57 protein-coding genes, 5 tRNA genes and 2 riboswitches (2 of these 64 only partly in view) are annotated in these 55,764 nt (G+C 63.1%); of the genes, 37 read left to right on the plus strand and 25 right to left on the minus strand.

Translation table 11 applies throughout. The features are described from left to right. Window positions 1-990, minus strand: the 5' portion of a protein-coding gene (locus tag AB0P23_RS14095) for a DUF3027 domain-containing protein (RefSeq protein ID WP_230593034.1). The gene continues 114 nt to the left of window position 1, outside the view; the window shows 990 of its 1,104 coding nt (coding positions 1-990); its start codon is at window positions 988-990; its stop codon lies beyond the left edge, outside the window. A 50-nt stretch (window positions 991-1,040) separates the two neighbouring features. Between AB0P23_RS14095 and AB0P23_RS14100 the strand changes: the two genes are divergently transcribed. The 3 genes from AB0P23_RS14100 to AB0P23_RS14110 are packed head-to-tail and all read left to right on the plus strand — an operon-like array spanning window position 1,041 to window position 4,166. Further along, window positions 1,041-1,898, plus strand: a complete 858-nt coding sequence (locus AB0P23_RS14100) for a glutaminyl-peptide cyclotransferase (protein WP_094650612.1) — start codon at window positions 1,041-1,043, stop codon at window positions 1,896-1,898. 4 nt (window positions 1,899-1,902) lie between these two features. Beyond that, on the plus strand, window positions 1,903-3,657 hold the full coding sequence (locus AB0P23_RS14105; protein WP_206498737.1) for an MFS transporter: 1,755 nt from the start codon (window positions 1,903-1,905) through the stop codon (window positions 3,655-3,657). Continuing rightward, window positions 3,654-4,166, plus strand: coding sequence for a DUF2771 domain-containing protein (locus AB0P23_RS14110; protein WP_032372961.1), 513 nt, complete (start codon window positions 3,654-3,656; stop codon window positions 4,164-4,166). The genes AB0P23_RS14105 and AB0P23_RS14110 overlap by 4 nt, the downstream gene beginning before the upstream one ends. A 3-nt stretch (window positions 4,167-4,169) precedes the next feature. Here the strand turns inward: AB0P23_RS14110 and AB0P23_RS14115 are convergent, their stop codons facing one another. Continuing rightward, window positions 4,170-4,586 (minus strand): cold-shock protein, encoded by a 417-nt coding sequence (locus AB0P23_RS14115; RefSeq protein WP_167327283.1) that lies wholly within the window; start codon window positions 4,584-4,586, stop codon window positions 4,170-4,172. Window positions 4,587-4,776: 190 nt separating this feature from the next. On the opposite strand from AB0P23_RS14115, the gene AB0P23_RS14120 reads away from it, so the two are divergent. The 3 genes from AB0P23_RS14120 (at window position 4,777) to AB0P23_RS14130 (ending at window position 6,472) form a co-directional block, all read left to right on the plus strand. Next, window positions 4,777-4,995: a hypothetical protein gene (locus tag AB0P23_RS14120; RefSeq protein WP_363797915.1), complete on the plus strand. Its 219-nt coding sequence runs from the start codon at window positions 4,777-4,779 to the stop codon at window positions 4,993-4,995. A gap of 3 nt (window positions 4,996-4,998) precedes the next feature. Next, window positions 4,999-5,373 (plus strand): YccF domain-containing protein, encoded by a 375-nt coding sequence (locus AB0P23_RS14125; RefSeq protein WP_027495895.1) that lies wholly within the window; start codon window positions 4,999-5,001, stop codon window positions 5,371-5,373. 270 nt (window positions 5,374-5,643) lie between these two features. Further along, window positions 5,644-5,852, plus strand: a riboswitch (cyclic di-AMP (ydaO/yuaA leader). An 8-nt stretch (window positions 5,853-5,860) separates the two neighbouring features. Then, window positions 5,861-6,472: a transglycosylase family protein gene (locus tag AB0P23_RS14130; protein WP_027495894.1), complete on the plus strand. Its 612-nt coding sequence runs from the start codon at window positions 5,861-5,863 to the stop codon at window positions 6,470-6,472. Between the two features lie 77 nt (window positions 6,473-6,549). Here the strand turns inward: AB0P23_RS14130 and AB0P23_RS14135 are convergent, their stop codons facing one another. Beyond that, the gene (locus AB0P23_RS14135) at window positions 6,550-6,738 is read right to left on the minus strand and encodes a hypothetical protein (RefSeq protein ID WP_008719333.1); all 189 of its coding nucleotides are present in this window, start codon (window positions 6,736-6,738) and stop codon (window positions 6,550-6,552) included. Between the two features lie 61 nt (window positions 6,739-6,799). On the opposite strand from AB0P23_RS14135, the gene AB0P23_RS14140 reads away from it, so the two are divergent. The 3 genes from AB0P23_RS14140 (at window position 6,800) to AB0P23_RS14150 (ending at window position 11,602) form a co-directional block, all read left to right on the plus strand. Further along, window positions 6,800-9,091, plus strand: coding sequence for a helicase-associated domain-containing protein (locus tag AB0P23_RS14140; protein WP_032372962.1), 2,292 nt, complete (start codon window positions 6,800-6,802; stop codon window positions 9,089-9,091). Between the two features lie 89 nt (window positions 9,092-9,180). Further along, window positions 9,181-10,836 (plus strand): DNA repair helicase XPB, encoded by a 1,656-nt coding sequence (locus AB0P23_RS14145; protein ID WP_027495892.1) that lies wholly within the window; start codon window positions 9,181-9,183, stop codon window positions 10,834-10,836. 40 nt (window positions 10,837-10,876) lie between these two features. Then, window positions 10,877-11,602, plus strand: coding sequence for a DUF3239 domain-containing protein (locus AB0P23_RS14150; protein ID WP_169879424.1), 726 nt, complete (start codon window positions 10,877-10,879; stop codon window positions 11,600-11,602). On the opposite strand, the gene AB0P23_RS14155 is transcribed toward AB0P23_RS14150, so the two are convergent. Then, a complete protein-coding gene (locus tag AB0P23_RS14155) occupies window positions 11,583-12,569 on the minus strand; it encodes an LLM class F420-dependent oxidoreductase (protein WP_027495891.1) in 987 nt (328 codons plus the stop codon). The two genes, AB0P23_RS14150 and AB0P23_RS14155, sit on opposite strands and share 20 nt — an antisense overlap. A 62-nt stretch (window positions 12,570-12,631) precedes the next feature. On the opposite strand from AB0P23_RS14155, the gene AB0P23_RS14160 reads away from it, so the two are divergent. After that, on the plus strand, window positions 12,632-13,804 hold the full coding sequence (locus AB0P23_RS14160) for a pyridoxal phosphate-dependent aminotransferase (RefSeq protein ID WP_032372973.1): 1,173 nt from the start codon (window positions 12,632-12,634) through the stop codon (window positions 13,802-13,804). Continuing rightward, window positions 13,801-14,820 (plus strand): AraC family transcriptional regulator, encoded by a 1,020-nt coding sequence (locus AB0P23_RS14165; RefSeq protein ID WP_027495889.1) that lies wholly within the window; start codon window positions 13,801-13,803, stop codon window positions 14,818-14,820. The genes AB0P23_RS14160 and AB0P23_RS14165 overlap by 4 nt, the downstream gene beginning before the upstream one ends. Window positions 14,821-14,832: 12 nt before the next feature. On the opposite strand, the gene AB0P23_RS14170 is transcribed toward AB0P23_RS14165, so the two are convergent. Continuing rightward, window positions 14,833-15,258 carry a VOC family protein gene (locus AB0P23_RS14170; RefSeq protein WP_032372963.1) on the minus strand — a complete coding sequence of 142 codons (426 nt, stop codon included), beginning with the start codon at window positions 15,256-15,258 and terminating at the stop codon, window positions 14,833-14,835. 58 nt (window positions 15,259-15,316) lie between these two features. Between AB0P23_RS14170 and AB0P23_RS14175 the strand changes: the two genes are divergently transcribed. Further along, the gene (locus AB0P23_RS14175) at window positions 15,317-15,937 is read left to right on the plus strand and encodes an alpha-ketoglutarate-dependent dioxygenase AlkB (RefSeq protein WP_363797920.1); all 621 of its coding nucleotides are present in this window, start codon (window positions 15,317-15,319) and stop codon (window positions 15,935-15,937) included. A gap of 11 nt (window positions 15,938-15,948) precedes the next feature. Here the strand turns inward: AB0P23_RS14175 and AB0P23_RS14180 are convergent, their stop codons facing one another. Beyond that, complete coding sequence (locus AB0P23_RS14180) at window positions 15,949-17,040, minus strand: 3-deoxy-7-phosphoheptulonate synthase (protein WP_363797922.1); 1,092 nt, start codon at window positions 17,038-17,040, stop codon at window positions 15,949-15,951. Window positions 17,041-17,279: 239 nt separating this feature from the next. Beyond that, window positions 17,280-17,489: riboswitch (cobalamin riboswitch) on the plus strand. Window positions 17,490-17,618: 129 nt separating this feature from the next. Between AB0P23_RS14180 and metE the strand changes: the two genes are divergently transcribed. The 6 genes from metE to AB0P23_RS14210 all read left to right on the plus strand — a co-directional run bounded on the left by metE (window position 17,619) and on the right by AB0P23_RS14210 (window position 24,031). Then, on the plus strand, window positions 17,619-19,886 hold the full coding sequence (gene metE, locus AB0P23_RS14185) for a 5-methyltetrahydropteroyltriglutamate--homocysteine S-methyltransferase (RefSeq protein WP_032372965.1): 2,268 nt from the start codon (window positions 17,619-17,621) through the stop codon (window positions 19,884-19,886). 100 nt (window positions 19,887-19,986) lie between these two features. Continuing rightward, a complete protein-coding gene (locus AB0P23_RS14190; protein ID WP_363797924.1) occupies window positions 19,987-21,039 on the plus strand; it encodes an iron-siderophore ABC transporter substrate-binding protein in 1,053 nt (350 codons plus the stop codon). A gap of 97 nt (window positions 21,040-21,136) precedes the next feature. Continuing rightward, window positions 21,137-21,595 (plus strand): MarR family transcriptional regulator, encoded by a 459-nt coding sequence (locus tag AB0P23_RS14195; RefSeq protein ID WP_032373743.1) that lies wholly within the window; start codon window positions 21,137-21,139, stop codon window positions 21,593-21,595. Further along, window positions 21,592-22,017, plus strand: a complete 426-nt coding sequence (locus AB0P23_RS14200) for an organic hydroperoxide resistance protein (RefSeq protein WP_032365872.1) — start codon at window positions 21,592-21,594, stop codon at window positions 22,015-22,017. Before AB0P23_RS14195 ends, AB0P23_RS14200 begins: the two co-directional genes overlap by 4 nt. An 11-nt stretch (window positions 22,018-22,028) precedes the next feature. Continuing rightward, a complete protein-coding gene (locus tag AB0P23_RS14205) occupies window positions 22,029-23,024 on the plus strand; it encodes an NADP-dependent oxidoreductase (protein WP_032365871.1) in 996 nt (331 codons plus the stop codon). A 92-nt stretch (window positions 23,025-23,116) separates the two neighbouring features. Further along, on the plus strand, window positions 23,117-24,031 hold the full coding sequence (locus AB0P23_RS14210; protein ID WP_363797927.1) for a pseudouridine synthase: 915 nt from the start codon (window positions 23,117-23,119) through the stop codon (window positions 24,029-24,031). On the opposite strand, the gene AB0P23_RS14215 is transcribed toward AB0P23_RS14210, so the two are convergent. After that, window positions 23,961-25,085 (minus strand): hypothetical protein, encoded by a 1,125-nt coding sequence (locus AB0P23_RS14215; protein ID WP_230593516.1) that lies wholly within the window; start codon window positions 25,083-25,085, stop codon window positions 23,961-23,963. The two genes, AB0P23_RS14210 and AB0P23_RS14215, sit on opposite strands and share 71 nt — an antisense overlap. A gap of 112 nt (window positions 25,086-25,197) precedes the next feature. Here AB0P23_RS14215 and AB0P23_RS14220 point away from each other — a divergent pair, with 112 nt between their 5' ends. Both AB0P23_RS14220 and AB0P23_RS14225 read left to right on the plus strand, forming a co-directional pair. After that, window positions 25,198-25,782 carry a helix-turn-helix transcriptional regulator gene (locus tag AB0P23_RS14220; protein WP_363797929.1) on the plus strand — a complete coding sequence of 195 codons (585 nt, stop codon included), beginning with the start codon at window positions 25,198-25,200 and terminating at the stop codon, window positions 25,780-25,782. An 88-nt stretch (window positions 25,783-25,870) separates the two neighbouring features. After that, complete coding sequence (locus AB0P23_RS14225) at window positions 25,871-26,170, plus strand: ANTAR domain-containing protein (protein WP_045842143.1); 300 nt, start codon at window positions 25,871-25,873, stop codon at window positions 26,168-26,170. 12 nt (window positions 26,171-26,182) lie between these two features. Here the strand turns inward: AB0P23_RS14225 and AB0P23_RS14230 are convergent, their stop codons facing one another. From AB0P23_RS14230 to AB0P23_RS14265, 8 genes are all read right to left on the minus strand, one after another. Next, on the minus strand, window positions 26,183-26,479 hold the full coding sequence (locus AB0P23_RS14230) for a hypothetical protein (RefSeq protein ID WP_032365867.1): 297 nt from the start codon (window positions 26,477-26,479) through the stop codon (window positions 26,183-26,185). Between the two features lie 101 nt (window positions 26,480-26,580). After that, window positions 26,581-27,153: a DUF6584 family protein gene (locus tag AB0P23_RS14235; RefSeq protein WP_032373747.1), complete on the minus strand. Its 573-nt coding sequence runs from the start codon at window positions 27,151-27,153 to the stop codon at window positions 26,581-26,583. 119 nt (window positions 27,154-27,272) lie between these two features. Beyond that, window positions 27,273-27,354 (minus strand) — tRNA-Phe (locus AB0P23_RS14240). A gap of 510 nt (window positions 27,355-27,864) precedes the next feature. After that, a complete protein-coding gene (locus tag AB0P23_RS14245; protein ID WP_363797932.1) occupies window positions 27,865-28,038 on the minus strand; it encodes a hypothetical protein in 174 nt (57 codons plus the stop codon). A 962-nt stretch (window positions 28,039-29,000) separates the two neighbouring features. After that, a complete protein-coding gene (locus tag AB0P23_RS14250; protein WP_363797934.1) occupies window positions 29,001-29,816 on the minus strand; it encodes a hypothetical protein in 816 nt (271 codons plus the stop codon). Window positions 29,817-29,836: 20 nt separating this feature from the next. Further along, a complete protein-coding gene (locus AB0P23_RS14255; RefSeq protein WP_363797936.1) occupies window positions 29,837-31,270 on the minus strand; it encodes an AAA family ATPase in 1,434 nt (477 codons plus the stop codon). A gap of 229 nt (window positions 31,271-31,499) precedes the next feature. Next, complete coding sequence (locus tag AB0P23_RS14260; protein WP_363797937.1) at window positions 31,500-32,018, minus strand: hypothetical protein; 519 nt, start codon at window positions 32,016-32,018, stop codon at window positions 31,500-31,502. Between the two features lie 4 nt (window positions 32,019-32,022). Further along, entirely contained in the window at window positions 32,023-33,351 is a 1,329-nt protein-coding gene (locus AB0P23_RS14265) for a hypothetical protein (RefSeq protein ID WP_363797939.1), read from the minus strand. On the opposite strand from AB0P23_RS14265, the gene AB0P23_RS14270 reads away from it, so the two are divergent. The 4 genes from AB0P23_RS14270 (at window position 33,350) to AB0P23_RS14285 (ending at window position 34,563) form a co-directional block, all read left to right on the plus strand. Further along, complete coding sequence (locus AB0P23_RS14270; protein WP_363797941.1) at window positions 33,350-33,520, plus strand: hypothetical protein; 171 nt, start codon at window positions 33,350-33,352, stop codon at window positions 33,518-33,520. The two genes, AB0P23_RS14265 and AB0P23_RS14270, sit on opposite strands and share 2 nt — an antisense overlap. A gap of 111 nt (window positions 33,521-33,631) precedes the next feature. After that, the gene (locus tag AB0P23_RS14275; protein WP_363797943.1) at window positions 33,632-33,928 is read left to right on the plus strand and encodes a nucleotidyltransferase domain-containing protein; all 297 of its coding nucleotides are present in this window, start codon (window positions 33,632-33,634) and stop codon (window positions 33,926-33,928) included. Between the two features lie 79 nt (window positions 33,929-34,007). Next, window positions 34,008-34,250, plus strand: a complete 243-nt coding sequence (locus AB0P23_RS14280; RefSeq protein WP_363797944.1) for a hypothetical protein — start codon at window positions 34,008-34,010, stop codon at window positions 34,248-34,250. Beyond that, window positions 34,183-34,563, plus strand: coding sequence for a nucleotidyl transferase AbiEii/AbiGii toxin family protein (locus AB0P23_RS14285; protein ID WP_363797946.1), 381 nt, complete (start codon window positions 34,183-34,185; stop codon window positions 34,561-34,563). Before AB0P23_RS14280 ends, AB0P23_RS14285 begins: the two co-directional genes overlap by 68 nt. On the opposite strand, the gene istB is transcribed toward AB0P23_RS14285, so the two are convergent. Then, a complete protein-coding gene (istB, locus tag AB0P23_RS14290; protein WP_363797947.1) occupies window positions 34,535-35,389 on the minus strand; it encodes an IS21-like element helper ATPase IstB in 855 nt (284 codons plus the stop codon). The genes AB0P23_RS14285 and istB overlap by 29 nt on opposite strands. Further along, complete coding sequence (locus AB0P23_RS14295; protein ID WP_363797949.1) at window positions 35,386-36,759, minus strand: IS21 family transposase; 1,374 nt, start codon at window positions 36,757-36,759, stop codon at window positions 35,386-35,388. The genes istB and AB0P23_RS14295 overlap by 4 nt, the downstream gene beginning before the upstream one ends. A gap of 89 nt (window positions 36,760-36,848) precedes the next feature. On the opposite strand from AB0P23_RS14295, the gene AB0P23_RS14300 reads away from it, so the two are divergent. The 7 genes from AB0P23_RS14300 (at window position 36,849) to AB0P23_RS14330 (ending at window position 43,293) form a co-directional block, all read left to right on the plus strand. Next, complete coding sequence (locus AB0P23_RS14300; protein ID WP_363797951.1) at window positions 36,849-37,361, plus strand: nucleotidyl transferase AbiEii/AbiGii toxin family protein; 513 nt, start codon at window positions 36,849-36,851, stop codon at window positions 37,359-37,361. Window positions 37,362-37,957: 596 nt separating this feature from the next. Next, window positions 37,958-38,350, plus strand: coding sequence for an endonuclease domain-containing protein (locus AB0P23_RS14305; RefSeq protein WP_363797988.1), 393 nt, complete (start codon window positions 37,958-37,960; stop codon window positions 38,348-38,350). Between the two features lie 45 nt (window positions 38,351-38,395). Next, the gene (locus AB0P23_RS14310) at window positions 38,396-38,833 is read left to right on the plus strand and encodes a hypothetical protein (RefSeq protein WP_363797953.1); all 438 of its coding nucleotides are present in this window, start codon (window positions 38,396-38,398) and stop codon (window positions 38,831-38,833) included. 98 nt (window positions 38,834-38,931) lie between these two features. Beyond that, on the plus strand, window positions 38,932-39,264 hold the full coding sequence (locus AB0P23_RS14315; RefSeq protein WP_363797955.1) for a hypothetical protein: 333 nt from the start codon (window positions 38,932-38,934) through the stop codon (window positions 39,262-39,264). A 479-nt stretch (window positions 39,265-39,743) separates the two neighbouring features. Beyond that, window positions 39,744-40,136, plus strand: coding sequence for a hypothetical protein (locus AB0P23_RS14320; RefSeq protein ID WP_363797957.1), 393 nt, complete (start codon window positions 39,744-39,746; stop codon window positions 40,134-40,136). After that, window positions 40,133-41,434, plus strand: coding sequence for an FtsK/SpoIIIE domain-containing protein (locus AB0P23_RS14325; protein ID WP_363797959.1), 1,302 nt, complete (start codon window positions 40,133-40,135; stop codon window positions 41,432-41,434). The genes AB0P23_RS14320 and AB0P23_RS14325 overlap by 4 nt, the downstream gene beginning before the upstream one ends. Window positions 41,435-42,237: 803 nt before the next feature. Further along, complete coding sequence (locus AB0P23_RS14330; protein WP_363797961.1) at window positions 42,238-43,293, plus strand: site-specific integrase; 1,056 nt, start codon at window positions 42,238-42,240, stop codon at window positions 43,291-43,293. Between the two features lie 116 nt (window positions 43,294-43,409). Here AB0P23_RS14330 and AB0P23_RS14335 read toward each other — a convergent pair. The 4 genes from AB0P23_RS14335 to AB0P23_RS14350 all read right to left on the minus strand — a co-directional run bounded on the left by AB0P23_RS14335 (window position 43,410) and on the right by AB0P23_RS14350 (window position 44,560). Beyond that, window positions 43,410-43,486 (minus strand) — tRNA-Phe (locus AB0P23_RS14335). Window positions 43,487-43,542: 56 nt separating this feature from the next. Next, window positions 43,543-43,616 (minus strand) — tRNA-Asp (locus AB0P23_RS14340). Window positions 43,617-43,739: 123 nt separating this feature from the next. Further along, window positions 43,740-43,812 (minus strand) — tRNA-Glu (locus tag AB0P23_RS14345). Between the two features lie 79 nt (window positions 43,813-43,891). After that, window positions 43,892-44,560 (minus strand): TetR/AcrR family transcriptional regulator, encoded by a 669-nt coding sequence (locus AB0P23_RS14350; protein ID WP_363797962.1) that lies wholly within the window; start codon window positions 44,558-44,560, stop codon window positions 43,892-43,894. Between the two features lie 623 nt (window positions 44,561-45,183). Between AB0P23_RS14350 and AB0P23_RS14355 the strand changes: the two genes are divergently transcribed. From AB0P23_RS14355 to phoU, 6 genes are all read left to right on the plus strand, one after another. Further along, window positions 45,184-46,407, plus strand: a complete 1,224-nt coding sequence (locus AB0P23_RS14355) for a lipase family protein (protein ID WP_240935262.1) — start codon at window positions 45,184-45,186, stop codon at window positions 46,405-46,407. A 68-nt stretch (window positions 46,408-46,475) separates the two neighbouring features. Continuing rightward, window positions 46,476-46,551 (plus strand) — tRNA-Lys (locus AB0P23_RS14360). A gap of 235 nt (window positions 46,552-46,786) precedes the next feature. After that, entirely contained in the window at window positions 46,787-47,743 is a 957-nt protein-coding gene (locus AB0P23_RS14365; RefSeq protein ID WP_032390729.1) for an acyl-ACP desaturase, read from the plus strand. A 94-nt stretch (window positions 47,744-47,837) separates the two neighbouring features. Further along, window positions 47,838-48,977 carry a tRNA dihydrouridine synthase DusB gene (gene dusB, locus AB0P23_RS14370; RefSeq protein ID WP_363797964.1) on the plus strand — a complete coding sequence of 380 codons (1,140 nt, stop codon included), beginning with the start codon at window positions 47,838-47,840 and terminating at the stop codon, window positions 48,975-48,977. Window positions 48,978-49,095: 118 nt separating this feature from the next. Then, on the plus strand, window positions 49,096-51,072 hold the full coding sequence (locus tag AB0P23_RS14375) for an LCP family protein (RefSeq protein ID WP_283542732.1): 1,977 nt from the start codon (window positions 49,096-49,098) through the stop codon (window positions 51,070-51,072). Between the two features lie 66 nt (window positions 51,073-51,138). Next, window positions 51,139-51,813, plus strand: coding sequence for a phosphate signaling complex protein PhoU (gene phoU, locus AB0P23_RS14380; RefSeq protein ID WP_027495872.1), 675 nt, complete (start codon window positions 51,139-51,141; stop codon window positions 51,811-51,813). 127 nt (window positions 51,814-51,940) lie between these two features. Here the strand turns inward: phoU and pstB are convergent, their stop codons facing one another. The 4 genes from pstB to pstS form a co-directional block, all read right to left on the minus strand. Then, window positions 51,941-52,717 (minus strand): phosphate ABC transporter ATP-binding protein PstB, encoded by a 777-nt coding sequence (gene pstB, locus AB0P23_RS14385; protein WP_027495871.1) that lies wholly within the window; start codon window positions 52,715-52,717, stop codon window positions 51,941-51,943. A gap of 36 nt (window positions 52,718-52,753) precedes the next feature. Beyond that, complete coding sequence (gene pstA / locus AB0P23_RS14390) at window positions 52,754-53,662, minus strand: phosphate ABC transporter permease PstA (protein WP_027495870.1); 909 nt, start codon at window positions 53,660-53,662, stop codon at window positions 52,754-52,756. Window positions 53,663-53,665: 3 nt separating this feature from the next. After that, complete coding sequence (pstC, locus tag AB0P23_RS14395; protein ID WP_027495869.1) at window positions 53,666-54,703, minus strand: phosphate ABC transporter permease subunit PstC; 1,038 nt, start codon at window positions 54,701-54,703, stop codon at window positions 53,666-53,668. An 87-nt stretch (window positions 54,704-54,790) separates the two neighbouring features. Next, window positions 54,791-55,764, minus strand: the 3' portion of a protein-coding gene (pstS, locus tag AB0P23_RS14400; RefSeq protein WP_283550585.1) for a phosphate ABC transporter substrate-binding protein PstS. 127 nt of this gene lie beyond the right edge of the window; 974 of the gene's 1,101 nt are visible here — the last part of the coding sequence; the start codon falls outside the window, past its right edge; its stop codon occupies window positions 54,791-54,793.

A 55,764-nucleotide genomic window follows, 5' to 3' on the forward strand; every position in this document is an offset into this window, starting at 1 on the left:
GGCGTCGCCAGTGGAAGGGGCTGCATCAATGGAAGGCGCTGCGTCAGCTTCATCGTTCCCGGTCTCGACCACCTCGGGCTCTGCCGGTGCGGAGTCTGCCGATTCAGGTGCTGCCGCGTCGGGCTGGGGTGCCTTGGACTCCGCCACCGCTACCGTCTCGGCCGACGAGACGATCGCTTCCGAATCATCTTCTGCAACAGCGTCGTTCGCGGTAGGCTCGTTCGACTGTGCGGCACCGGTCGGCGACGGAGTGACGTCGAGTGCTGCGTCGTCGTACGGCTCGAACTGCGGCGAGCCCGCTCCGGTGGGCAGCTCGGTATCGGAGTGCGCGCCGCAACCGTATTCGACGTGCACCACATGACCGTCGGCGGCGAACTCGTTGCCACACACTCCGAACGCTGCGGAGAGCGATCCCGCGAGGGGTAGGTAGAAACCGCAGAGTCCACACGTGGACGGCGCGGCCTTGGCCATCTCGCTGTCCGGGCCGAAGTCGCCGTCGTGCCATCGTTCGGCGGCATCGAGCCGTCCCTCGAGGCTGGTGACCTGAGTGCGGCCGAGCCCGATCTCGCCGGCCACCTCGTCGATGGCGGGGTCACCGGACGCGACGTATCCCGGCACCAGCCGCGGGTCGTCTCGACGTGGAGAGAGCAGATCGCCCGGCCCGAGATCACCGGGTCGGATGCGCTCGTCCCAGGGCACCCAGGACGGTGCCACGAGAGCATCGGGACCGGGTAGCAGCACGAGTTCGCTGACGGTGGCGTGATCGGCGTCGTCGGGAGCAGCGACGACAACGGCCCACTGCCATCCGCGATAGCCGTCCAGATCGCTGGCGAAGCGGTGGGTGGCAGCACTGTCGTCCTCCACGGTCACGCCGAGGTACTCGCCGACACCGCCCTCTCCCAGCTCGAGCAGAGCCTGCCGCGCGAGATCCACGGCATCGGCCAAGACGGGGCGGATGGATCCGAGCTCTGGAGAAGATACGACACTCACACATTCAGTTTGCCGCATCAACTCGGTGACGCCCAGTTCGGGCTGCCATCATGGATGCAATGACCGTCCGCGCTCGCACCTTCGCTGCACTCGTGACGTCCCTGTTGACCGTCACCGCCTGCTCGTCGACGTCGGGTCCAGGCGACTCGGCCCCCATCACGTCGGACTCGGTACCCACGCTGGGCGCCGAGGTTCTGCGTTCCTACGATCGCGCCGACGACGCCTTCACTCAGGGGTTCGAGATCGACGGTGATGTGCTCTACGAGGGCACCGGGCTGGAGGGCTCCTCCTTCGTCCGCCGCACGTCGCTCGAGAACATGACCGAGCTGGGGCGGGTCGATCTGCCGTCCGACCTGTTCGGCGAGGGCATCACCGTCGACGGCGACACCCTGTGGCAGATCACCTGGCAAGACGGAGTCGCCATTGCCCGCGACCGAGACACCCTGGCCGAACAGCGCCGAGTGGACTACGACGGCGAAGGATGGGGGCTGTGCACGCAGGGTGAAGGAACCCCGGACGACCGACTGGTCATGAGCGACGGCACGTCCACCCTGACCTTCCGTGACCCCACATCCTTCGACGCCGTGAACACCGTCGACGTCACACTCGACGGCAATCCGGTGGAACGGCTCAACGAACTCGAATGCGCCGAGGACGGCTCGATCTACGCCAACGTCTGGCAGACCTTCGACATCATGCGCATCGACCCCACCACCGGCCGCGTCACCGCCGTCGTCGACGGCAAGCCGATGTGGGATTCGATGTCGGCCACCGAGCGAAACGGAGCCGACGTCTTCAACGGCATCGCCCAGATCCCCGGGACCGACAGATTCCTCGTGACCGGCAAATTCTGGCCCAAGATCTTCGAGGTGCGATTCACCGATCCCGCGGCCGTAGGACAGAATTGATCACGTGACCGATCCGCGACTCCCCCACCCCACGCCAGGTGCGGAAAGCTCGGGCGCTGGCACCGAAATAGGTCACTCCGCAGGCTCCGCTCCTGGCAACGAAACCGGTCACTCCACTGCTGACGAACAGAGCTCGGAGCATCCCGGTTTCGTCAACTATCCACCGGCCGACCCCCGTGCTGTCCAATCCGGTGCCGGCGGCCACGTTCCGAGCCGCCGCCAACCGTTGCCGCCGCTGCACCCGGCGCGCACGCAGCAGATCACTGCCGCGCGCGGCCGAACCGGCGGCCGTAAGCCACCACCGATGCCCAAGAAGCTCACCGTCACCCGCGTCGCGGCGATGCGTGGGCGCGAGCTGACCGGCAAAGGAATCGCGTCGTTCCAGCGGGCTGCGAAAGCCGATGGGGCGGACAAGTCCGGGCTGACCGCGCTGACCTACGCGACGATGGCGAACTTCGCATCGGACGCTGCCCTGGCGATTGCACTGGCCAACACGCTGTTCTTCTCCGCGGCGACCGGTGAGGACAAGACGAAGGTTGCGCTGTACCTGGTGATCACCATCGCTCCGTTCGCGCTGATCGCGCCGCTGATCGGCCCGTTGCTCGACCGGTTGCAGCACGGCCGACGCATCGCGCTGGCCACCTCGTTCGGCCTGCGTACCGTGCTGGCGGTGGTGTTGGTGTTCAACTTCGACAGTTGGGTGCTCTATCCAGCGGCGCTGGGCATGCTCGTCCTGAGCAAATCGTTTGCGGTACTCAAGAGTGCGGTGACGCCGCGGGTACTGCCACCGGAGATCGACCTCGTCCGCGTCAACTCGAGGCTCACCGTCTTCGGACTGCTCGGGGGCACCATCGCCGCAGGCGCTGTCGCCGGCGGTATCGCCTTCGTCGCCGATTCGCCCGGCGCACTGTGGTTCGTCGCCGCGATCACCGTGCTCGGCGCATACCTGAGCATGCGCATCCCGTCCTGGGTGGAAGTGACCGAGGGCGAAGTTCCGGCCACCCTCGGCTACCACGCCGACCAGCATCACAGCAGCGATTACCCCGGCAGCGGTGCCCCGACCGAGAAGCTGAAGCGCACCCCACCGCCTGCCACCGCCGCCAAGAACCGCAGGCAGCCACTGGGCCGTGCGGTGATCGTCGGACTCTGGGGCAACGGCACGATCAGAATTCTTACCGGCTTCCTCACGCTGTACATCGCGTTCGTCGCAAAATCCCGCACCGAACACGAGCCGCTGCAGCAGGCCGCAATGCTCGGACTGGTCGGAGCCGCCGCCGGTCTCGGCAACTTCGCCGGCAACGCACTCGGTGCCAGGATCAAGCTCGGCCGACCATCGGTGGTCGTCCTGCGGTGCACGGTCGCGGTGACGGTCGTCGCCGTCGTCGCAGCTGTCACGGACAGTTTGCTCACCGCCGCCGTGGCCGCCCTGGTCGCGTCGAGCGCGAGCGCACTGGCCAAGGTCTCGCTCGACGCGTCTCTGCAGTCCGACCTGCCTCCGGAGTCCATTGCATCCGGGTTCGGCCGCTCGGAAACCGTCATGCAGCTGTGCTGGGTTCTCGGCGGAACGCTCGGGGTGTTGCTTCCCACCGAGTACTGGCTCGGTTTCACGGTCGTGTCGGTGTTGCTTACGATCGGCCTCGTGCAGACCTTCCTGACCTACCGCGGTCGATCATTGCTACCCGGGTTCGGTGGCAACCGGCCCGACCATGTCGAACAAGAAGTATCCGACAGCTCCTACGGCGAAAACGTGACCAAGTGAACCTGGCTCCCCGCACCAAGAAGATCGCGTCGCTGATCGCCGCCGGCCTGTTCGTGATCGCGGTCGCGTTCGTCGGGGTACTCGCCGTCCTGATCGGCAATGCCCCCGACAAGGAACCGGTCGTCACGGCGTACTCCAACGGTCGAGCCGTACAAGTCGAGCCCTACCTGTACTGCGCCGTGAGCGACCCGCTGTGCACCAACGTCGGCGAGACCGCCGAGATCCAGGTGGGATCTGCCCCGACGGTGCAGTTGTCGATGCCCGAGGCCGTCTACTCCGCGCCGTGGGAACTGGCATTGGTCTACGGCGACGACACCGGGGCGGTCGTCGAGAGCAGCCAGTTCAATCAGCCGGGAACCCGGCTGAGCGTCACCGTCCCGACGACGGACGACGGCGGCCGAACCCTGCTCGGAATCGAGGTTCGGCTACCCACGGGAATCATCGACACCGACACCAATACCGAGAGCTTCGTCAGCCACGCGATCTGGTCCATCGGCACGCGTCCGTAACGATCAGCTGTCGAGCTCGCGAGCGACGGCGCGGACCACCTCGGAGATGCGCTGAGCGATCTTGCGGTCCGGGTACTTGCCCTTGCGGAGTTCCGGCTGCACCGTCGCTTCGAGCAGCGTGATCATGTCCTCGACCATGCCGTGCAGTTCGTCGGGTGTGTGCTTGCGCTCGACGGGCTCGCGGCGGGTGCTGCCGCTGTTCTGGCGAATCGACGGGGCAGGCTCGAGAACCTTCAGGCTCAGTGCCTGCGGGCCACGACGGCCCGCGGCCATGCCGAATTCGACGCGCTGGCCGGCTTTGAGGCCGTCGACGCCTTCGGGCAGCGCTGACGAACGCACATACACGTCCTCGCCTTCCTCCTGCGAGAGGAATCCGAATCCCTTGTCGACGTCGTACCACTTCACCTTGCCGGTCGGCACTGAGCTCACCCGTTCATCTGTTGCTGTCGTTGGTTTCGTATCCGCACGCCCGATGTCGGGACCCTGCGGTGTGCACAAGTTTCGCGCCCCACGAAAACGCAGGACGCGAATACGCCAGTCTAGCGCGCAGGCCCCGAATAGGGCATTCCGGTTTTTCGCACGACGCACCGCCGCGCACTACCGTGGTGGTGTGGACTCATCTACTCGCAAGCGAAGTACTGCACTGCTGCGCATCGCGCTGGTGCTGTTCGCGATCGGCCTCGTTGCCATCGTCGCGATCCTGTTCTTCCCGGTCTTCTCCGACGCCAAGCCGCCGCTGGGCCTGTACCTGACGGCGATGTTCTCGGCACCCGCCGGATTCGTGCTCGCTGTGGTGTACGCGCTGCTCTCCGGCCGACGGGCGCGATAGATCATGCGACTGCTCCTGAACGTCATCTGGCTCGTGTTCGGTGGACTGTGGCTCGCACTCGGCTACTTCTTCGCGGGACTCCTGCTGTGCATCCTGATCGTGACCATTCCGTTCGGGATCGCGTCGTTCCGCATCGGCGTCTACGCCCTGTGGCCATTCGGGTCGACGATCGTCGACAAGCCCGGCGCGGGTTCGGGTGCCCTCGTGGGCAACGTGCTCTGGCTCGTCCTCGCCGGGTGGTGGCTGGCGCTGACACACGTCGTCACGGCGATCGCGATGGCCATCACGATCATCGGTATTCCGCTCGCGATCGCGAACCTCAAGTTGATTCCGGTCTCGCTCATGCCGCTGGGGAAAGACATCGTTGCGGTTCGGTGACCTTTCGAGGCCCCCTCGCGTGATGTGACTTCCGTCACATCACGCTTCGGTAACAGACCGGCAACAGCACGGGGTCGATCACCGAGAACAGCCACTAGCTGGGCCTATTCGAGCGACCGGAATCAGACCGTCGGGACGGTCGCGGACACACGAAAAAATCGACGGTTACCAAATAGTGACGTAACCCGGGAATTTCAGTACGGTCAGCAGCGGCCGGAAAGTTCGGCCGAATTCCGGCCCGCAGCGCCAAACCTCGTCCCGCGGGAACCGGAACAACCCTCGACGATCACCCAGGGGACGAGGACGGGGGACCCACGTCCTCCACGGACAACCGGGAACTTGTAGCGACTCACGAAGCCGCACCGAGTTCCCTTGGGGTGAAGCCCAATTGCTCATCCGATATGGAAAAGCAAGAAGGCCGGGCTACCTCTCAGCCCGAACCCGACAGCTGACCTCGCAGGCGCGTGTGGAGAGGATTTCAACTCGTATGAGCGGACGTCATCGCAAGCCGAGCACCACTGGCAAGACCGTCGCAAAGGTCGCCGTCACCGGTGCCATCATGGGCACCGCGGGCATCGCCTTCACCGGTACCGCCAACGCGGCACCGGATTCCGACTGGGATCGCCTTGCGCAGTGTGAAGCAGGCGGCAACTGGGGCATCAACACCGGCAACGGCTTCCAGGGCGGATTGCAGTTCTCCCCCAGCACCTGGAACGCACACGGTGGACAGCAGTACGCGGCAACGGCCAACCAGGCCAGCCGTGAAGAGCAGATCGCAGTCGCCGAGAAGGTCCTCGACTCGCAGGGCTGGGGCGCATGGCCCTCCTGCTCCTCGAGCCTCGGTCTGAGCAGCGCACCCACCGAGCGCAGCGTTCCGGCCACTCCCAAGGCACCGGAAGTTCCCGCCCTCCCCGATCTGACGTCGATCCCGTCGATCGATGCGTCGGCCGAGGTCGTCAACGGCATCGTCACCGCCGTCCAGAACATCACCAACGATCCCCAGATCGCGTCGTTCGTCCAGAACGCCGCTCAGGGCATCCAGCTCGATCCGCAGGTCGTCAGCTTCTACCAGGCGAACAAGGCGTTCCTGCCCCAGTAGCAAGAACCGCCGCTATACGAGAAAAGCCCCCGACATCGCGAAGATGTCGGGGGCTTTCTCGTGTTCGGGCGCCGTTGTCAGCGATTGACGACGGTCACCGGATGGGCGTAGGGCAGGTCTTCGACGGGCAGCGGGAACTCGGTGTCCTCACCGAAGGGCGACAAGCCACCCGATCGAGCGGACGAGAGTTCGGTCACCGCGTGGTCACCGCGAGCGGTTTCCGGCCAGCCTGGATCGACATAGGGCTTCTTCGACTTGTTCACCATGGGCCCATTTTGACACCTGCCCTGCGGCGAGCACCAGCCCAGGTCTCTAATCTGATAGACGATGACCGACACGACTGCGCCCCGACACACCGACATGCCTCCCGATCTGCCTCAGTGGATCGCAGCTCGCACAGACGCGGAGCTGATCAAGGCCATGTCGTTGCGTCCGGATCTGACTGCGCCGCCGCCCGCCTCGCTGGCAGTGCTGGCCGGCCGGGCAGAGCAACGCCGGTCGATCCTGCACACTGCGGACACCCTCGACACCCTGGCCCTGACCGTGCTCGAGATCCTGGCCATCGAAGAGGCCTACGAGCGTCCGGTCACCAGGGCCACGCTGCTGTCCGTCATCGCCAAGCGCGCCCCGGCCAAAGCCGTGGACAGAGCGCTGTCCCAACTGCGCGAACGCTTTCTCGTCTGGGGCGACGCCGCTGGGTTCCGGATCAGCGCAACCGCTGCGGACGCCGTGCCGTGGCGCATCGGCCGCGCTCTCGACCCGGTGGACACCCTCACCGAAACCCACATCACCACAGCGCTGGCCGCACTCGAAGACGGCGAACGCAATCTTCTCGACACCCTGGCCAGGTCTTCGCCCACCGGCCGTACCCGAGACGCCGCGCCGGGCACCCCACCCGATCGGCCCGTGCAGAAACTGCTCGCCGCAGGCCTGCTGATCTGGTTGGACGAGCAAACCGTCGAACTCCCCGTCCAGGTCGGTCAGATATTGCGCGGCGAGCCCATGACGGATCCCCGCTCACTCGCCGAGCCGAAGCTGACGACCACTGCACATGCGCTCGCCGACGTCGACGCTGCTGCGGCGGGCGAGGCACTGGAGCTCGGGCGGCACTGTGTGGCCATCATCGAGGCGCTGTCCGCGTCGCCGGCTCCCGCCCTCAAGGCCGGCGGGCTCGGAGTGCGCGAGCTGCGCAAGATCACCAAGGCCACCGGACTCGACGACGACCGCGTGAGCATCCTCGTCGAACTGCTCGCCGCCGCCCATCTGATCTCCAGCGGAACCCCGGACCCTGTCCCCTCTGCCGACACCGGCGACGACTACTGGGCACCGACGCCCGCCGTCGACGCGTGGCTCGCCGCGGCCCCGGCCGCCCGGTGGCACACCCTCGCCTCCGCCTGGCTCGAGACGCCGCGAGCCCCGTGGGTGATCGGCATGCGTGACCCCAACGACAAGCCCATCGCCGCGTTGTCCGACGAAGTCCGCTCGCCTGCCGCGCCCCGCGACCGTCGCATGATCCTGGAGCTGCTCGCCGAGCTCGGCAGTGGACACGCCGCGACGCCCACCGACCTCACCCGCACACTGACGTGGCGTCGACCCCGGTGGTCCGGACGGTTCGGCGTGACACCCGTCGGGCACGTGATCGCCGAGGCGACCGCGTTGGGAGTGGTCGCGCGCGGCGCGATGTCGACGCCGGGACGCTCGCTGCTGCACGACGGTAATGCCGAGGCCGACATGCGCGCGGCACTCCCCGAGCCGATCGACTACGTGTTGGTGCAGGCCGACCTGACGCTGGTGGCACCGGGACCGCTCGAACCGGATCTGCAGGATCGGATCGCGCTCGTCGCCGACGTCGAGTCGGCGGGTGCCGCGACGATGTATCGCATCAGCGACACGAGCCTGCGCCGGGCCCTCGACGTGGGCCTGACGGCCTCGGAGTTGCATTCGTTGTTCGCGACCCATTCCCGCACTCCGGTTCCGCAGGCCCTGACGTATCTGATCGACGACGTGGCCAGGCGTCACGGCCGGCTACGCGCCGGCGTGGCCGCGTCGTTCGTCCGGTGCGAGGACCCGGCGTTGCTCGCCGAGGTGATGGCCTCTCCGGCCGCCGAGTCGCTGGCCCTGCGCGCCCTTGCCCCGACCGTCGCGATCTCCCAGGCACCGCTGGCCGAGGTGCTGTCGGTACTCGCCGGGGCCGGATTCGCGCCCGCGGGTGAAGACTCGTCCGGCACCATCGTCGATCTTCGAGCCCGCGGCTCCCGGGTGTCGGCGCGGCGGCCGCGCCAGACCTTCCGTACCCCGGCCGTTCCCACCGACGAGCAGCTCGGGTCGTTGGTACGCGGAATGCGAGCCGCCGACCGCGCTGCGGGCAACGGCGGTGCGGTGGTGCGCGCCGACGGATCTCGCGCGAGCAGCACCGCGACGATGACGCTGCTGCAGACAGCAGCGAAGGTCAAGCGCAGCGTCAGCATCGGGTACGTCGACGCACAGGGCGTCGCGACCCACCGCATCGTCGATCCGATCAGCATCGGTGGCGGTCAACTCGACGCATTCGACCCCGCCACCGGGGGCGTGCGGCGGTTCACTCTGCACCGCATCACCTCCGTCGCCTTGGTGGACTGAGTCACTGCTCACGTGCACGCGGGCCCCTACCTGTGGACAATGGAGAAGTTGCGCTCTTTCGGGCGCAGCAGAAGTCTCTAGGAGGAACCGTGACCGACGGCCCGCTGATCGTCCAGTCCGACAAAACGCTGTTGCTCGAGGTCGATCACGAACTCGCGGGCGCAGCGCGGGCGGCGATCGCACCGTTCGCCGAGCTCGAACGTGCGCCCGAGCACGTGCACACCTACCGCATCACCCCGCTGGCGCTGTGGAACGCGCGCGCTGCCGGTCACGATGCCGAGCAGGTGGTCGACGCGTTGGTCAACTTCTCGCGCTATGCGGTACCGCAGCCGTTGCTGGTCGACATCGTCGACACGATGGCCCGATACGGCCGGTTGCAGTTGGTCAAGAGCCCGGTCCACGGTCTAGTGCTGATCAGCCTGGACCGCGCCGTGCTCACCGAAGTGATGCGGCACAAGAAGATTGCGCCCATGCTCGGCGCGATGGTGGACGAGGACACGGTCATCGTGCATCCGAGCGAACGCGGCCACGTGAAGCAGATGTTGCTCAAGATCGGCTGGCCCGCCGAGGACCTCGCCGGCTACGTCGACGGCGAAGCGCACCCGATCGAGCTCGATACCGAGGGTGGCAAGTGGACGCTGCGCGACTACCAGGAGATGGCCGCGGATTCGTTCTGGGCCGGCGGCTCCGGCGTCGTCGTGCTGCCGTGTGGTGCGGGTAAGACCATGGTCGGTGCGGCGGCGATGGCCAGAGCCAAGGCCACCACGCTGATCCTGGTCACCAACACCGTCGCCGGCAGGCAGTGGAAGCGCGAGCTCATCGCTCGCACGTCGCTCACCGAGGAGGAAATCGGCGAGTATTCGGGCGAGCGCAAAGAGATCCGCCCTGTGACAATCGCCACGTACCAGGTCATCACCCGTCGAACCAAGGGTGAGTACAAGCACCTGGAGCTGTTCGATTCCCGCGACTGGGGATTGGTGATCTACGACGAGGTACACCTGCTTCCCGCACCGGTGTTCCGCATGACAGCCGACCTGCAGTCACGGCGTCGACTCGGCTTGACGGCCACGCTCGTCCGCGAGGACGGACGCGAGGGCGACGTCTTCTCGCTGATCGGGCCGAAGCGCTACGACGCGCCCTGGAAGGACATCGAGGCGCAGGGGTGGATCGCACCGGCCGAGTGCATCGAGGTGCGCGTCACCCTCACCGACGCCGAGCGCATGTCGTACGCGGTCGCCGAACCCGAGGAGCGCTACAAGCTCTGCTCGACGGCGCACACCAAGATCGCCGTCGTGAAGTCCATTCTGGCGAAACACCAAGATGCTCCAACGTTGGTGATCGGCGCGTACCTCGATCAGCTGAACGAACTCGGTGAAGCCCTGAACGCGCCGGTGATCCAGGGCTCGACCAAGAACAAGGAACGCGAGGTGCTGTTCGACGCCTTCCGCAAGGGTGAGATCCAGACTCTGGTGGTGAGCAAGGTGGCGAACTTCTCGATCGACCTTCCCGAAGCGTCGGTGGCAGTCCAGGTTTCGGGAACGTTCGGCTCCCGGCAGGAAGAAGCCCAGCGACTGGGCCGATTGCTTCGGCCGAAACACGACGGTGGTCAGGCGCACTTCTACTCGGTGGTCTCGCGCGACACCCTCGACGCCGAATACGCCGCGCATCGGCAGCGGTTCCTCGCCGAACAGGGATACGCGTACCGCATCACCGACGCCGACGACCTGCTCGGCCCGGCAATCTGACGCTTCGTGTCGGGATCGGCGGCATGCTAGGAATAGCAGTGTGCGCCGATTCGAGTTCCCTGTAGACGTAGCCCACGCGAAGTCGGTCAACGAGACGTTCACCGAACTTCGCCGGCTGCGGATGTCCGCGGCGCTCACGGCAGCGGTCCTGCTGGCACTGGGGATCTGGTTCTTCTGGATCGCGACGCCGTGGTCGTACATCCTCGGCGGCGTGTTCTGCATCGGGGCGGCGACGTCCCTGTGGGTCATGGTGTGGGCACCGAAGAAGATGGGGTCCATCGAATCGCTCTACACCCGGGGCGATCTGGTTCCGGCGGTGGTGGCCGAGACGATGCCGAGCGGCGCGACGTTGCTGTCGCTGGTCGATGTCGCGAAACCAGGAGTCGACGAGCCGCACTACGTCCTGATCACGCGCGTCGTCCGTGCGCTGCCCGGCCACGCCGTCGAACGCGGTGCCGAGGTGCCTGCGGTGTCGGTGCTCGCCGATCGCGGCCGTAACACCGGTGGACGCACCTGGCAGCTGGTGTCGGCGATGCCGATCGCCTGGGGCACCACCGACGCGGCCGTCCTGGCACGCGCCGCCGCCGAGATCACCGAGGGCGAATGGGCACTGCTGCACGCCAACATCGGACTGTCGGAGAAGGTACGCAAGGCCAAGAACCAGCAGCTGCTCGTCGACCCCGCCGATCTGCCCGAGGACCTGACGCGGCCTACCGAAGAGCCGGGAGTGGAGCCTGCGGAACGACCTACCGAAGAGCCGGGATGACCTCGCGCTCGAAGAGTTCGATGCCGGAGCGGTCGTAGGCGGCTTCCGGGAAGTAGAAGATTCCGTACGTCATGCCCTGCTGCTGCAGTTCGGTGAGGTTCTCGACGATCTGCTCGGGTGTTCCGACGGCGGGCATTCCGCGGTATGCGCCCAATGCCTCGTGTGCCTTCTCGGCTCCGACGTGTTCGGTCAGTCGAGCCTCGAGAGCGCGTAACCGCTCCTGCACCTCGGCCTCCGTGGAGCCGATGGCCACGTTGTAGTTGGCCGAGCGGACGATGGCGTCGAAGTCCGTGCCGACGGTTGCGCAATGATCGCGCAGCAGAGCCGATTTGGCGGCGAAACCGGTAGGGGTTCCATCGAAGTTGGTGTAGTTCGCGTATTTCGCTGCGATCTTCAGTGTCACTTTTTCGCCGCCACCGGCGATCCACAGTGGGATGCCGCCCTCCTGCAGGGGCAGTGGGCGCACCACGGCACCGTCGATCTCGTAGTGCTTGCCGTCGAGATACACCTCGCCGGTGGTCCACGCTTGTTTGAAGATCTGTACGCCCTCGTCGAGGCGGCCCAATCGTTCACCGGCAGAGGGAAATCCGTAGCCGTAGGCGCGGAACTCGTGCTCGTGCCAACCGCCGCCGATACCCATCTCGACCCGACCGCCGGAGATGATGTCCACTGTCGCAGCAACTTTCGCCAGATAGGCGGGGTTGCGGTAGGACATCGCAGTGCACATCTGACCCAGTCGGATACGCGAGGTGGACGCGGCCAGTGCGGACATCAGCGACCAGGCCTCGTGCGTCGCCTCGTCCGTCGCGACAGGAACGGTGTGGAAGTGGTCGTAGACCCACAGTGATTCCCACGGTCCGGCTTCGGCGGCAACGGCATGCTCGCGCAGCACACTCCACTGCTGGGCCGGATCGATCCCGACCAGATCCAGCCGCCAACCCTGAGGCACGAACATTCCGAATCGCATGACAGGCACAGTACAGACGCAGGTCCGACGCTCGCGCCGGCTGTGTGAACTACGCTGCAGGAATGTCCGAGATGTTGCCGTCGCGCACAGTGACCCGGTTGCGCCCGTTCGCATCGACCATTTTCGCCGAGATGACCGCGCTCGCGGTGGCGAAGAACGCCGTCAATCTGGGGCAGGGATTCCCGGACACGGACGGACCGTCGGCCATGCTCGAGGCCGCGCGTGACGCCATCGCGAACGGTCTCAACCAGTACTCCCCCGGCCCGGGGATGCCGGTGCTGCGCGCAGCCATCTCCGATGACCGGCTCGCCCGGTTCGGACTTCGGTACGACCCCGATTCGCAGATTCTCGTGACCGTGGGTGCCACCGAGGCCATCTCGGCGACGCTGCTCGGCTTGATCGAGGCGGGCGACGACGTGCTGTTGATCGAGCCGTTCTACGACTCCTATGCGGCCGCTGTGGCGTTGGCCGGAGCCACTCGCACGGCCGTACCCCTGGTCACCGACAGCAACGGATGGACCGTCGACACCGACGCCCTCGAACGCGCCGTAGGGCCGCGAACGCGCATGCTGATCGTCAACTCGCCGCACAATCCCACCGGCACCGTGTTCGATCGCGAGACGATGATCCGTATCTCCGAGATCGCGATCGCCCACGACCTGCTCGTGCTCACCGACGAGGTGTACGAGCATCTGATCTTCGACGACGGTGTGCACACCCCGATCGCGACGCTGCCGGGCATGTTCGAGCGAACCGTCACCGTGTCCAGTGCCGCGAAGACGTTCAACGCCACCGGCTGGAAAACCGGGTGGGCGCTCGGACCGAAAGAGCTGATCGATGCGGTGCGCGCCGCCAAGCAGTTCATGAGTTTCGTCGGCGGCACCCCGTTCCAGCCCGCCGTCGCGTACGCACTCGGTCACGAGCAGGCGTGGATCGCCGCCATGCGCGACGGTCTGCAGCACAAGCGAGACACGCTGTCCGCGGCGTTGACCGAGGCGGGTGCGGACGTCAAGCACAGCGCCGGAACGTATTTCGTGTGCGCCGATATCGCACCGATCGGCCGCGGTGATGCGTACGAGTTCTGTCGCTCCCTGCCCGATCTCGTGGGCGTCGCCGCGGTACCGGTGACTGCCTTCGTCGACGAGCCCGCGCCGTGGAATTCGTTGGTGCGCTTCGCTTTCTGCAAGCAAGACCACGTGCTCGCCGATGCCGCCGAGAGGTTACGGCGATTGTGACTGCGCAACCGACGATTCCGGCGTACTTCGTCAGGCAAGCCGTCGACCTCGCGGCCAACGGCGGAGTGGACCTGACGTACCCGTTGTCGATGGCCGGGATCGGAACCACCATTCTCGACGACCCGGCGGAGCGGCTCACCACCCGACAGGTCACCGCGTTCACCCAGGCCGTCTGGGCGATGACCGGCGACGAACTCTTCGGACTCGCCGCAGTTCCCGTGCGGCGCGGCAGTTTTCGGGTGGTGTGTCAGACGTTGATACACACGGAGAACCTGTGGGCAGCGCTGATTCGAATGTCCGAGACCATGCGCGTGCTCATTCCGGTGAAACCGATGACGCTGGATCGAACGGAGCAGTCGACGGTCCTGACGGTGCACGTCGAAGCCACGACCGACCTCAGCCCCGAAGCGAACGAGCTCGCCGAGCGATTGCTGACCGACTTCCTGTTGATTCTGCTGCATCGGTTCGCGGCGTGGCTGATCGGTAACCGGGTCAAACTCCTGTCGGTTCAGTTGCCCTATGCACTGCCCGGGCCCGAGGCCGGGAAGATGTACGACACCATATTCGGAACTCATGTGCAGTTCGGATCCGACCGCGCCGCACTGGAATTCGACACCGCGCTCATGCGCGCCCCGATAGTGCAGACCGAGGCGACACTGGCCGAGTACCTCGCGGAGTCACCCAACCTGCTGTTCTCGTCGAGGGACTACGACAGCACTGCGTCGAGTCAGGTCCGAAGAGCCCTGGAGACCGGATTCAGAGGCGGTACGCCGGCTACCGAAGAGATTGCGGCCATGCTCAACATCAGCCCGCCGCATCTGCGCCGCGTTCTTCGCCAGGAAGGCACTTCCATCAATCAGCTCCGCGAGGAGGTTCTGCGCGACGCGGCCATCTCGGGGTTGAGCCGCGGCGACAGCGTGGACGACATCTCGGCCCGCCTGGGCTTCTCCGAACCGAGCGCATTCCGCCGAGCCTTCAAGCGCTGGACCGGCCAAACTCCCGGCGCGTATCGATAGAGCTCAGCGCGATCAGCTGACGCAGAACTCGTTGCCCTCGAGATCGGTCATGGTGATCCAGGTGCTGGGCCCTTGCTGCCCGCGATGCAGTACCGACGCGCCTCGACCTTCGAGTGCGGTCACCACCGCCTCGCGTCCGTCACCGACACGAACGTCGAGATGGAGTCGGTTCTTCACGGACTTCGATTCGGGTACCGCCTGAAAAAGCACCCGCGGGGTGCCCGGAGATTCCGGATCGGTGATGCCCTGGCCTGCTCGCCACACCAGAACGCCGTCGAACACGGTTGTGTCCTCCTCTCGGGCGTGGCCTGCCGCAACCATCTCGCGAATGAACTCCTCGTTGCTGGGTTCGACCTGCCAGCCGAGAGTCTGTGCCCACCATGCCGCGAGCGCATGCGGGTCGACGCTGTCCACGACGACCTGAAATCGGTAACCCATGCGAGAACGATACCGCCGGGAGCTGGCAATGGGAACACCTGTTCGATACAGTCGAGTCATGTCGCTCGCGATGCAAGGTTCGCTGTTCGGTGACGACGACGGTGGCGTCGGGTCGCTGCAGTCCGTCACCCGCCGCGAGCTGACGCTCGGTGCCTGGGTCGATGTGCGGCCGGGCTGGTTGTCCGACAGCGACCTCTTCGATTCGCTGGTCACCGACGTCGACTGGCGCGCCGAACGCAGGCAGATGTACGACCGCGTGGTCGATGTGCCGCGCCTGGTTCGGTACTACGCCGAGCGGGAGCACTGGCCGCATGCGACACTGTACGAGGCCCGCGATGCACTGGACGACCACTACCGAAGCGAGCTCGGGGAGTCGTTCGCCACCGCGGGACTGTGTTACTACCGCGACGGGTCCGACAGCGTCGCCTGGCACGGCGACAACATCGGCCGCAGCGCCACCGAGGACACGATGGTGGCGATCGTATCGCTCGGTGCTACAAGACAACTCATGCTCCGTCCCCGCGGCGGCGGGACCTCTCTGAAATTCACCCTCGGTCACGGCGACCTGGTGGTGATGGGCGGGTCCTGTCAACGGACCTGGGAGCATGCAATTCCCAAATCGACCCGCGCGGTCGGCCCACGCATCAGCGTGCAATTTCGACCGCGCGGGGTTCGGTAACGCACGACGCGTCAGCGCGCGGCGTTCGAGGCCCGACGCGTCTCGACGGCCGCCGCGAGAGTGGCCAATTGCGTTGCCGTCGTGTCCCAGTCGAGGCATGCATCGGTGATGGACTGGCCGTACACGAGCTCGTCGCGGTGGCCGATTTCGAGGTCCTGACGCCCTGCGACGAGGAAACTCTCGAGCATCAGCCCGACAATTCCGTGCTCGCCGGCCGCGACCCTGGTGGCCACGTCGGTGACGACGTCCACCTGCTTGTTGTGGTCCTTACGGCTGTTGCCGTGGCTGGCATCGATGACAACTCGCTCCGGCAACCCCGACTTACGCAGGCGGGCAACGGTATCGGCCACGGACTCGGCGTCGTAGTTCGGTCCGTCGACGCCGCCGCGCAGGATGACGTGGCAATCGGGGTTTCCGACGGTCCTGATCAAGGCCGCCTTGCCGTCGAGATCGGTTCCGGGGAAGACGTGGCTCGCCGCGGCGGCGCGGGTTCCGTCCACGGCGACCTGGATGTCACCTTCGGTCGAGTTCTTGATGCCGACCGGCATCGACAAGGCGCTGCACAGCTGCCGGTGCACCTGGCTGGCTGCGGTCCGTGCTCCGATGGCACCGTAGCTGACCAGGTCCGCAATGTACTGCGGGGTGATCGGGTCGAGGAATTCGCAGCCGACGGGCAGGCCGAGCGCCGAGATGTCCAGCAGCAGCTGGCGTCCCACTCGAAGACCTTCGTTGATGTCGAAGCTGCCGTCGAGGTGCGGATCGTTGATCAGACCCTTCCAGCCGAGCGTCGTCCGCGGCTTCTCGAAGTAGACCCGCATGACGATGTGCAGTCGATCGCCCAGCTCGGCTGCCGTGGCGGCGAGGCGTCGGGCGTAATCGAGGGCAGCGTCGGTGTCGTGCACCGAACACGGGCCGACCACGACGATCAGTCGGTCGTCACGGCCGTCGAGAACGTCGACGACACCGGAGCGTCCGGTACGAACACTCGCCGAGATCGCGTCGTCCACCGCGTGCTCGCGGCGTACGACCGACGGCGCGACCAGCGGACTGATGCTGATCGTGCGCTGATCGTCGAGTGACGGGGTGTCGAGGGAGAGCGTCATGAGAGGGTTTCCTGTTCCCAGGCCGGCTCCGCATGCTCCACGCGCACTTCGAGCCGGTCTGTATCCGGCTCGTGGGGTGGAGGGTCAGCGCATGGCGTCGCTGGCTGACCCACCCGGGGCCGGCCTGCTAAACCAGAAATACGTGCGCTGCATGAAGAGCACCGTAACAGACTCTCCCGTGATGCATCTATGCTCGTCCCTGCAGTCGGTTCGCCAGGTGGTCATGAGGAGCCCCGAAGTTCACCTCGGCGTCGAGCGGTGCGTGCAGTCACGGCGCATCGCGAGAGGGAACCCGGTGAGAATCCGGGACTGTCCCGCAGCGGTATGCAGGAACGACCGCCGTCATCACGCACTGAAGAAGCCTCTTCGGGAAGCGACGGCCAGTAGGAGTGGGCTCTTCGTCCGCGCGCCTGCAAGTCCGAATACCTGCCCTCTGTGCTGTGCACGCCGTGTGCAGCGGTTCACCGCCTCGTGGAATGGGCGCGTAACCCTGGTACGGCTGTAGTCAGGGCTCACCGGGATCTGCGCGCCCGTGAAGACGGTGCACCACCCACGTGTAGTCACCCTGGAGATCAACTGTGAACAACGATTTCACCGCCACCGTGCTCGGTTCGGCTCGCATCGGACCCAACCGAGAACTGAAAAAAGCCGTCGAATCCTATTGGGCCGGAAAGATCGACGCCGAGGCCCTCGAATCGGTCGCGAAGAATCTTCGCGAGAACGATTGGCACACACTCGCAGCCAGGCTCGATTCCGTTCCGGTGAACACCTTTTCGTACTACGACCAGATGCTCGACACTGCGGCCCTCCTCGGAGCGTTGCCACCGCGAGTCGAGGCGGTCGAAGGTGAACTCGATCGGTACTTCGCCGCCGCCCGCGGCACCGAGACCATCGTCCCGCTCGAAATGACCAAATGGTTCGACACCAATTACCACTACCTCGTGCCCGAGATCTCGCCGGAGACCACGTTCTCCCTGCACCCGGACAAGGTGCTCGGCGAGGTGAACGAGGCTCGTGCACTGGGGATCCCGGCACGTCCGGTGATCATCGGACCGGTCACCTTCCTGTTGCTGTCCAAGTCCGTCGGCTCCTCCGATTCGCTGCTGGGACGGGTGGACGAACTGATACCGCTCTACGACCGTCTGCTCGAACTCCTCGCCGCAGCCGGAGCCGAGTGGGTCCAGATCGACGAACCGGCGCTGGTGCGCGATCTCGACGACGAGACCGTCGCAGCGGCGACCCGATGCTTCGAGCAACTCGCAGCCTCGCAGACCCGCCCGGCCATTCTGCTGGCGTCCTACTTCGGCGACCTGGGCGACGCGCTGCCCGCAGTGGCGTCCACCGGGATCGAGGGCCTGGCCGTCGATCTGACCGTTCCTGGTGTGGCCGAGCAACTTGCAGCTACTCGCGCTACCTCGACGATGCTCGTCGTGGCCGGCGTCGTCGACGGACGCAATGTCTGGCGCACCGATCTCGACGCCGCGCTCGAGACACTGTACGAGGTCGGCAGACATGCGCGCGCAGTGGCGGTGTCGTCGTCGTGCTCGCTGCTCCACGTTCCCTATTCGTTGGACGCCGAACCTCAGCTCGAACCGACACTGCGGTCGTGGCTGGCGTTCGGGAACGAGAAGATCACCGAGGTCTCGGTGCTCGCGCGCGCACTCCAGGGCGGAACAGCCGGGGAAACCGATCGATTCGTGTCGGGCCGATTCGAGTCGGCCCGCGCGGCTCTGGATTCGCGGAGACACGATGCACGACTGCACGATCCGACAATCCGTGCGCGTGTGAACAGCGCTGCCGGCCGTGACCGCAGCCCAGGAGACGTCCGCCGCGTCGTGCAGGCCGAGCATCTCTCGCTCCCTGTTCTGCCGACGACGACCATCGGCTCCTTCCCACAGACGAGCACGATCCGCCGCGCGCGGGCGGCGCTGCGCAGCGGCACCGTCGACGAGCCGGAGTACGTGCGGCAGATGCGCGCGGAGATCGCCGATGTCGTTGCACTGCAGGAGCGTCTGGGGTTGGACGTGCTCGTCCACGGCGAGCCCGAACGAAACGACATGGTGCAGTACTTCGCCGAGCAACTCGACGGTTTCGTCGTGACCGCCAACGGCTGGGTGCAGTCGTACGGGTCACGGTGCGTGCGACCACCGATCCTGTACGGCGACGTCTCCCGCCCGGCACCGATGACGGTGGAATGGGCGACGTACGCGCAGTCACTGACCGACAAACCGGTCAAGGGCATGCTGACCGGTCCGGTGACCATTCTCGCGTGGTCGTTCGTCCGAGACGACATCCCGGCGGCCGAGTCGGCAGCTCAGATCGCCTCGGCGATTCGAGACGAGACGATCGACCTGGAGTCGGCGGGGATCCGCATCGTCCAGGTGGACGAGCCCGCGCTCCGCGAACTGCTACCGCTGCGCTCGAAAGACACTGCAGCGTATCTGGATTGGGCCGTCCGCTCGTTCCGGATCGCGACGTCCGGCGTCGACGACGCGACACAGATCCACACGCACCTGTGCTACTCCGAGTTCGGTGAGGTCATCGACGCCATCGTCGCCCTGGACGCCGACGTGACGTCCATCGAGGCCGCACGCTCGCGCATGGAGGTGCTCGACGACCTCACTGCGGTCGGCTTCGCACTCGACGTGGGACCCGGTGTCTACGACATCCATTCGCCGCGAGTTCCGACGGTTGCCGAGATCACCGAGTCGCTCCGCGCGGCGGCCGAGGCAGTTCCCCTCGAACGGCTCTGGGTCAATCCGGACTGCGGACTGAAGACACGAGGCCCGGCCGAGGTCGAGCAGTCATTGAGAAACATGGTCCTGGCCGCGGCAGCGCTGCGCTGACCCCATGTGAGCGGAACTTCGACCCCTGCTACGAAGTTCCGCTCACGTGGTCGCCAGGCTAGGGTTACCTATCCATGCCCGCTCGGTGAAAGAGATCGAAGTGAAACGTCTGCTCGTCGTCACTGCCCTCGTCGCAGTCGCAGCTCTGACCACCGTCGCGTGCGGCGACAGCGGCGAGCAGGCACCGAGCACCGCCACCTCTCCCACCTCCAACACCGACGCCGCATCGGACTCACCGGGCCCCACCGGCATTCCCGACGGAATGGGTTCGGGTGCCGCCGACGGCGAGTTCCCGCGCACCGTCGGGCATTTCGGCGGATCCACCGACATCCCCGCCGAGCCGAAGAAGATCGTGGTGATCGCCACCGGCCAGCTCGACGCCGCATTGACCCTGGGCGTGACCCCCACCGGTGCCGCCTACGGCGACGGAGCCGATCTGGTGCCCGACTACATCAGCTTCTCGTTCCCCCAGTACGCGGACCAACTGACGCAGATGGCAGATCTGGGCAACCGCCAGAGCGTCGACATCGAGGCCGTCGCCGCCGCCGAACCCGACCTCATCCTGGCCAACAAGACCGGCTCGGAAGACATCTACCCGACGCTGTCGGCCATCGCGCCGACCGTATTGACCGAGGGCACCGGCGTGAACTGGAAGCAGGACTTTTTTCTTCTCGCGGATGCACTGGGACGCACCGAGCAGGCGCAAGGGTTCCTGGACACATTCGCGTCCGACGCTCGCGCACTGGGTGATTCGGTCTCCAACGGCGGCGGATCCGGGGGCGCTCCGACGGTGTCGTTCGTCCGCTTCACCGCAGACCGGGCACGCGTGTTCGGCGTCGCGTCGTTCGCTGGATTCATCGCCTCGGACGCTGGGCTGGCGCGCCCGCCCAGCCAGCAATTCGACAAGACCTCGCAGGACTTCAGCGAGGAAGAGATCCAGTTGGCGAACGCCGACTGGGTATTCGTCTCCAGCCAGGACGCGGAAGCCGATTCGAGCGCTGCGTCGTACACCACCAATCCATTGTGGACCGGGATGAGCGCGGCAACGCAGAACCACATCGTGCGCGTCGACGACGACCCGTGGTACCTCAACGCCGGCCCCACGGCGGCGACCATCGTGCTCGACGGCCTGAGAAACGCTCTGCAAAGCTGACCCCCATGTGAGTGGCACTTCGTAGCAGGCTACGAAGTTCCACTCACATCGGGCGGATAGGTTGCGCACAACTTAAACGTGCACTACTGTTCTTCTCGTGACCAACGAACTCGCACTCGATCGTCAGGTGTGCTTCGCGCTGTACTCCGCTTCGCGGGCTACCACCGCGGTGTATCGCCCGATGCTCGACAAGTTGGGCGTCACGTACCCGCAGTACCTGGTTCTGCTGGTGCTGTGGGAGAAGGACGGGCGCGGCGTCAAGGACATCTGTGCCGAACTCGATCTCGACACCGGCACGCTCTCGCCGATGCTCAAGCGACTCGAAGGGCTCGGCTTCATCGAGCGTCGACGCCTGAGCAGCGACGAGCGCCGCGTCGAGATCCATCTCACCGAGACCGGAAGCGACTTACGCGCTGAGGCACTCGACATCCCGCGCAAGTTGGCCGAGAAGACCGGCATGGACGTCGGCGATCTCGTCAAGCTCAAAGAATCGCTCGACGCGTTGACGAGCGCTTTGCATCACACCGATTCGAGCACGACAGAAGGAGAATCATGAAAACCATCTACACCGCAGAGGCACTCGCCACCGGCGAAGGCCGTAACGGCCACGCCCGCACCTCCGACGGACGTCTCGACCTCGATCTCGCCATCCCGGAGGCCATGGGCGGCAGCGGAAACGGCACCAACCCCGAGCAGCTGTTCGCAGCCGGCTACGCCGCGTGCTTCCACTCCGCACTGCAGATGGTGGCGCGTCAGGACAAGGCCGACGTCACCGACTCGGCTGTCGGCGCTCGCGTCGACATCGGCCCGAACGACCAAGGCGGCTTCCAGCTCGCAGTCACCCTCGAGGTGACTCTGCCGAACCTCAGCCGCGAGAACGCACAGGCACTGGCCGACAAGGCACATCAGGTCTGCCCGTACTCCAACGCCACCCGCGGCAACATCGACGTCACCGTCACCGTCACCGAAGACGAGTAAGAGGAAACACCATGAAGGCACACGAAATTCACCTCGCGTCCCGCCCAGAAGGCTGGCCGACCGAAGACAACTTTCGCGCGGAGGTCGTCGACCTCCCCGAACTGCAGGACGGGCAGATCCTCGTTCGCAACATCGTGATGTCGGTGGATCCGTACATGCGTGGCCGGATGAACGACGTGAAGTCGTACGTCCCGCCGTTCCAGATCGATGCGCCGCTCGACGGCGGTGCCGTGGGCGAGGTCGTCGAGTCCAAGGCCGACGGTTTCGCAGTCGGCGACGCTGTTGTGCACGGCAAGGGATGGCGCGATCTCGCCATCGTCCCGGCACAGGGAGCCAGCAAGGTCGACCTCGGCGCAGCCAAGGCATCGGCATACCTGAGCGCACTCGGAATGACCGGCACCACAGCGTATGCGGGCCTGACGGCCGTGGCGTCGTTCCAGAAGGGCGACGTCGTGTTCGTCTCCGGCGCCGCCGGAGCCGTCGGCTCGCTCGTCGGACAGATCGCCAAGGCGCTCGGCGCATCTCGCGTCATCGGTAGCGCCGGATCCCCCGCCAAGGTTGCGCGCTTGCTCGAGCTCGGGTTCGACGCGGCATTCGACTACCACGACGGCCCTGTCGCCGAACAGCTCCGACAGGCAGCTCCCGACGGCATCGACGTGTACTTCGACAACGTCGGCGGTGACCATCTCGAAGCTGCTATCGGGTCGATGAACAAGCACGGCCGAATCGCCATGTGCGGAGCCATCGCTCAGTACAACTCGACCGAACCGACCCCGGCCCCGCGCAACCTCGCCCTCGCCATCGGCAAGGAGCTGACGTTGAAGGGATTCATCGTCGGCTCGTACGCGCACCTCACCGAGGAATTCCGCGCGAAGATGACGGATTGGCTCGCCAGCGGCGCAATCGAATTCGACGAAACGATCGTCGAAGGCCTCGACAATGCCCCGGCCGCCTTCATCGGACTGATGAAGGGCGAGAACACCGGCAAGATGGTCGTCACCATCTAGGTCGGGCCGGCACGGCGCGTCACCGCAGTCCACACCCCGGTCGGGAATTCCGACCGGGGTGTTTCCATGCGTGCACCGATTACAGTCGTTGCATGCCTGCCGCCCCACTTCCGTTGCGCGACGGCCTCGACCCCATCAGGGTGCGGATGCCCGACGTCGCGACCGGCGCAACGGTGCTCGAATATCTGTGTGCCCGCTTCCCGCAGGATGCGGCCAGGCTGACCGAGAAGGTGTCCGGCGGGGAGGTCGTCGATGCCGCGGGCGTACCGATCGACCCGTCGACGATCGCCGGCCCGCGTGCGGACATCTACCTCTACCGTGACCCACCGGTGGAATCGGCCGTGCCGTTCTCCCTCGATGTGCTGCACCGCGACGAGAACCTGCTCGTGGTGGACAAGCCGCACTTCCTCGCCACGACGCCGCGAGGCGCGTACATCGCACGCTCGGCGTTGGTTCTGCTGCGACGACAATTCGATCTCCCCGAGTTGAGCCCTGCTCACCGACTGGATCGACTCACCGCGGGTGTCCTGGTGTTCACCGTGCAGCGGCAGGCGCGCCGGCCGTATCAGGAGATGTTCGCTCAGCGCACGGTCACCAAGCAGTACGAGGCAATTGCCCCACTCTCCCAGAATGTCGACTTCCCACTGACAGTGCACAGTCGAATCGTCAAGGAACGCGGCGTTCTTCAGGCACGGGAGGTACCGGGCGAGCCCAATGCCGAGACACGCGTCGAACTGGTCGACACTCTCGGATCGTACGGTCGATATCGGCTGCACCCGCGCACGGGGAAGACGCATCAACTTCGGGTTCATCTGTGCTCGTTGGGAATCCCGATCGTGGGCGACAACTTCTACCCGTCGTTCCGCGAGGTCGCCGACGACGACTACTCCGATCCGCTCCGCCTACTGGCTCGCTCCATCGAGTTCGTCGATCCGCTCAGCGGCGTGGTTCGACGGTTCGAGAGCAATCGGAGTCTCGATCCTCCTGCAGCGCAACCGATTCCGTAGTACCGGCTATTTCGTCGGCTCGGACGGTGATGCGGTGCGAGATGACCGCGAGCGCGAACAGACCGACCGCTACATTTCCCAGCGCAGCGAACCCCTCCTGGGCGAAATCCACGAGCGCGTTGAGCAACGTGAACACCAGTGCGGACACGCGGAGAGTGCGCAACGGCCACACGGGACCGTCCGTTCGCAACCGCAGCATCGCCGGCAGCGCCGTGGCGAAAGTGATGCAGGCACTGACGAACAGGATGCCGCTGGCGATGCCCATCCTGTCGACGTCGATCGTCAGGTCTCGGCGATCGATGAGCAGGTCACCCAGGACGAGCTCGACGATCCCGAACACGACTCCCGCCCCGGAGATCAGGACCAGTCCCCAGCCGACGACGGGAACCCAACGGGGACTGGTGAAGAACGCAGGAATCAGCCGTGGAACGAACTGGCGCATCGAGTGGGTACGCGATGTCGACCGGCGGCAGGTGCCGAGCAACAATCTGATTCCGGCTACGGTGTCCGGGTCGGCTCCGTCCGACTCCGCTCGCGCAACCATCCGTAGCGCCCAGTCGCGCCGATGCTCGGGAAGACCGTGCGCGACGCCATCCGCGGCGATCGCGGCCGCATTCGCCAGCGACTCGTCCCGCGACGGCCTGCGGAACTCCCGCACGATCCGGCTGAACACCAACAGCAGCACCACCAGGACGTACATGATCTCCGACGACGGGCCGTAGAAGTAATCGTTGTCCTTGGTGACGAACTTGCCGACCTCGTCGAGAAACAACCCGAACCCGATTCCGCCGAGCACCACGGTGAAGACCCGAACGCCGAACCCGATGAACATCCACCCGATCAACAGAGCCAGCATCATCGCCGCCCCGCCGTACAGGGCGTGCGCGATGTGCAGCGACTTGCCACCGACCTGCGGGTAGTGAGTGAGCTCCAAATACGCCCTGGTGACCAGAATCGTGGCAATGGCCACCACCATGAAGGCCTCGGACGCGGAGCTGCCGTAGGCATCGCGGACCACGCCGGTACGTTGCGGGTGCCCCGGACGAGCGATCATGAACCGAGTATGAGCTTCCCGCCGTCGCCTCCGGGCTGTTTTCGCCTCTGCATTCCCGCGCGCCGCATGGGGACGACTTGACAAATTCGTTTGCCGAAACTGCAATGGATCGATGACGGACGCAGAAACCACCCTCGACGAGCTCATTGCCGGCCTCGGCCCCCGCCTCAAGCGCATCCGGATGGAGAAGAACACCACCCTCGCCGCGCTCTCCGACACCACCGGAATTTCGATCAGCACGCTCTCACGGCTCGAATCCGGTGACCGCAAACCCAGTCTCGAACTGCTGTGGCCGATCGCCCGCGCGCATCAGATGGCGCTCGACGATCTGGTGACGGCTCCCCCCGTCGCCGATCCCCGGGTACGCACCACAGCCACGGTGCGCGAGAACGTCACCATCCTTCCGCTGACGCTCCGCCCCGGCGGACTGCAGGCCTTCAAACTGCTGATTCGTCCGGACGACAAGGAGCCGCGCCCGCGGGTGCACGAGGGGTACGAGTGGTTCTACGTTCTCGACGGCACCCTGAGACTTATTCTCGGCGAACACGATCTGACGGTGAAGGCCGGTGAGGCCGCCGAATTCGACACCCGGGTACCGCACTGGTTCGGCGCTGTCGGCAACCGACCGGTCGAGCTGCTGAGCCTGTTCGGACCTCAGGGCGAGCGCATGCACGTCCGCGCGAAACCGACTGTATGAAAAGTCATGTCGGTGTGAGACAGTGAAGCCCGCTCGACCCAGAATCCACTCGGTCATCCGCACCGACAACACCATCTCGAGGAAAAAGATGACCGACAGACTGCCCGATTCACCCGCCTCTCGTACCGACGTCGACATCGCGACCGGAGTGCTCATCGGGATCCACGGCGGCTCGGTGGCCGACGCCATCGACGAGTTGTTCACCACGGCGAAGAATCACCGGGTAAGTCTGTTCGAGCTCTCCCGCACGCTGATCACTGTCGCCGAGGGGCGCGACGTGGAGCAGTCCACGACAACGGACGCGGTGTACTCGGTGTGGGGTTCGGCGCTGGGCCGGCGTGGAGCCGAGACCACGTTCGGCTTGGTCACCGGTTCCGCCGCAGTCTGATTCGGGCGGTCGCTATCCGCGGACTGCCGGGTCGGTCCGCAGTTCCGGGAATCGAGCCGTCATCGCGTCGATGTGCCGATACATCTCGTAGAGCTCGGTGCGGAGAGTGGATGCCTCGGACTCGAATTGCCTCGCGCGAGATTCGGCACGATCGGCGCGAGCCCGAAATGCTTTGGATTGCGCAATTTCGATGGCCGCCGAACACGTCCGAATGTGTTCGGCCAGTCCTCGCGCGAACACTCTCGCCTGGGCAAGATTGACGTCGTAATTGTCGTCGCGCGGTGACGGTGCGCCGTTCGCTGTGCCCATGAAATGAAGTCGCCCTCGGTCGTCGGCCTCGATATCCTCCGACGAACTCTACGCTCGGATTCGAGCGACCCGTTCGAGAACCGCCCCTCCGAGAATCGCCATCACCCGAAGACGAGTGCCAACACCACCGACGCAGAGGTAGCAACGATGGCAAGGACGATGGTCGCTGCGATCGCACGTTGCCGGACGGTGCGGTAACCAGACGTCTTCAACCCGTCGTCGGCATCGTCCTCGTCGGCGGTACGCGCGGCATAGAAGTCGTCGGAGTCGACTCCGTCCTCGTCGAAATACACGACATCGCGCGGTGGGATCCAGCTCTGCCCATTGGCTGCGATTGCAGCTCCCAGTCGCTCCAGGCGCATCTGAGCCCGCACCGGATACCAATCCGAGGGCGCATGGATGGGGAGCGCTCGGGCGAGCATCAGCGGCGACCGGTACTGCTTCTGCAGCGCCGCGAACGCAGCCGACGCCGTCGGATCGTCGTCGGCCTTGTCGGTCAGAAACCACACGGCACCGGCCGCCGCACGATCACCGAGAAGGAGATACGTGTACGCGAGCAGTTCCAGAACCGCCGGCGACGACGGGTTGCGCGGCAAGGCGTCGAGGAGCCCGTTTCGTGCGGCGTTGGTGTCTCCACGTGCGAGATCGGCTTGCGCGCGAGCGATCACATCCACCTGTCGAGCCTAACGTTGCAATCGAGCGCCGTCACGGGACAGTGAATACTCCGCAGACGACAAAGCCCCTCTCGACCGAAGTCGAGAGGGGCTTTGTCAGTGCTTGTCGATCACAACCGTGGTGGCCAGGGCCGGGATCGAACCGGCGACCTTCCGCTTTTCAGGCGGATTTATTCTCGGCCCCCAGCATTACTGCTGGTCGCGATGCGCCTATCTGGACCAATTGGACTAGCTAATACCGCTGCGTCCGAAGGTTTGGCCCACTAACGGCCCACCTGCTCGGTTCAGCCCCAACAGAATGCCCCCGCACCAGTTGCAGCTGGTCGAGGGCGCGGGAGCCGAACAATGTCTGAGCCGGATCCACGTCCAATTGTAGTGCCCAAGAACTCTTCGAGTGAAGCAGATAATCCAACACTGTCAGATGGCAAGGAACCACGGAGCCCCGGCGACGGGGTTTCGCGGCAGCCAGCTAGTCCGACGGCCTCGGGTAGCCGCACGACCGAAGCCGGAGGGGACCGGCCGAAGGCCGCATGCCCCGCAGGCGCAGGGAGGGAGGCGGACGGCGCCGACGCGACCGACACCGGGCTTGTTATATGTGCCAAAAATGTCCGCACCGCGGTCGACGGCGAAACTGTGGATCTTCCAAGCGATGCCATCCGGCTGACTTTTCCTAGTTCGAGCGACGTTGCGACCACTGCGGCGCTCTTCATATCAGCCGCTCCATGGGCCCGTGGCGAAGGTCTGCGCGGCGAGCAACCGGAAGGCTTGATCTGCAGGGTCCACATCGGCCCCGGTGTAGTTCAGCTCTCCAGCCAGAACCCCGTCCGCGCGGCTCGTGCAGCCGAACGCAAAGTTCGCCAGCACGAGTTGGACGTCACGGATCATGAGTGGCACATCTCGCGCGATGGTGCTTTCGCTGACTACGGGAGCCAGCGATCAATCACGGAGTGGTCGCGAAAGTCCCGTTCGAATATGTGCCGGACACTGGCGAGCCTCGACTACAGCCCCTTGGTGGTCGGCGGCCGGACGCCAGCGATGGTTACGCTGACTTACCCGGGTAAGGACTGGGAGTTGGTCGCACCGTCGGGCAAAGCCGTCAAGCGACACCTAACGCTGTGGCGCAAGCGTCTAGAGCGGGAATACGGGCAGGTGGCTCGGTTGGTGTGGAAACTGGAATTCCAGCGAAGGGGTGCGCCGCACATCCATCTGTGGTTGGCGCTGCCCTCTCTACCAGGTAGATCTGGGCTTGGTTTCCGAGTGTGGCTGTCTCGCGCATGGACCGATGTGGTCGACCATCCTGACGACGGGGAGAAGCGCAAGCATTTACTCGCAGGTACCCGAGTGGATGTTCTAGAAGGAATGAGGTCCTGTGATCCGAAGCGACTGGCGATCTACTTTACGAAGCACTCCACCCCAGATGGCCTCGCTGATAAGGAGTATCAGAATCGTGTACCCGAGCTTTGGCAGGAGCCAGGGCTCGGACCTGGTCGGTTTTGGGGGAGAGTTGGGTTGGACAAAGCTGTAGAGACAGTCGAAGTTGAGCTCCAGGACTACATCAATGCACGACGCGTGCTCAGGCGGTGGTCACGCTCCCAGGCGACCTACGCTGACGCAAATTGCCAGTACCCCACTTCGGTGTCACCACGCACTTCTTCTCGGATGGTCAAACGCTCACGAAGAGATACTGACCGAACAGTCTACCGACGAGTCCGCCGACGAAGACAGTTAGTAGACCAGGGCGGTCTTCGCGGGGGATATGTCCTGGCCAACAACGGGTCAACCTTAGGAGGTCAGCTTGCAAGGGCGTTAGACATCTGGCGTGACTAGCCGGTTTGGATCTAGCTCGCTTAGATCGAATCAAAACCACCGTTACAAAAGGCGTGGTCAGCGGCCACAGCCAAATATCCAACACCTTCGAAGTCATTCTTATGATTAGTAACATGTGAGGTACCAATAGTCATCAGGTCTATTGAGACCAACGATGCGCCTCCGAGAGAAAAATTCATCTCGATGATTTGCCTGATGTTAGAAATACGGTTCGAAAATCTAATCGCGTATCGGTTTAGTAGGTCAAATTTCTCAACATGAGCTCGGACTCGGTTGGCCTGCACGGGTGTCCATGCTGGCGGAGGATCCACATAGTATTCCACCGTCATGTCCGGCAACACTTGAGCCGCCAGCCACCTCTGCGAATTGACGAATCGGTCGTAATAGGGATGGAGAGGCTCGTCGTCTGGCGTAGTAGCAACGGTCTCACGTTTCGTCTGATTGCAGACGTAACATGCTGGAATCAAGTTTGGGATCGAAACGGATAGCAATGGGTATCGTTTCTTGGGCATGTGATGATCAAGCGTGTACGGTTCACCTAGATCACACAGCGGACACACCCCATTCGCTGATCTGCGTATTTTCTCGTATATCACCCTACCTTCTTCGCGTGAAACCATTCCAAGCTCGTACAATTGCTTGGATAGTACGTCCGGACCCACCGTCGAGAGCTTAAAATTTGGCTCTTTGAGCGTGTGCAGTTTTTCAAGTTGTACTGCTTTTACAAAATCAGCCTCAGCTCTATCGAAATGTTGAACCGAATCAAGTATTTGCTTCGCAGTGATCTTATCTTTTGCACGAAGAAGACACGCTCTGATGACCTCGGCTGGAGTCATTCCTATTACGTCTAACTCAATCACCGGCGGTTCTCATTCCGCAGTTTTGCATTGAGTAGAACACGAATGAGCGCTCGACCTTCTCCCCCAACCTGGCCGCCGAACGAAGCCATCACTTCCTCGTATGTTGTATATCGTTCTACGGCTCTCGAAATTTCTTTATGGAACCCTGAGCCCTGCACTTCCAAGTCGAATACTCCATGAGTCAGCACCCCGACCGCCTCGCCGAAGGTTTCGGTTTCCGGGCGGTGTACGGAATATAGGTCGCCGTATCGCCGCAAGATGGAAACACACGACGCAGGAACCTCTTGCAGCACTACCGGCGAGTGGGTCGCAATAAAAGCGATCCCATTTCGCGTATCGAGTAAGTCGGACAACGCCCTAATAAAGGCCGCCAATAGTGGTGGATGAAGATGCGATTCTGGCTCATCTATTAGGATAAGAGAACGTTCTTCGACGAGGTGCACTAGTCGTGACAGTGTCAACAACACAATTTTGTGACCCGAACTCATCTTACGGAAAGCACGGCGAGCGTTGCGTTTATGAATTGTCGCCCTCTCTGAAGCTCTATTCGCGGGACGGGGAATAGAGACCATGCTGCTCAATTCGTACTCTGCGAAATTTGCGTCATTGTTTATGTGCTCGATCGCCTTCAACCATGTTTCCACGCGGCCAGCAGATATTATCTCGTCTAGACTGTCTACAAATTCCAAGGCGAGTTCGTCCGTGTCCTTCAAACTCGACTGGCGTGAGCCGTCTTCGGAGGTCAATTCCTTTCTCAGGCCCACATAGTTATACGAAATCGATGCGTTATATTCGCGTATATCCACGGGTTCAAATGGGTCAAAAGCACTAAAAGCGACCGAGACTAAATTCACGACAGGCGTTACTTGTGGACGTTCGGCATCACTGATTGTTCCGATGTTTTCACTGCCTGGATCTAAGAAACATAGCGAAATTCGACGAAATAGAGTGGTTTTTCCCGCGCCGTTCCGACCAATTATTACGTGGATATTACTCGCGGGTTGCGAATCTGGATCAACTTTGAAGTCGAGGGTTGGCGGGTGCAAGTCAGCTTCAACGGCAGGAAAGGTGTATTTAATGAAATATCTATCTTTTAATCTTCCCCCATGGGCAATCCTGTTTAACTGATGACGCACTGTTCGCGCAGTCCATGATCGAAGAAGCGATACCTGCGTTGATTCATACTGGCGAGTTTCTTCGAATAACCTCAAATCAAATGCGATATCTCGCATTGATTTCAAAATGTCTTCGCGTACCGCTCCTCCAAGAGCCTGGCCAATATTTTTCAGGTTCTCGTAGTATTCATCACTCTGACCAAGAGAGTAGCATTCATCAGGCAAACTATCATAGTTCTTGTTTCCGATTAGCGGGCGCTCTTTGTGCCGGAGGTCACGCCTCGCAATTTTAACTTTCCCAATCTCTTCGATCATGAGATCCGGGTCCCAGAGATAGAGGTCGTAAGTCGTCGTATATTTATGGTCGTCCCAGCTATCTGGGACTAGCCAAAGTTTCCGCGCTCCCGTCGGCGTAGGATATGATCGCAAATTTTGTACGTGAATACGCATTCAATGAGCCTTTAGATCTCGAATTGACTAGTTCCAAATCGACGGTGGTTCTATCTGCATGTACGACCGTACGGTTGCTAGATCATTGTGGTACCTATTGCTGCTGCTTACCACGGGACGGTTTTCCTGCCGCAATCCACTTCTGGTGGTCTTCGACTGCGTAATCAAAGATCTTCAGGATCTTGTCTCCTGTACGTTGCGCGAGTGCCATTTGCAGCATGTCGATTGGCGCATAAAAGCCAGTGCTGTATGGAGCATCAATGGCCTGAAGGGCACCAGTCTTCGGCGACGCCTGGGGCACCGCTACCCATGTGCCCTCTGTGTGGCGTCGGAACGTTTCACCTATGAAGTAGACGAACCGCATGGCTAGCTTGAGGTTGTCACCGGTGAACGCTTCGCGATGTCCAGGGAAGCGCTCAAGTGCTGCCTGCTCTGCGATGACTATGCCGTCACGTGTGTACAGGTGACCCCGCAGCTCGGGCACGTCGAAGATTATGAACTCCAGTTCGATCGCTGCGTCCTGCATCCGAAGCCACGACTGGAATCGCTCGTCGGTCTGCGCCTTCTGGTATTCCGGTGTTTCCCGAATCGGACCGCTCTTCAGACTTGCCATCGGTTTAGCCCCCTCCGCCGAGGTATTGGTACGTGAACTGGCCAGGATACTGGTCTGCGAGAGCTTGCAGTCGGGCAAGCTGCGCGGGCGAGATCGGGTCGCGCAGGTTGTACTGAACGTTCCAGCCTCGACGCAGTGCGGTCTCATCCTTTGCAAGCTGCTCATAGTCGATTCGGCCCGACTTGTTCTCGACCAACAGTCTCACCGCTGGATCTGGGTTACCGAAATCCCAAATCCGGTCGTCAGCAGCGTCAGGATTACGGTATTGAGGGATGAAACCGTTCTCGACGGTGTACCCAAGGACCTCGCCGACATATTGATCCCACTCGGACCCGTTGTTTACGTTCGCCATCAGATGGTCGTACTTCTTGCTCCACTCCTCCATCGAGAGGTCGCCACCGCTGGCCAGATACCGCTCCCACGCGTCCTGTTTCCACTTGGGGAAGATCGGAGTTGTCTTGATAGTGCCGTCTTCGGAAACCTCGAAGGTTGCGAGCGGCTTGTCTATTGTCTCCGAAAGCCGCGCAGCAAGACCACCTGCTGCTCGGATGTCGGCCATCTTTGTCGTGGTGCTGATCGTGTCCGATTCGAGCAGACGAACGATGTTGTAAATCCGGCGTCCAGTTGCTGCAATGCGAGCCGCGGTGACTCCTGCGGCCACCAAGTCGGATCCACCCGCTGTCACCAGGGTAGCGGCCACACCTGCAGTCAACGTTATCGCGACGGAGACGCCGAGTTCATCTATTGCACCGACAATTTCGTTGCGACGAGCGACTATTGCCGCACCAAATGAGGTGGCCGCAGACGCTAAGGTGGCACCCTCTTCGTGCAGGTGGCCGGCTGGCGCGACCAAGTTTGTGAGTATCTCGTCGTACAGCAGTGTTGCATCGGGCCCCGTGTCAGGTGGCGGCGTCCGTGCTGCGTCAAGAAGATCGTCCGACTTATCCTTGATCAAGATGCGGAGGGCCTCTAGTGCTTTACCTGCTGTCGCAAGCCGATTGGGGGCTGCGTTGGGCACCGAGAGACCAACAGCTTCGACCAACACCGGGATGTCGCTGTTGAGGCCTGGGCCGTTGTCACCGACCGAACTTGGCGGGGCAGCGAAGGGCACACGCTGGTCTGCGGACTTTGGTTGCGGAGGTGGGGATGGAGGGATGCCCTGTCGACCGCCCGCGACGTACTCCGCGTTCAGGTGGTTGACGCCTCCGAGGTACGCGCGACTCGCTGCAGCACCGTATGCATCCGCGAGACGACAAGTCTGAAGGACGAAGTCGCCGATCGCACCGTCGTAGGCTTTGCCCCACTCAGTTCCGACTTGGTCGTTACCGGCCATGGCCACACTGATGTCCAGCGCGATTGCACAACTTGTCACACTGCAGCGCAAGCTCGTATCGGATCTCGAGCACGGTCTCGAAGCTGCTGATGAGGTGAGACAGCGCGGACTTGCGCTGAAAGAGCAGGCTGAGGTGCAGCTCGCTGCAGCGCTCACAGATCAGCCGTAACTCAGGGCAGACGCCCTGTGCTGGCCGTGGGTCGAACCGCGGTTTTGGTGCTCTTACTGGTGTCCACTGCAGCCCTACGCAAGGGCGTCCTCGAACAGCTAAAATTGATTTATGCCGCACACCGTCGACGAACTTGCACTTCCGTTGGGTGTCGATGAGCTTCGCGCTGTGCTCAGACGCTATGGGGTCATCGAGGCGTCTGTATTTGGCAGCTACGCGCGCGGATCAGCTCGTGTCGACAGTGATCTGGACCTGCTGGTTACGTTCGGTCCTGACTGTGACGATTGGGCTTTCCTGTGCCTGCAGGACGAGCTTGATCAGCTGCTCAGCGGCAGCGCGGACGTCGTCACGAACCTCAACAAACATTTTCGCCGGTACATCGAGCCTGACCTGGTGCGAATTTTGTGAAACAGGTGTTCTCGCTTGTACCGAGTCACGAGCAAGATGACTATTGACAGCTCGTTGCGCAGAAGTGGAAGGACACGTTATGGGTGACAGCGCACGTAGTGACCATCTGGCACTCAAGGACGAACAGTTCGTTCGGTTGGCGGACTACCCGCAGCTGCAGTCGATAGCGTGGAGTCTCCGCCCCGATGCGAAGATCAGCGAACTGGATGCTCTGAGCCTGTACGAGCGAAACTGGCGTCACGTTGGTGAACTGGGTGAGTACGAGAAGGGCTTCGTGCAGTACCTCGCGGATCGCTACAGCAGCGGGCGTCTTCTTGTTTAGACGGAAGCGACATTCCGCCATTTCGCACCTTCTTCAAGCCTTCGATGCCGATCTCCTGTCGAGCAAGCACTGCTACTTCGGCGGCGGCACCGCGATTGCTATGCGGTTCGGTGAACAACGTTTGTCGACGGATATCAACATGATCGTTTCGGATCGTGTGGGGTACCGAGAACTGCGGGGCGCCATCTCCGAGAACGGAATCGGAGCCATAAGCCAAATTGTTGACGGCGCTCATCGAAAATGCTCACCTTCGCTCAGCGAAAGTGCTCACCCGGTAGCGGTGATCACTGTAGCGGTTGACGGGTCCCGGTGACGGCTTTGCGGAGCTTTTCCGAGCGTGCATTGTGGTCGCGGAGCCGGTAGGAATCACCGGACATATCGAGCACGACCGAGCGATGCAAGAGACGGTCGAGCATGGCTGCTGCGACGGTGTCGTCGCCGAGCACCGTTCCCCACGAACCGACACCACGATTGCTGGTGATCACGATCGATGTCTTCATATACCGTTGCGAGACAACCTGAAACAACGCCGACGCCGCCTCACCGGGCAACGGCAGATACCCGAGTTCGTCGATCACCAACAGTGTCGGCCCGGCGTAGAACCGCATCGTCGTCGCCCACCGACCTTCGATCGCAGCCCGATGACATCGAGCGGCGAGATCGGCGGCGGTGGTGAAATACGTCCGATACCCAGCGTGTGCCGCGGCCCGCGCCAATCCGACCGACAGATGCGTCTTGCCGACCCCAGGCGGTCCGATGAGCAGCACGTTCGTCGCGGTCTCCAGATATCTGCAGGTCGCGAGCTCATCGATCAGCTTCTTGTCGACGCCGGCGGCGTTGTCGAAGTCGAAGTCCTCGAGCGATGCCGGTGTCGGCAGGCACGCGAACCGCAACCTCCCGGTCAACCGCCGCGCTTCGGTGGCAGCAACCTCGATCGACAACAACCGCTCCAACGCCGCCGTCATCGACAGCTCCTCCGCCGCTGCTTGGTCGAGGACCGCCGGCAACGCTTCGGCCGCATCAGCGAGTTTGAGGACCCCGAGATGCCCACGCAGGCGTTGGTAAAGGCTCGCAGCTTCGGCGGTGTTCGGTGTGGGTAGCCGATCGGCAGCGTCGCGGGCTTTCGGTGTGTCACTCATGAGAGAGTGTTCCTTCCCCGTGCAGCACGCTCGTAAGCCGAGAGGTCGATCACATCCGAAGATGCTGTCGTAGAGCCTGATTCGGTCTTCGCTGTGTTGGCTACCGAACTATCACAGCGGCTGGCACGTAATTCTTCTGCTGCCCTGAGCGCATCGGGTCCTGGTGGTATCCGTTCTTTGCGGCGGTGCGGTCTACCGGTGTTCGCGGTCGCCATCGCGAGTCGTTCGAGCGCGACGACGTGGCCGCTGTCGCGGACGATCATTCCCAGGCCATCGGCGGCGACCGCATGCCGGGCGACAGTGATCCCGGAGGCGGTGACGATGTCGAGATGGCTGCCACCGACCGGACGGGTGACGGTGACCTGCGCCGACGCCAACTCCGGCGGGACCGAATACTGATTTCCGCGGTAGGACACCAACGCCTGCCGCGACTCCGTCCGACTGTCACCGAGAATCACCGGATACGCCGTCGCCGGCGGTGCCTGCAAGGGCTCGGCCGCTGCGAGGTCGGCGACCGTGCTGGTCCCGTCCGGGGTGTGGCGAGTGCGACTGTCGGAGATGACGGCACAGAAGTTGTCGAGATGAGCTTGGGCCTGCTCGACGCTCATGTCCGGTAGCGACCGCCACCAACGCTGCGCTGCAGTATGATTCGCCTTCTCCACGACACCTTTGCGATTCCCCCTCCGCGGAGGGCAGATCGCGACCGAGACCCCGTAGTACTTCGCGACGCCGGCGAAGCTGGCGGTCACCGCACCCGACTCGGGGTAACAGACCGTAGCCATCCGGTCGAAACGCCAGACCCGGGTGATGCCGCCGAGAGCGCGAACGACACGGTCGAGGTTGTCGACCAGATGCGGTTGATCCATCGACGGGGTCAACACCGCCCGCCACTTACCCGAATGCGCGAGGGAACCGACCCACAGGTGCGCTGTTCTGCCCCAACCCCATTCAGTCGGCGGGTTCGGTAGATCGACGTAGTCCCATTGAGTTTCTTCACCCGGTGGGTGGTCGATGATGGCGTTGGCTGGGTCGGTTGCGGTCCTGCAGGACATGCAGATCGGGCGTAGTTTCTGTTGCCGGATCTTGCGGGTCATCGTCGGATAGGACAGTGCGAAACCGAGTGCCAATAGTTCGTCGAACAGAGCGACCGCCCACAGATGCGGGTCTTCGATGAAGCGATAGCGGATGTAGTCGACGAAGTCCTCGAACGGGTCCGTCGTGGACTTCCGTCGAACCCCGGGGGTGGTGATTCCGTTGATGTAGTTGCGGACGGTTCGGCGGTTGCGGCCAGTATGGCGGGCGATGTCCGAGATAGACATGCCCCGGTTGTGCAGTGCGGATATCTCCATGTCCTCTTCCCATGTAAGCATGAGATCGCGGGTCTCCTTCGGGACGCTGGTGTGTGGTCAGAGACCACCAGCATCGGAGGAGACCCGCCCTCATTGGCGGAGCCACACGGGTGAGCACTTTCAGAGATCAGAACTGGGCACTTTCACTGAGCGCCGTCATTGTGATTCCAGCGCTGCGGAACGTGGTCACTGATCAGTTTGGGATCCAGACGCTGCTGGACTCCGATGACGGACCCGTGAGGTTCAAGATCGTTTACGAAAGCCGTATCTCGCTTGACTTTGCCACTTCTGAGGACGCTGTGTGTGGAGTGTCAACACTGACCGTGGCCGATATGGTGGCGACGAAACTCCTTGCAAACGACGATCGATGGACGGACCACTCCGTCTACAGTCGCGATCTGATCGATCTGGCCATGTTGTCGGCCGATCCTGACAGTTGGAATGCCGGTTCTCGCAAGGCCGCCAGCGCGTACGGGCCCACAGTCCAAGCCAAACTGAGACGCGCTTCTGAATGTTCGTTAGCCAATCCAACCTGGCTGAAAACTTGCATCAGCCAAATGCAGGTCGACGTGTCCGTAACCGACCTCTGCGATCGCATAGAGAAACTTAGGTACGCTTTTTAGCACACGATAGTTTTGGAACGCGCTGCTCAGCAACAGCAGTACCGAACGCGACCGCGCGCGTGCGTGCGGCAATTGTCGGTTGGTCCCGAATGTCGGTGGTCCTTCGTATGCTCTCCCCATATTTCGAGATCGGGAGGGCGACAACTGAGATGATGGAGCGTAATTCGGATCGAGCGGTGCGAACGCTGTCGCTGGAGGAGCTGCTGCCACATCGACGCGACGCGCTCATCTGGAAGTACTCACGCGTACACCAGTACGACAGCATTGAAGCTCTGGTAATTGAAGCCAGTTCGGAGCGATGTGGGTGGTCGCATGGTGCAACACAACCGCTGTATACCGAGGCCGTACTCGGAACCGACGAGTTGTACCACCTTGCCTGTCCGGGGGAACCACTGGCTTGCTGTCGCCCGACGTCGGCTAATCCGTCACCGCCTGAATTCACGCATTTCGAATGGCGGGGTGGGTGGTTGGGCCCTGTAGAGGAGAGATTTTTTTCCTCACAGTTCGACCACGAAATCTTCGCGGGCTTCGGATCTGGGGAAATGCGCTGGTCGTTCAAATTGACGGACGAGGCGATGTCGCCATGGTTGGTGCCGATGCAACAACGCTGTTACGCGGGGACTACACGGCTCGAGTGGCCAGCGACTCTTGGTTCGTCGGCTCTAGGCCGCGTACGACGCACTCTCCTTGACGCGCTCGGGCACGCCTGCCACGCGTGCGGTGGCGGATTGGCGACTGTCGTTGACCACGACCATGTCACAGGCCAGATTCGCGGTCTAATCTGCCGCTACTGCAACGAAAACGTGGATAACTGCGGACATGTGCGCGATTGCCGTTGGGCGGATTACTTGAACTACCCACCCACGTTGAGGGTCGGAATCGACATCAAATATCCCGATCGTTCTCGTGATCGTAAACATCGGGAGGTCCGAGTCTCCCTACTCGGCTTCGATCCTTTTCCCCCAGAGGGGGATGCTGTTGCCAACTAGACTGCGGCCGGTGGCCACCACAATTCACGGAGGTTGTCCGGTCCGATGAGCGGCGAATCAGAGCGCATCGTGGTCCGCCTGCTCTCCCCCACCGGTCCGGTCGTTGTCCAGCTCCCTATAACGCCTGCCGATACGCTGCGCGCGGACGAAGTAGACGCAGTTCTTCGCATGAAGGGCGGGAGACCCGTTCGTACGGTCGATGATCTTCTCGGCGACAACCATCTACTGGCATTGCCACTGGAGAGTGAACTGGTATTTCCGGCCTTTCAGTTCGATCACAGCGAGCATCGCCTGTACCCAGTTGTGGCCTACGCGAACGAGCGTCTTTACTGCGGTGATGACCCTTGGGGCGTTCTCGACTGGTGGTATACCGCCGAACACATTTTTGATGATCAACGACCCGTGGACTTGGTTCGCAGCGGCGAGTTGACGGAGCAACTCGTCGACCGATCCATAGCCGCAGACAGCAGCGGAATGTGCTGACGCGGAGAAAATTCAAACCCAGTTCGCAACCGAAACCCCATCGATTGCACGCCGCCTTTCGGAACAAGCGAGCACCCGCGAAGGTGATCTTGTCATAGATGATTGAGCCTATTGATGTACTCAGAGCCGAATTTGGGCGGCTGGTCGGTCCAAAACGTCTGCTGATCTTCGGTTCTTGGGCTGCTCGGTATCTCGGCGTGCCTGGATTGCCCTCGCGCGACATTGATGTGTTGTGTCTTGGTGATCCCAGCCTGCGGCCTGCTGTCTATGCGGCTGCGGATATTTCGGAAATTCGTCTGCGAGACGAATGCGCCTTGTCGATACCTGTGAACCCGATTGTTCGATCGTACGATTCTTGGTTGCGGCGTGCCGACCCTTTGCTGCGCGAGATCCAATCGAGTCCATGCATTGTTTTGACACCTCCCACCTGAACAGCTCTACGGCCGTTGCTCATTCGGACAAATGTCGTGCATGTCGCCAACTCAAAGCTTGCCCTAGGTTCTGTGCGAGCCACAGAGAACCGGCGAGGGAGCCACGGGGGGAACAAGGGTGGGAACCACGGGGGAAACAGGGCGGGAGCCAACGGGGAAACAGCGTGGAATTCCGCGATGAACAGCCCCGTGAACCAGCGTCGTGCACAGTGCGACTATCCACCGGGAAAGCAACACTGAAGCCGCTCTGAAATCCTCAATTAGGCTATGCCACAATGTTTTTGACGTTGTCAAGAGGTTGGATTTGCCTTACGGTTTCGGCAGGGCCAATGAGCTAGCCCCACTGGTCTGACAGGCCCGACGAGTCATCACCCACTGTTACGAACTTGCTGTCCTACGGAAGCGAAGCAGGAGTGAAGACACGTTTCTGACCAGTGGAATCCACATACAACCGCACACCACGCATAGGAGAAGTAAAGATGGCAACAATCGGAGAACTCGACTCGTTTCCAGCCCGCTGGCCGTCAGGGTGGACACTCATCCACATCGAAACCGAGCAGAAGCTCGACGGCATGGGCCAAGATGCGCAGCCCAAGGTCAACAAGGAGGGCATGCCGGGCTGGGAAATCAAAGCCATCGCGAACACGCCCGACGGCAAGCGGCTGATGAAGTTCACAGTCTGGGATCACGCGACACCCGCGCTTCCCGACTTCGCGCCGATTCGACTTGTCGGCGATGCGCTCGTTATCCATTCATGGGCTACGGCCGGAAAGAACGGAGCTCGAGGCGGATTCTGGTACGAGGTCAAGGGAGTCGAACCGCTCGAAGGCCTCAGCGTGACCCCACAGAAGAAGACTGGGACCGCCGCATGATGCTGGCCGCTTGGGTGGCCATCTTGGTCGGATTCTTCGTCTACGACTTCATGGCATCACGGGTTCGTAAGTTCGAGACAGATGCCGATCACCAGATTCGCGGTCGGCTGCATTCTGAACACGAGCTGCTGTTGGAGCCCCTCCTGGACGCCTCGACCTCTCCCGACACTTGGATCGAGTTTTGGTCGCGGTTAGGTCTAGTGCACGAGCAATCCCTCTCCGACGAGATCGACTACCCATTACCGTCCGATGCCTACTCGACGAACAGTGGCAGCGCGATCGCAGTCGTGAAGCTCGTGCGCGGGCAGACCCATGACCATTTTGCGCGAAAAGCTCGCGAGTTGGCAGTCATGCTCGTTGCACCGCGCGGCGTGAGGATCGTCGAAATCGACTCAATACACGTCGGAATCGAAGTACTGAACCCTGTCGATCCTCTGGGGTCGCCTGTCACAGTGGAATCGCCAAGTCCCATGATCGACTTCAGACTGACGATCGGGATCACCGACCGCGGAGACGCAGTCCTCGATCTTCGTGAGCGAAGCGGGTGGTTGGTAGCTGGTTCGCCAGGCTCAGGGAAGTCTGGCTCGTTACAAGCGATCACTGCCTCACTGTGCGCGTCAGCCGCCGTAGAAGTTGCCGTCATCGACGGCAAGGGCGGAAGTGAATGGGAGTGGTTGCGTGACAGAGCGTTTAAGTATTGCTCGGAGTCATCGAGCCTGGAGGACATCCGATCAGCAGTGGAGGACGTCCATTCTCTTATGGTCGAACGGTTGCGGACAGTACGTGCAACCATCGGACGACCAAACATCTGGAGTGACGGAGTAGGACCCACCGATTCTTTTCCGCTCATTGTCACGTTGGTCGACGAGTGCCAATTCCTGTTCGACCAAAAGATGTCAATCGGGGCCGCCGAGAAGAAGACCCGCGAAGCCATTACGGCCTTGGTCACGGATCTACTTCGCCGAGGTCGATCCGTCGGGTTCCTCACAGTGCTGGCCACGCAGAAGCCGACAACCGATGCCATCCCGAGCGCGATTCGAGAGAACTGCGGAATACGAATGAGCTTTGCCGTTTCCACCGATGACGCTGGCGTGGCTGCATTAGGCGATTCTGTTCGATCGTCATCCACGACCCCATGGCAACTCCGACTCCCGAAGGATCGGGGGATCTGCGTCACGGATCTCACTGAGAACGGCTTCGAGAGGGTGCGGTGCTTCTTCATGTCCGAGGAACACGCTCGCGATTGCGTTCGCTTGGTCAAAGCCCGCGACCCCCAGCATTTGCTGGCATCACAGTAAAAGGAATCCCATGTCCACAAACAACACATTCGAGGCCAACAACTGGCCTGTCACCATACGGTCTGAGGTCGCAGCAACTGCCCAGCAAACGCGAGCCAGGGCGCGCAGAGTAGCACTCGTTTTCGCGCTGATTGCGTTCTTTGCGGTGGTCGTACTGACATCATGCGGTCGACGGGACGAGGCAGGCGATGCGGTTTCCCCCTCGGCTCCGTCCGATGTCGAAGCGCAGACGGTAGAGCTGCGATTTCCTACACCTCCTGGCACCTTCTGGGATCGCGGGTACTGCTGGTTCGACAGCGACGGAGTTCGTGAGATCCGGGACATCGACGGAGGTTCGCCTCTGCTGCTCCTCTACCGCGGGGAGTACCCGCTCGGGTCGCAGTGCCGGTCGGCGCCGTAAGTGAGCACTCCACATCGCGTCCGGCTGAAATGCAGCCGATGCGGAAAACAGTTAGGCCTGGTTCACCCTCCTGCTCCACCGGTACCGGTGCTTTGCGCAGGTTGCCGAAACAACGTCACCACCGAGAGGACTACGAAGTGAGAACGATCAAGGATTCAATGATGCAGGACCCGCGGCCGAACGGAGATTGGAGCGACAACCCCCTGCTGACCGCTCAAGAGGTGAGCCACATCACGTCGATACCAGTCAGCACTCTTCATGATCTGGCCGCGCGGCGGGAAGCATATCCAACGCTGCCGAACGACGGTCCGGTTCACGTGAGGCTTGGGCCCAGGAGGCGACGCTGGTTGCTCTCGGATGTTTCTGAGTTCCTGAACTCGCGACGAGTGACGGGGTAACGCACATGTCGATCACGAAAAAACAGACGACCAAGGGTGCTCGTTGGGTTGTCGAATGGCGGCTACCCGGGCGAATCAAACGCAGACGCACATTCCAGACGGAGCGTGAGGCACGCCTGTTTCAGGCCGAACAACTGACTGCTCACAGTCACGGCGTCTACTTCGACCCGCGGCGCGGCAACGCAATCACCCTGGCCCACGCGTACACCTCCTGGCTCGCAACACGGCAGGATCTCACCCCGAAGGTCCGACGAGGCTACGAAGACTGCTGGAGACTTTCGGTGTCGGTATTTGCCGATTGGCCGGTGAGCAAGTTGGACCGGGCGAGCATCCAGAACTACGTGAACACGATGCGTGACGTGGGCCCGAGGACCCAGCGTTGGCGACACAGCGTCCTGAAAATGGTCCTCGATCACGCAGTCAGCGAGGGGTGGATTGCCAAGAATCCCGCAGCGAAGACCATCTTCCCTCCTCTGATCGACCAGCAACATGTGTATCTCACGTCCGCAGAGGTCGATGCGCTTGCGAAGCTCTGCGGGCCACAGGGAGACGTGGTCACCATCTTGGCCTACACGGGCATGCGGTTCGGAGAGTTGATGGGACTGAATGTCGAAGACGTCGACTTGGTCGCTCGACGAATTCGCGTTCGACGTTCGATCACGCAGGTTGGCGGACGGTTAATCGTAGGCGCTCCGAAGTCCAAAGCGGGGAAGAGGTCGATCCCTATTCCGAGGAAGCTGGACACCATTCTCCGCGCGCGGATAGAAGGCCGCGTACGAACCCAACCCGCTATCGCATCACCCAAAGGGTTTCGGCTGGGTCGGGAGAACTGGGTCCGTTCCGTTGACTGGCGGGTACGCACGACTCAGATCGGTCGGCCGACGCTGCGCATTCACGATCTACGTCATACCTACGCGAGCCTGGCGCGTTCGGCTGGTGCCGATTTGAGGCTTCTACAGAAGACGATGGGCCACGCTTCGATAACAGTGACGGCTCATACGTACGCCGATCTCTACGACGGTGAGCTGGACGCCGTGGCTGAGGCGTTGGACTCTTTGTAGAGCCGCAACGGCGTCACGAACGAAGCGGTGGCCCACTCCTGGCCCACCAAATCGATAGAAATGTCAGAGAAAAGCCAGTTGAACCGAGCAAGAAGCTCGCTGACCTGCACAAACGATGGTGGCCAGAGTCGGGATCGAACCGACGACCTTCCGCTTTTCAGGCGGACGCTCGTACCAACTGAGCTACCTGGCCGGGCGGCACCGGTGAAACAATGCCATCGCAATGCCGGTGCTTTCACACCGATTCTGCGACCCTGACGGGACTCGAACCCGCGACCTCCGCCGTGACAGGGCGGCGCGCTAACCAACTGCGCCACAGGGCCTTGCTGTTGTTGCCGCGCTATTTCTAGCGCACCAACTCTCCGAACTGCAAATCTGCGTCTCGCCGGAGCGAGATGAAGAATGCTGTACTGCACATCGGATTGTCAATCCGATGCTTTCCTGCGTACCCCCTACGGGATTCGAACCCGCGCTACCGCCTTGAAAGGGCGGCGTCCTAGGCCGCTAGACGAAGGGGGCCCGCCGAATTGCTTCGACGCTACCCTCAACGGCGTTCCGTTGGGAGCTGGGATAGCTTAGGACACTTTCGCTGTAAATCTCAAACCGGCAGGTCAGAGGCAGTTTTTGCCTCGTTTTCGCCGAACTGCTCCCACCCGTGGAGTTCGAACTCGGCCAACCAACTATCCGACGCCATGGCAAGCAGCACGATCTCGACGGACTCCTCGAACCGCTCGCGTAGATCTGCGTTGTCGGCCACCAGATCCGACATGTAACGCTGACCCGCCATCGACGCGGCGAGTACCCGCACGAACTTGGCCGCGTCGAACTGCGGCTTGAGGTCTCCCATCGCCAGCGCCCTCTCGGCCTGTGCGTACCCCTGAGCGCCCCACACCCGGCCACCACCGGAGTGCACCTCCGCGTAGAACTCGGGCTCGACGATCAGCCGGAATTCTGCACGCACGATCACGTCGTTCTGAAAGTTCTGCGCGATGTCGTCGACGATTCCCTTGATGACGTAAAAGGGATGCGCGGTCGAATCCGCCCATTTCTCGGAGATTGCGACATAACGGTCGAGTCCGGCCGCGAGCACCGCTCGGGCCAGGTCTGCCTTGGACTGGAAATGGAAGTACATCGCCCCCTTGGTGGCGTTCGATCCTTCCAAGATGGTGTTGACGGACGCAGCCGCATATCCGCGCTTGGCGAATTCCGCCGCCGCTGCCTCGACGATTGCCGCCCGGGTCCGCCGTGCGCGCTCCTGTTGTGCCATTTACTCCGTGCCTCCGAGCCCAAGCGCCCTGCATATCCACAGGTAGTACAAGTAGAGAGTACTTCACCCGAACGACACGCGACTCGACTCACCTGCGGTCCGCTACGACGCGTGCAGCCGACAGAAAATTCGGTTGGGCAACTGAAACAAGCCGAATGGTATTGTTCACCCGGCTCGAGTGCGCTGCAGGGGGGTGCGCACTCGAGCCGCTCACGTACGTCCGCTCGGGCCAGGTCGGCACCGCCGTTCGAGCCACAACGCCGATACCGAGCATGCGTACGAATTCCGCCGAATGGCCGCCGGTCTCCCAGAGCCGGAAAGCAGTTGAATATCGAATTACATTCTGCACGAGCATCTCTCGAGGCACCTTCGTTTGCACCGCTCCTTAGCGCATGAAAAATGTTGCTGATCAATCGAATACGGCAAACCCGCTCCGTGAGGTCACCAAAAGCACTGTCTCATAATCGATATCAGCGGCGAAACGGTAACGGTTTCGACACATTCTCGGAATAGCCGAAGACGTAGACCACCTCGGGCATAGCGTGATGCGCATCACACATGATGCTTCGGCCGATCGGGGACGGGTGCACGCCATGAATCTATCGATCCGCGTATGTCGTTCGATGACAGTACTACTCGTGTCGTCGGCCTTGACGTTGTCGACCGCGCACACCGTCGCCGCCGACCCACTGACGAACTTCCTCGATCCCGTCGCCGATCCCGCCCTCTACCTGCCGACCCCACTCGGCGAGCCGTTCTTCGACCCGCCGGCAGGATTCGAGGAGCTCCCGCCCGGATCGGTTCTCGGCACCCGACGCGTGAGCGTGGGGCCGCTGTTCACCCCGGTCATATCGACCCAGATCCTCTACCGCACAAGCGATTCCAAAGACCGACCCGTCGCAGCGGCAACGACCGTCATCGTGCCCGACGCACCCTGGGCCGGTCCCGGCACGCGTCCCGTCGTCGCGTACAACATGGCCATCAACTCACTGGGCAACACCTGTGCACCGTCGTGGACCCTGCCCCGAGGTATCGCCCGGGAGATTCCAGCGGTGCAGGCGTTCCTCGCCAAGAATTATGCAGTGGTCGTCACCGATCACGAGGGTCCTCGGCAGGCGTACGCGGCCGGGCGCATGGCCGGCCATGCGGTGCTCGACGCGTTGCGCGCGATGGTGCGCCTCCCCGAACTCGGGTTGCCCGCGTCCTCCCCGATTGCCGTCACAGGCTATTCGGGCGGGGCGATCGCCACCGGATGGGCCGCTCAACTCGCCCCGTCGTACGCGCCGGAGGTCAATCTGGTGGGCGCGGCCTTCGGCGGTCCACCGACCGACTACCGGATTCTGCTGACGTCGATGAACGGCAACGTCGCGTCGACGCTGTTCCTGTCCGCAGCGCTCGGAGTTGCCCGCGAGTATCCCGAGATGTTCTCCCTGATGAACGCCAACGGACTGCGCCTGGCGACCGTGGCCAAAGATCTCTGCATCACACTGCTCGCTCCCGGCGGACTGGTGGCACCGATACCGGCCCAGGCCCTCTCGGACGTGCCGAACGTCGACCGGACCGAGATCGCCGAACGCATCATCGCCGCGACCCGGATGGGCGGTGATCTCGCCCCCACCGTGCCCACGATGATCTACCAGGGCCGTCAGGAATTCTGGATCCCCCGGGAAGGTGCGGAAACGCTGTACGACGAGTGGTGCGCACACGGTGCCGACGTACGCCTCGAGGAGTACTTCGGTGAACACCTCGTCGTCGCGATCAGCGGCATTCCCGGTGCGTACTCCTGGATCGACGACCGCCTGGCCGGTATCCCCGCGCCGCAAGGCTGCAGCAGTTTCGGGCGCTGACCCCCGAAACGCGGTGCCGGGGGTGCATGACCGACACGGCTGCACTGCCCATTACACTTTCGATCCGCGCCCCTATAGCTCAGTTGGTAGAGCTACGGACTTTTAATCCGCAGGTCGTAGGTTCGAGTCCTACTGGGGGCACCACACACCCTTCCGCCGAACTGCATTCGGCGGCACCCGGTCCGTACACTCGGGGTAACGATCGGCCCGTCCGCAGCGACGTGCAGGGAGAACTGCAGCAGTCGCGAAGATCCCCACATCGGCCGATGTCGGTCGTCACGACTGCTCGAACAGCAAGTGAACAGCCGCGACACGGTTCACACCGAACCTACGGTGCCGTAAGCTGGACCGGTCGTACGCAATCTATGGAGGCGATCTAATGGCGAGGGATCTGACACAGCTCGAGCTTCTGCAAGAGCTGGTGCCCACTGCCGAGGACAACGTGAACCGTCACATTTCGATGGCGCGCGAATGGCATCCCCACGACTACGTGCCGTGGGACGAAGGCCGCAACTTCGCCGCCCTCGGCGGCACGGACTACGACCCGGAGCAGTCCAAGCTCTCCGACGTCGCGCAGGCCGCGATGATCACCAACCTGCTCACCGAGGACAATCTGCCGTCCTACCACCGTGAGATCGCCGAGAACTTCTCCCAGGACGGTGCCTGGGGAACCTGGGTCGGCCGCTGGACCGCCGAAGAGAACCGCCACGGCATCGTCATGCGCGACTACCTCGTCGTCACCCGAGGCGTCGATCCCGTCGCCCTCGAAGAAGCCCGCATGATCCACATGACCAACGGCTTCGCCTCGCCCGCAGGTTCGCAGACCGGTCTGCTGCACTCGGTGGCGTACGTGACGTTCCAGGAACTCGCGACCCGCGTCTCGCACCGCAACACCGGCAAGGTCTGCGACGACCCGATCGCCGACCGCATGCTCCAACGCATCGCCGCCGACGAAAACCTGCACATGATCTTCTACCGCAACATCACCGGCGCAGCGATGGACATCGCTCCCGACCAGACGCTCGACGCGGTCTCCGACATCGTGACGAACTTCGTCATGCCCGGTGCCGGCATGCCGAACTTCCGCCGCAACGGTGTGCTGATGGCCAAGCACGGCATCTACGACCTACGTCAGCACCTCGAAGACGTCGTCTGGCCCGTGCTGCGCAAGTGGAGCGTCTTCGAGCGCAACGACTTCACCGCCCGCGGTGAGAACAAGCGCGAAGAACTCGCCGCGTTCCTCGAAGACCTCGAGCGCCAGGCCACCAAGTTCGAGGAGATGCGAGATCGCTCGCTGGCCCGCGAACGCGCCAAGGCCGAAGCACGCGCGTCCTGAGTTTCGATCGACTGGTGTGCCCGGTACCGACTTCGGTGCCGGGCACCGCCTTTTCTCCTGAAAGTTCTCCCTTCGTTCCAAAGGCTTGTTTTCCATGACATTGCAGATCGGCTCCCTGGAGTTGCGCAGCCCCGTCGTCCTCGCACCGATGGCAGGCGTCACCAATGTGGCGTTCCGCACGTTGTGCCGCGAGCAGGAACTCGAGCGCGCGGGCAGCACGTCCGGTCTGTACGTCTGCGAGATGGTCACCGCACGTGCTCTCGTCGAACGGCAACCCGCCACGATGCACATGACGACGTTCGGGCCCACCGAAACTCCCCGGTCCTTGCAGCTCTACACGGTCGATCCGGACACCACGTACGCCGCGGCGAAATTGATCGTCGACGACAATTTGGCCGATCACATCGACATGAACTTCGGCTGCCCGGTCCCGAAAGTCACCCGCAAGGGCGGCGGTGCCGCATTGCCGTACAAGCGAAACCTGTTCGGCCGCATCGTCGCTGCGGCGGTCAAGGCCACCGAGGGCACCGACATCCCCGTCACGGTCAAGTTCCGTGTCGGAATCGACGAGAACCATCACACCCATCTCGACGCCGGCCGGATCGCCGCCGACGAGGGTGCAGCGGCCGTGGCGTTGCACGCCCGCACCGCCTCCCAGCGTTACTCCGGCACCGCCGACTGGAACGAGATCGCTCGACTCAAGGAGCACGTCACCGGGATTCCCGTCCTGGGTAACGGCGATATCTTCTCGGCGTCCGACGCCGTCCGCATGATGGCGGAAACCGGATGCGACGGCGTCGTCGTCGGGCGTGGCTGCCTCGGTCGTCCATGGCTGTTCGCCGAGCTCAGTGCCCGCCTGAACGGGCGGCCAGAGCCGACGCCGCCGACCCTGGGTGAGGTGGCCACTATCATCGCGCGCCATGCCGAGTTGCTCGCGCAGCACCACGGTGAGGGCAAAGGCCTCCGAGAGTTGCGCAAGCACGTGTCCTGGTACCTGCGCGGCTTTCCCGCCGGCTCGGATCTTCGGGTGTCGATGGCACTGGTGTCGACCCTCGCCGAACTGGACGACCTTCTGGCGCAACTGGATCCAACCGTTCCGTTTCCCAAGGACGCCGAAGGTCCCCGCGGCCGGCAGGGCTCGCCCGGCGCAGTGTCGCTGCCCGACGGATGGCTCGACGATCCGGAGGACCTGTGTGTCCCCGCCGGTGCAGATCTGATGCATTCCGGCGGCTGATCGACCCCTCACCAGGGCCCGTCTCGCACGAAGTGGACCGCGCCGCTCGAGTCAGTACTATGGCTTGGATTGCCGAGTAGACGGCACATGCGTGTGATGGAAGGCCAGGGTCGAATTCGTGGGAGACGATCGAGAGTCGGGCCCGTCTGTGCCCGAGGGTCGCGCCCCATGGGAGCGCCCGCTGTCCTCTATCGGACGAACCGGCGCAGGCGGACGTTCCGGACAACGTCCTCCTCGGTCCGACGACCCCGCCACACCCGACCCCTCTGGTTCGGAACCCGACTCGACAGACTCCGATTCTCCACCGAAGCCGGGTGACAGCGGCCGACTGGGTAAACGCTCCCCGCGCAACGCGGACACGGTGTCGGTCGCCGAGCTGGTCGACAAGATGTCTCGTTCGGGAGCCACCCGACGTGATCCCCCCGAACGGCCGGACGTCGAAGAGCCCACCGAGGTCATCTCACCGATCACCGACTCCACTCCCCCGCCGGCTCGGGCGAACCGTCCGATGCCCACCCCGCCGCCGCACGCTGCCCCCGAACCCGTCGGAGCACCCGCCGCCGACCGGCCGGCACTGACGCGTCTGGCGATGAGCCGAGTACGGCGACGACGACGGATACGCATGATCGGCCGAAGTCTGGTCTCGATCGTCGCCATCCTCGCCGTGGCACTCACCGGAGTGGTGTGGGGCTATCTACGCAACACCGATCAGGGATTCCTCCAAGTCGCCGCGCTCGACCCCGATTCGACCGACGTCGTCGACGCCGCAGGCCAGTACGGAGACGAGACCTACCTGATCGTCGGCACCGATACGCGCGCCGGTGCCAGTGGGCAGGTGGGCGCAGGAACCGTTACCGATGCCGAGGGATCTCGATCGGACACCGTCATGCTCGTCAACATTCCAGCCGACCGCAGCCGCGTCGTCGCCGTGTCGTTTCCTCGCGACCTGGACGTGACCCGACCCGAGTGCGAGCAGTTCGACAACGTCACCAATACCTACACGGGCGAGATGTTCCCGGAGGCGTACGGCGACAAGCTGAACGCCACCTACGCCCTCGGCGGCCCGAAATGCCTGGTCAAGACCATTCAGAAGATCTCAGGACTGCGGATCGGACACTTCGTCGGCATGGACTTCGCCGGTTTCGAGTCCATGGTCGACGAGGTCGGCGGTGTCGAGGTGTGTACCGCTCAGCCTCTCGTCGACTACGAACTCGGAGACGTGCTGCCCAACGCCGGTACCCAACGCATCGACGGACGCACCGCACTGAACTACGTCCGAGCCCGGAACATCGAATCGGAGGGCAACGGCGACTACGGCCGGATCAAGCGCCAGCAGCGCTTCCTGTCGTCGCTGTTGCGATCGGCGTTGTCGAACAAGGTGCTTCTCGACCCGGGCAAGCTGAACGGATTCGTCAACGCGTTCACCTCCGACACCTTCGTCGAGAACGTCAAGACCCAGGATCTGGTGACGCTCGGCCGATCGCTGCAGAACGTCGACGCCGGCGCGGTGACCTTCCTGACCATTCCCACCACCGGAACCAACGACTACGGCAACGAGATCCCCAACGACGACGCCATCGGCGCCATCTTCCAGGCCATCATCGACGATCTACCGTTGCCAGGCGAAGAACGGGCGGAACCGGTGACACCGGAACCGACCCCGCCGCCCGCCGCTCCCGAGGCCCCGCTGCTGGCCGTGGATCCGGGCACCGTGTCGCTGCAGGTGTCCAACGCGTCGGACATCGCGGGAATGGCACAGACCGCGTCCGATCAGCTGGCGACGTACGGATTCCAGATCCTCACGGTCGGTAACTTCTCCGGCTCCGCCGCTCAGACCGTCGTTCGATATTCCCAGGATCAGGAAGCTGCTGCGGCGACGGTGGCGTCGGCGATACCCGGCGCTGCGATCGAACTGGCTCCGAGCCTGAACAACGTCGTGGAGGTGGTTCTCGGTTCCAACTACCCGGGCTACACCCAGTACCCGGCCGGCGTCGGTGCACAGATCGACCCCACCCAGGTGGAGGGAACGACCGAAAGTGCTCCGCTACCCGAGGATCTGTCGTTCACCAACGCGGCCGACGACACGTGCGCCTGACTCCATTCATTCCCCGTTAACCCTCGGGACAGAGAACTGGTCGGTGTGACCTACTAAACTGCGCACATGCGCGTCGCCTACAACGAACAGATGAACGAGCTCGCCGATCTCCTCGGAGAAATGGCGAGCCTGGCTGGTGCGGCCATGGAAAAGGCCACGCAGTCTCTCCTCCAAGCAGACCTGGTTCTCGCCGAGCAGGTCATTTCCGAGCACGACAAGATCACCGAGCTCAGCGCGATCTGCGAGGAGAAGGCATTCACGCTTCTTGCGCTGCAGGCTCCGGTCGCGGGCGATCTCCGTTCGGTGGTGGCCGGCATCCAGATCGTCGCCGACATCGACCGAATGGGCGCACTCGCACTCCACGTCGCCAAGATCACCCGTCGCAGGCACCCGAACCATGCCCTCCCCGAGGTCGTCAACGGCTACTTCGCCGAGATGGGACGCCTCGCCGTGCAGATCGGTGCGTCGGCCCGTGAGGTGCTCGAGACCCGCGATCCCGAGCGCGCTGCGAAGCTGCAGGAAGAGGACGAGGCGATGGACGATCTGCACCGTCACCTCTTCACGGTGCTGATGGACCGTGAGTGGAGCCACGGCGTCGCCGCCGCGGTGGACGTGACCCTGCTGGGCCGCTTCTACGAACGCTTCGCCGATCACGCCGTCGAGGTCGGCCGCCGAGTCATCTTCCTCGTCACCGGCCAGCTTCCCGCCGACCTCCACCAGCAGAACATTCCCAGCTCGTAGCACCCACTTCGCTCGAGGTCGAGTAGCGCTGCGCGACAACGCTACTCGATCTCGGCCCCAGGGCAGGCGCACAAAAAGAACCCCCGTCGAGCTTTCGCTCGGCGGGGGTTCTCTGTGCGGTGTGCGGTTATCCGAAGCGGCCGGAGATGTAGTCCTCGGTGGCCTTCTGCGTCGGATTGGAGAAGATCTTCTCGGTGTCGTCGATCTCGATCAGCTTGCCGGGCTTGCCCGTTGCCTCGAGGTTGAAGAAGCCGGTCTGATCGCTCACGCGCGCGGCCTGCTGCATGTTGTGCGTGACGATGACGATCGTGAAGTCCTGCTTGAGTTCCTGAATCAGGTCCTCGATCGCCAGTGTCGAGATGGGGTCCAGGGCCGAGCACGGCTCGTCCATCAGCAACACGTCGGGAGAGACGGCAATGGCGCGGGCGATGCACAGACGCTGCTGCTGACCACCGGAGAGTCCGCCACCGGGCTTGTCGAGGCGATCCTTGACCTCGGTCCACAGGTTGGCACCCTTGAGCGAACGCTCGGCGATCTCGTCGAGCTCCTTCTTGCCGCGGCCACCCTGCAGCTTCAGCCCGGCGACGACGTTGTCCTTGATGGACATGGTCGGGAACGGGTTGGGTCGCTGGAAGACCATGCCGATGGTGCGTCGCACACCGACGGGGTCGACGCCACTGCCGTAGATGTCCTCGCCGTCGAGCAGCACCGAACCTTCGACGCGAGCGCCGGGCGTGACCTCGTGCATACGGTTGAGCGAACGCAGGACGGTCGACTTACCGCAGCCGGACGGTCCGATGAACGCGGTGACGCTGCGCGGCGGGACTGCCAGAGTGACGTCGGAGACGGCATGGAACTTGCCGTAGTAGATGTTGACGTCCTTGAGATCGAGACGCTTTGCCATGTTCTGATTCCTTAGGATTCTCTGGAGTCGGGTGGGTCAGAAGTTCTTGGGCGAGAAGAACTTCGAGACCAACTTCGCGCCGATGTTGAGTATTGCGACGATCAGGATCAGCGTCAGGGCTGCTCCCCACATGCGCTCCGCGGTGAGCACGCCGGTTCCTGCTTTCTGCAGGTCGACCATCATGAGCGGCAGTGACGTCTGCGGCCCCTCGAAAATGTTGAAGTTGATGGCGGTGGCCGAGCCGACCAGGATCAGCACCGGAGCCGTCTCACCCATGACGCGGGCCAGCGCCAGCATGATGCCGGTGACGATGCCGGAGAGCGCGGTGGGGATGACGATCTTGGCGATGGTCTTCCACTTCGGCACGCCCAGTGCGTAGGACGCCTCACGCAGGTCCTGCGGAACGATGCGCAGCATCTCCTCGGCCGACCGCACGATGACCGGAATCATCAGCAGCACGAGGGCGAAAGCAACGGCGACACCGGAGCGCTGGAACCCGAAGGTGGCGATCCACAGCGCGTAGATGAACAGGGCCGCGACGATCGACGGAACACCGGTGAGGATGTCGACCATGAACGTCGTGACCTTGGCCAGTTTGGTCCCTGCGCCGTACTCGACGAGGTAGATGGCGACGAAGATGCCGATCGGGATGGAGATGACGGCGCAGAACAGTCCTTGCAGGAGGGTTCCCACGATCGCGTGGTACGCACCACCGCCGGCGATGAACTGGGTGATTCCGGCCTGCGAGTTCTGCCACCAGGCCGGTGCGACCACAGCGGACAGTCCACGTGAGATCACCGTGTAGAGCACCCAGATCAGTGGTACGAGGGCGACGAGCACCGACAGGCTGACGAGAATCGTCGCCGCGAGGTTCGACGCCTTGCGCCGGGCGCTGACGCCCTGGAACGTGGGCTCCTTGACGGGCTTGTCCATGGTTGCGGTCATGGGTCAGTCCTTCTTTCCGGCGATGGCGGCGCGGGCACCGGCGTTGACGACGAAGGTCAGGACGAACAGCACCAGACCGGCGGCGATGTAGGCACCGGCCTGCAGCGGGTTGTTGAACTCGCCTGCTGCCAGCGCGATCTTGGTCGCGAATGTGGAACCGCCGTCGAACAACGTTCCGCCGAAGGTCGCCTGGGTGCTGCGGATGATGATGTAGAGCGCGATGGTCTCACCGAGTGCGCGTCCGAGGCCGAGCATCGAACCGCTGACGAAGCCGGACTTGCCGAACGGAATGACCGTGGTGCGAACAACTTCCCAGCGAGTGGCTCCGAGCGCGAGAGCCGCCTCGACCTGGCCCTTGGGCGTCTGGACGAACACCTCACGGGTCACGGCGGCAATGATCGGCAGGATCATCACGGCGAGCACGATGCCGCCGGTGAAGATGGTGCCGCCGCCTGCGATCGATACCGAGCCGGTGCTGAACAGCGGGAACCAGCTCAGCGACGAGTTCAGCCATTCGGCGAACGGGCTGATCGCCGGGGCCAGGACGTACAGGCCCCAGAGGCCGAAGACGATCGACGGGACGGCGGCGAGGAGGTCGATGACGTAGCCGAGCGGTCCGGCAACACGCTTGGGTGCGTAGTTCGTCAGGTAGATCGCGATACCGAGCGCGACGGGCATCGCCAGGATCAGAGCGAACAACGACACGGTGACGGTGACCAGGAACAGGTCGAGTACACCGAACACCATTGCCGAGGTGTTCGAGGTGTCCCACGCGCCGTTGTAGGTCAGGAAGTTGACCGTGTTGTTGGACAGTGAGGGAATCGCTCGCCAGAGCAGGAAGATGCCGACCGCAGCGATCAGGGCGATGATGAAGATGCCCGAGCCCTTGGCCAGGCCGGAGAAGATCCTGTCACCGGGACGGGTGACCGTCCCCGATGTTTTCGAGTCTGACAATTGTGGTTCTTCCGGTTCGTGGGCGGCACCTGTGGTAGGCACGGTAGCCGCCGAGGGGATGCCGGTGATCGAGTGGGTGTCGCTCATACCGCTCACTGTCTCGTGTCGATGCAGGGTGGTCCGCCTTCGGCCCGCGTCACCGCGAGCCGAAGGCGAAACCGGGTTTATCGAGGATCAGGCGATCGCTTCGATGGCGGTGACCAGGCGTTCCTTGAATGCGTCGGGCAGCGGCACGTAGCCGGCTTCTTCGAGGCCCTGCTGGCCCTCGTTGGCTGCACTGAGCAGGAAGGACTTGACTGCTGCCGTGGTGTCGGCGTCGTAGCCCTTCGAGCAGACGATCTCGTAGGTCGCGAGGACCAGCGGGTAGGTGTCCGCTGCGTCGCTGGCGTAGAGGCCGTCGATGTCGATGACGAGGTCGTTGCCCTCGCCCTTGAACTTCGCGGCGTCGATTGCCTTGCCTGCGGTCTCGCTGCTCAGCTCGACCGGTCCGTTACCGAAGTCGACAGCGGCCTTGCCCAGCGACTCCTGGTCGGCGAAGCCCTTCTCGACGTAGGTGATGGCACCGGGGGTGGCGGCGACGGCCTGGGCGACGCCCGAGGATCCGTTGGCACCTTCGCCGACGCCGCCGGCCCAATCGGAGCTGTGGTTCAGCGTCCACGCCTCGGGAGCGGATGCGGCGAGGAAGCGCTGGAAGTTGTCGCTGGTGCCCGACGAGTCGGAGCGGTAGACCGGGGTGATCGCGGTCGACGGGAGCGTTGCGCCCTCGTTAAGTGCGGCGATGGCCGGGTCGTTCCAGGTGGTGATCTTGCCGGTGAAGATCTGCGCGATGACGTCGGGGTTCAGCACCAGGTTGTCGACACCGTCGACGTTGTAGGCCACTGCGACCGGGCCGAAGACCAGCGGCAGGTTCCACGCCGGGTTGTTGGCGCAGCGCACGGCGGCCTGTGCGGCCTGGTCGTCCTTGATGGACGAGTCGGAGCCGGCGAAGTCGACGAGGCCCGCGACGAACTGCGTGCGGCCGTTACCCGAACCACTGGTGGTGTACTCGACGGCCTTGCCCGTGCAAACGCCGGAGTAGATCGAGGTGAAGTTGGACATGGCGTTCTGCTGTGCGGACGAGCCTTCACCGGTCAACGGGGACTTGCCTT

The sequence above is a fragment of the Rhodococcus sp. NPDC077669 genome (genome assembly GCF_040686915.1).
Lineage (GTDB): Bacteria > Actinomycetota > Actinomycetes > Mycobacteriales > Mycobacteriaceae > Rhodococcoides > Rhodococcoides fascians.

Coding starts and splice junctions, on each gene's coding strand:
- AB0P23_RS14355 (WP_240935262.1), top strand. CDS start 45,184: ATGACAGTACTACTCGTGTCGTCGGCCTTGACGTTGTCGACCGCGCAC.
- pstA (WP_027495870.1), bottom strand. CDS start 53,662: ATGACCGCAACCATGGACAAGCCCGTCAAGGAGCCCACGTTCCAGGGC.
- AB0P23_RS14365 (WP_032390729.1), top strand. CDS start 46,787: ATGGCGAGGGATCTGACACAGCTCGAGCTTCTGCAAGAGCTGGTGCCC.
- AB0P23_RS14315 (WP_363797955.1), top strand. CDS start 38,932: ATGATTGAGCCTATTGATGTACTCAGAGCCGAATTTGGGCGGCTGGTC.
- AB0P23_RS14155 (WP_027495891.1), bottom strand. CDS start 12,569: ATGCGATTCGGAATGTTCGTGCCTCAGGGTTGGCGGCTGGATCTGGTC.
- AB0P23_RS14125 (WP_027495895.1), top strand. CDS start 4,999: ATGCGACTGCTCCTGAACGTCATCTGGCTCGTGTTCGGTGGACTGTGG.
- AB0P23_RS14275 (WP_363797943.1), top strand. CDS start 33,632: ATGCCGCACACCGTCGACGAACTTGCACTTCCGTTGGGTGTCGATGAG.
- AB0P23_RS14305 (WP_363797988.1), top strand. CDS start 37,958: ATGCAACAACGCTGTTACGCGGGGACTACACGGCTCGAGTGGCCAGCG.
- AB0P23_RS14210 (WP_363797927.1), top strand. CDS start 23,117: ATGCCTGCCGCCCCACTTCCGTTGCGCGACGGCCTCGACCCCATCAGG.
- AB0P23_RS14325 (WP_363797959.1), top strand. CDS start 40,133: ATGATGCTGGCCGCTTGGGTGGCCATCTTGGTCGGATTCTTCGTCTAC.
- dusB (WP_363797964.1), top strand. CDS start 47,838: ATGACATTGCAGATCGGCTCCCTGGAGTTGCGCAGCCCCGTCGTCCTC.
- AB0P23_RS14170 (WP_032372963.1), bottom strand. CDS start 15,258: ATGGGTTACCGATTTCAGGTCGTCGTGGACAGCGTCGACCCGCATGCG.
- AB0P23_RS14295 (WP_363797949.1), bottom strand. CDS start 36,759: ATGCTTACATGGGAAGAGGACATGGAGATATCCGCACTGCACAACCGG.
- AB0P23_RS14205 (WP_032365871.1), top strand. CDS start 22,029: ATGAAGGCACACGAAATTCACCTCGCGTCCCGCCCAGAAGGCTGGCCG.
- AB0P23_RS14330 (WP_363797961.1), top strand. CDS start 42,238: ATGTCGATCACGAAAAAACAGACGACCAAGGGTGCTCGTTGGGTTGTC.
- AB0P23_RS14100 (WP_094650612.1), top strand. CDS start 1,041: ATGGATGCAATGACCGTCCGCGCTCGCACCTTCGCTGCACTCGTGACG.
- AB0P23_RS14215 (WP_230593516.1), bottom strand. CDS start 25,085: ATGATCGCTCGTCCGGGGCACCCGCAACGTACCGGCGTGGTCCGCGAT.
- pstB (WP_027495871.1), bottom strand. CDS start 52,717: ATGGCAAAGCGTCTCGATCTCAAGGACGTCAACATCTACTACGGCAAG.
- AB0P23_RS14220 (WP_363797929.1), top strand. CDS start 25,198: ATGACGGACGCAGAAACCACCCTCGACGAGCTCATTGCCGGCCTCGGC.
- AB0P23_RS14135 (WP_008719333.1), bottom strand. CDS start 6,738: ATGGTGAACAAGTCGAAGAAGCCCTATGTCGATCCAGGCTGGCCGGAA.
- phoU (WP_027495872.1), top strand. CDS start 51,139: ATGCGCGTCGCCTACAACGAACAGATGAACGAGCTCGCCGATCTCCTC.
- AB0P23_RS14140 (WP_032372962.1), top strand. CDS start 6,800: ATGACCGACACGACTGCGCCCCGACACACCGACATGCCTCCCGATCTG.
- AB0P23_RS14200 (WP_032365872.1), top strand. CDS start 21,592: ATGAAAACCATCTACACCGCAGAGGCACTCGCCACCGGCGAAGGCCGT.
- AB0P23_RS14245 (WP_363797932.1), bottom strand. CDS start 28,038: ATGATCCGTGACGTCCAACTCGTGCTGGCGAACTTTGCGTTCGGCTGC.
- AB0P23_RS14130 (WP_027495894.1), top strand. CDS start 5,861: ATGAGCGGACGTCATCGCAAGCCGAGCACCACTGGCAAGACCGTCGCA.
- AB0P23_RS14270 (WP_363797941.1), top strand. CDS start 33,350: ATGGCCACACTGATGTCCAGCGCGATTGCACAACTTGTCACACTGCAG.
- AB0P23_RS14320 (WP_363797957.1), top strand. CDS start 39,744: ATGGCAACAATCGGAGAACTCGACTCGTTTCCAGCCCGCTGGCCGTCA.
- AB0P23_RS14175 (WP_363797920.1), top strand. CDS start 15,317: ATGTCGCTCGCGATGCAAGGTTCGCTGTTCGGTGACGACGACGGTGGC.
- AB0P23_RS14180 (WP_363797922.1), bottom strand. CDS start 17,040: ATGACGCTCTCCCTCGACACCCCGTCACTCGACGATCAGCGCACGATC.
- AB0P23_RS14225 (WP_045842143.1), top strand. CDS start 25,871: ATGACCGACAGACTGCCCGATTCACCCGCCTCTCGTACCGACGTCGAC.
- AB0P23_RS14160 (WP_032372973.1), top strand. CDS start 12,632: ATGTCCGAGATGTTGCCGTCGCGCACAGTGACCCGGTTGCGCCCGTTC.
- AB0P23_RS14310 (WP_363797953.1), top strand. CDS start 38,396: ATGAGCGGCGAATCAGAGCGCATCGTGGTCCGCCTGCTCTCCCCCACC.
- AB0P23_RS14350 (WP_363797962.1), bottom strand. CDS start 44,560: ATGGCACAACAGGAGCGCGCACGGCGGACCCGGGCGGCAATCGTCGAG.
- AB0P23_RS14230 (WP_032365867.1), bottom strand. CDS start 26,479: ATGGGCACAGCGAACGGCGCACCGTCACCGCGCGACGACAATTACGAC.
- istB (WP_363797947.1), bottom strand. CDS start 35,389: ATGAGTGACACACCGAAAGCCCGCGACGCTGCCGATCGGCTACCCACA.
- pstC (WP_027495869.1), bottom strand. CDS start 54,703: ATGAGCGACACCCACTCGATCACCGGCATCCCCTCGGCGGCTACCGTG.
- AB0P23_RS14250 (WP_363797934.1), bottom strand. CDS start 29,816: ATGACTCCAGCCGAGGTCATCAGAGCGTGTCTTCTTCGTGCAAAAGAT.
- AB0P23_RS14265 (WP_363797939.1), bottom strand. CDS start 33,351: ATGGCCGGTAACGACCAAGTCGGAACTGAGTGGGGCAAAGCCTACGAC.
- AB0P23_RS14260 (WP_363797937.1), bottom strand. CDS start 32,018: ATGGCAAGTCTGAAGAGCGGTCCGATTCGGGAAACACCGGAATACCAG.
- AB0P23_RS14280 (WP_363797944.1), top strand. CDS start 34,008: ATGGGTGACAGCGCACGTAGTGACCATCTGGCACTCAAGGACGAACAG.
- AB0P23_RS14255 (WP_363797936.1), bottom strand. CDS start 31,270: ATGATCGAAGAGATTGGGAAAGTTAAAATTGCGAGGCGTGACCTCCGG.